This window comes from Streptococcus sp. 2579 (assembly GCF_013277195.1).
Classification (GTDB): domain Bacteria; phylum Bacillota; class Bacilli; order Lactobacillales; family Streptococcaceae; genus Streptococcus.
Window position 1 is genome coordinate 35984 of the sequence record NZ_VMMM01000017.1, and the last position, 40854, is coordinate 76837.

Below are 40854 nucleotides of genomic sequence, written 5' to 3' on the forward strand. Positions count from 1 at the left end.
GACGAAGTCAGTAACCATATCTACGGTAAGACGACGCTGACGTGGTTTGAAGAGATTTTCGAAGAGTATAAAAAAAGCAGAGTTGGAAGTCATTCCAATTCTGCTTTTAAATAGTTTAAAACCTTTTCCAGATTGTCTAAGGATACCTTGGCAAATTGATAAGGACAGGCATCCAAGTAAGCCTCTTCAAAGAAATCCAAGCCCAGTTGACTGTGTTTGAGACTGGCGATTTTAGAATACTGTCTCAAGTCTAGTAATAAACCATCGTGTAGGGGATAATGAGGAAGGGGACAAGGTGTTTTGGTTAAACTTTTCTCGAGTTGTTTTTGGTAGTCTTCTTGATTGGACAAGCGAGCTAGACGGTTTTTCTCAAACAGTTGACTGTCAATATAGAGTGACAGAGCTTTTTGCATGATGAGGTTGCTGTCGTAGTCTAGGATATTTTTGTAGGCCACAAAGGCTTCTTTAATAGTATTTGGAAGAATGAGCGCCGTAATCCGCAGGGCTGGAAAGAGGCTGGTTGAGAAGGACTTGATATAAATGACGCGCTCTTCTGTATCCAGATAGTGGAAGGTCTGGCCCTTCTTGGAGTCCAAATCACCTAGATAGTCGTCCTCTACGATATAGACACCGTACTTGGTAGCTAAGTCAAGGATAGCTCGTTTGTCCTGCTCAGAATAGGAATGCCCCAGAGGATAGTGAAAACGAGGGATGGTATAGAAAAACTTAATTTTTCCTGTTTTGAAGTGACTTTCCAGCTCCTCCAAGTCAATCCCATCAATGCCTCGTTCAATGGTTTGATAGTCCAGACCTTGAGCAATCAAGAGTCGATTCATCCGATGATAGGTCGGTTGTTCCACCAAGATTTCCTTTGCTTGGCTAGGGAAGGATATTTGAGAAAGGATAAACAGGGCTTGTTGGGTCCCAGAAGTCAATACTAGTTGGTCAGCCTTGCAGTAGAGGGCTTGATCAAAGAGGAGTTTATGAATAGACTGTCTTAGGTCTTCTAATCCTTCTTGATTGTCATAGTAGTTGAAGAGGTAGTTTTCCCGTCCAATCAAGGTTTCATTGACGCAGAGTCGGAAATCGTCATAGGCACTGGCATGTTCGTCAGTGACTTCGATTTCTAGGTCCTGGTGTTGCCCTTGCTCTAAGACATAGTAGCCACTCTGGGGCTTGGCATAGAGGTATTGTTCGTGCCGTAATTCCAGCAGGGCACGTTGAATGGTGTCCTTGCTACAGTGAAAGTCAAGGCTCAGTTGACGGATAGAAGGCAGGCGACTTCCCGTTGGAAAACGTCCAGACTCGATACCGTTTTTCAGATAGGAAACGACCTCTTGGTACTTGCTTTGTTTCTTCATTCCAGACCTCCCTTGATTTTGTTACATTGTACCTTTTTTTTTCCTTCTTGGCAATGTCTAAAGTGTTTCTCTCGTTCACATCTAGGGGCAAATGTGGTATACTTAGGAGTAAGATTTATAGAATAATAGACAAGAAAGAGAATGGATAAGAACGTGCAGGAACCAGTGAAATTATTTCAATACAATACCCTTGGAGCCTTGATGGCTGGCCTTTATGGTGGTACTATGACAGTAGGAGAATTGCTAGAGCATGGTGACCTTGGTTTGGGAACCTTGGATTCCATTGATGGGGAATTGATTGTCTTGGATGGCAAGGCTTATCAGGCCAAAGGATCAGGCGACCAGCCAGAAATTGTGGAGGTGTCACCAGATGCCCTTATTCCTTATGCAGCAGTAGTACCGCACCAGGCAGAGGTCATTTTCCGCCAGCGCTTTGAGATGACAGACAAGGAATTGGAAGAGCGAATCGAGTCTTATTATGATGGGGAAAATCTTTTCCGCTCAATTAAGATTCGTGGCGAATTTTCACATATGCATGTGCGCATGATTCCCAAGTCGACACCAGATACCAAGTTTGCTGATGTCGCGACCCATCAACCGGAATATAGTCGTGACAATGTGGCGGGGACCATTGTTGGTTTCTGGACGCCAGAGATTTTCCATGGAGTCAGTGTGGCAGGCTACCATCTGCACTTCATTTCAGATGATTTGACCTTCGGTGGTCATGTCATGGACTTTGTCATCAAGGAAGGTATTATCGAGGTGGGAGCTGTTGACCAATTGGACCAACGTTTCCCAGTCCAAGATCGTCAATACTTGTTTGCTAAGTTCAATGTTGATGAGATGAAAAAAGATATTGAAAAGGCAGAATAGGAGAAGAAAATGAACATTCATATCATTATTACCATTGTGTTTTTGCTGACTTTTCTAACAGAGAGCATTTGGTATGCCAAAAAGAAATACCAGATTAATCTAGCTGTCTTGGGCTTGGGTGCTGTTGCCTTCTTTGTTTCTTCGCAGATTTTAGAAAAACTGGTGCATATCTTAGTTTTACATCCTCAAAAAGACGGTAGTATTGCCCTCTTGCAAGACCATCCGCTTGTCTATATCATCTATGGCCTAGCCATGGCAGCATTTTTTGAGGAAACTGCTCGTCTTATTTTCTTCAAATGGTTGGAGAAAAAGAGAAGTTTGGAAAAGGCAGACGCCTTGGCCTATGGGTTAGGGCATGGTGGCTTGGAGTTGATTTTCCTAGGTCTTACTAGTTTGCTTAATCTCTACTTCGTTCTCTCAGCAGTTCAAACGCAGAATCCACAGGTCATGCAATTGCTGTCTGAAAATATGTTGAAAACTATCCAGTCGCTATCAGTCTGGCAGATTTATTTGCTTGGTTTTGAGCGAATCTTGGCCCTAGGTTTCCAATTACTCTTGACTGTTTGGGTTTACCAAGCTGTTCGCCAGAAGAAATGGATTTATCTCCTAGCAGCCTATGGCCTACATGCCTTCTTTGACCTAGCACCATCTCTAGTCCAAGTTGGCTGGTTGACAAATCCAACCTTGGTTGAAGTTGTCCTAGCACTTGAGCTCATTCTGGTTGCCTATGGAACCAAGGCTATCTTTTGCAAAAAATCATAAAAAGAGGGGAAACCTCTTTTTCTTATGCAAAAACCAAACAAGGTCTTTTTATGGTCGTCAAATGGTCTTAAAAATGGTATAATGGAATGAATTTTGTAAAAGGAAGAGTGACATGTCTGTAAGAGAAAAAATGCTTGAAATCTTAGAAGGAATTGATATCCGTTTCAAGGAACCCTTGCATAGCTATAGTTATACAAAAGTAGGTGGAGAGGCTGATTATCTGGTCTTTCCACGAAATCGTTTTGAGTTGGCGCGCCTTGTGAAATTTGCCAATCAAGAAAATATCCCTTGGATGGTCCTTGGAAATGCCAGCAACATTATCGTTCGTGATGGTGGGATTCGCGGATTTGTCATCTTGTGTGACAAGCTCAATAACGTTTCCGTTGATGGCTATACCATTGAAGCTGAAGCTGGTGCCAACTTGATTGAAACAACTCGCATTGCCCTTCGTCATAGTTTGACTGGCTTCGAGTTTGCTTGTGGCATTCCAGGAAGCGTTGGCGGTGCTGTCTTTATGAATGCGGGTGCCTATGGGGGCGAGATTGCCCATATCTTGCAGTCTTGTAAGGTCTTGACCAAGGATGGAGAAATCGAGACCCTGTCTGCCAAGGATTTGGCTTTTGGTTACCGCCATTCAGCTATTCAGGAGTCTGGTGCAGTTGTCTTGTCAGCTAAATTTGCCCTAGCCCCAGGAACCCATCAGGTTATCAAGCAGGAAATGGATCGCTTGACGCACCTACGTGAACTCAAGCAACCTTTGGAATACCCATCTTGTGGTTCGGTCTTTAAACGTCCAGTAGGGCATTTTGCAGGTCAATTAATTTCAGAAGCTGGCTTGAAAGGTTATCGTATCGGTGGCGTAGAAGTCTCAGAAAAACACGCAGGATTTATGATCAATGTTGCTGACGGAACGGCCAAAGACTACGAAGACTTGATTGAGTCTGTTATCGAAAAAGTCAAGGAACACTCTGGCGTTACTCTTGAGAGAGAAGTCCGTATTCTAGGTGAAAGCAAGTAGGAAGCTGTAGTTGAAAAGCTGCTGCTATGTCATGGAAAGGGGGTGAAAGCCTATCGTTAGTGCAGAAGAATGTAGGCAGTTCAATTTCCTACACGAGGTAGTAGCGGCCTGACAGAGCCCTGATCTGTTAATCTATGAAAAAGAAGGAATAAATGACAATTGAAAAAACCAATTATTGAATTCAAAAACGTCTCAAAAGTTTTTGAAGACAGCAACACTAAGGTTCTCAAAGACATCAACTTTGAGTTGGAAGAAGGGAAATTCTACACCCTTCTAGGCGCATCTGGTTCAGGGAAATCAACTATCCTTAACATCATTGCAGGTTTACTGGATGCGACGACAGGAGATATTTTGCTGGATGGTGTCCGTATCAATGACATTCCAACCAACAAGCGAGACGTCCATACAGTCTTCCAATCCTATGCCTTGTTTCCACATATGAATGTGTTTGAAAATGTTGCCTTTCCGCTCCGCTTGCGTAAAATTGACAAGAAAGAAATCGAGAAACGCGTAGCGGAAGTTCTCAAGATGGTTCAGTTGGAAGGTTACGAAAAACGTTCCATCCGTAAACTCTCTGGAGGACAACGTCAGCGTGTGGCTATTGCCCGTGCCATCATCAACCAACCCCGTGTGGTTTTGCTGGACGAGCCTCTGTCAGCGCTGGACTTGAAATTAAGAACAGATATGCAGTACGAACTGCGTGAACTGCAACAACGATTGGGCATTACCTTTGTCTTTGTCACTCACGATCAGGAAGAAGCCTTGGCTATGAGTGACTGGATTTTCGTTATGAATGATGGCGAGATTGTCCAGTCTGGAACACCTGTGGATATCTACGATGAGCCGATCAATCACTTTGTTGCCACCTTTATCGGTGAGTCAAATATCTTGCCAGGAATCATGATTGAGGACTACTTGGTTGAGTTCAACGGCAAACGCTTCGAAGCGGTTGATGGTGGGATGAAGCCAAATGAACCTGTTGAGGTTGTTATTCGTCCAGAGGATTTGCGGATTACCCTTCCTGAAGAAGGCAAGCTCCAAGTTAAGGTCGATACCCAGCTCTTCCGTGGGGTTCACTATGAGATTATTGCCTATGACGAACTTGGAAATGAATGGATGATCCACTCGACTCGCAAGGCCATTGTGGGTGAGGAAATCGGTCTGGACTTTGAACCAGAAGACATCCACATCATGCGTCTCAATGAAACCGAAGAAGAGTTCGATGCCCGTATCGAAGAATACGTGGAAATCGAAGAGCAAGAAGCAGGTTTGATCAATGCAATCGAGGAGGAAAGAGATGAAGAAAACAAGCTCTAAACTCTTTGTAGTGCCCTACATGCTTTGGATTGCACTCTTTGTCCTGGCACCCTTGGTATTGATTTTCGGCCAATCCTTTTTCAACATTGAAGGACAATTCAGTTTAGAAAATTATAAGTCCTATTTTGCGTCACAAAACTTGACCTACCTAAAAATGAGTTTCAACTCTGTACTCTATGCAGGAATTGTGACCTTTGTGACCTTGCTTATCAGCTATCCAACAGCCCTCTTTTTGACCCGTCTCAAGCACCGTCAACTCTGGCTTATGCTGATTATCCTGCCTACTTGGATCAATTTGCTCCTTAAAGCCTATGCTTTTATCGGGATTTTTGGTCAGAATGGCTCTATTAACCAATTCTTGGAATTTATCGGAATCGGTTCACAGCAATTGCTCTTTACCGATTTCTCCTTCATCTTTGTCGCAAGCTACATCGAGCTTCCCTTTATGATTTTGCCGATTTTCAATGTCTTGGACGATATGGATAACAATCTCATCAATGCCAGCTATGACCTCGGTGCGACCAAGTGGGAGACCTTCCGTCATGTCATCTTCCCTTTATCGATGAACGGCGTGCGAAGTGGAGTTCAGTCGGTCTTTATTCCAAGCTTGAGTCTCTTCATGCTGACCCGTTTGATTGGTGGGAACCGCGTTATCACCTTGGGGACAGCCATTGAGCAGAACTTCCTGACCAATGACAACTACGGTATGGGTTCAACCATCGGTGTGATTCTCATTCTGACCATGTTCATCACCATGTGGGTGACCAAGGAAAGGAGAGAACGATGAAAAAATTTGCCAATCTATATCTGGGACTGGTCTTTCTTGTCCTCTACCTGCCAATCTTTTACTTGATTGGCTACGCCTTTAATGCAGGCAACGACATGAACAGCTTTACAGGCTTTAGTTTGAGCCATTTTAAAACCATGTTTGGCGATGGTCGTCTCATGTTGATTGTGACTCAGACCTTTTTCTTGGCCTTTCTGTCAGCCTTGATAGCGACCATTATCGGGACTTTCGGTGCTATTTACATTTATCAGTCTCGTAAGAAATACCAAGAAGCCTTTCTTTCCCTCAATAATATCCTCATGGTTGCTCCTGATGTTATGATTGGTGCTAGCTTCTTGATTCTCTTTACCCAACTCAAGTTTTCACTTGGATTCTTGACAGTTCTTTCCAGTCACGTGGCCTTCTCCATTCCTATCGTGGTCTTGATGGTCTTGCCTCGACTCAAGGAAATGAATGGCGACATGATTCATGCGGCTTACGACTTGGGAGCCAGTCAATTTCAGATGTTCAAGGAAATCATGCTTCCTTACCTGACACCGTCTATCATTGCAGGTTATTTCATGGCCTTCACCTATTCGCTAGATGACTTTGCCGTGACCTTCTTTGTAACGGGAAATGGCTTTTCAACCCTCTCAGTCGAGATTTACTCTCGAGCTCGCAAGGGGATTTCGCTAGAAATCAATGCCCTGTCTGCCCTTGTCTTTCTCTTTAGTATTATCCTAGTTGTTGGATATTACTTTATCTCACGTGAGAAGGAGGAGCAAGCATGAAAAAACTCTATTCATTTTTAGCAGGAATTGTAGCCATTATCCTTGTCTTGTGGGGAATTGCGACTCATCTCGATAGTAAAATCAATAGCCGAGATAGTCAAAAACTGGTTATCTACAACTGGGGAGACTATATCGATCCAGAACTCTTGGAGCAATTCACAGAAGAAACAGGAATCCAAGTCCAGTATGAGACCTTTGATTCCAACGAAGCCATGTATACCAAGATTAAGCAGGGTGGAACGACTTATGATATTGCCATCCCAAGTGAGTACATGATTAACAAGATGAAGGACGAAGACCTTTTGGTGCCACTTGATTATTCAAAACTTGAAGGAATCGAAAATATCGGACCAGAGTTTCTCAACCAATCCTTTGATCCAGGTAATAAATTCTCTATTCCTTACTTCTGGGGAACACTGGGAATTGTCTACAATGAAACTATGGTCGATGAAGTGCCTGAGCATTGGGATGACCTCTGGAAGCCAGAGTATAAGAACTCTATCATGCTCTTTGATGGGGCGCGTGAGGTGCTGGGACTAGGACTCAATTCGCTAGGCTACAGCCTCAACTCCAAGGATACCCAGCAGTTGGAAGAGACAGTGGACAAGCTTTACAAGCTCACTCCAAATATCAAGGCTATTGTGGCGGACGAGATGAAGGGATACATGATTCAGAATAACGCTGCTATCGGCGTGACCTTCTCTGGTGAAGCCAGCCAAATGCTAGAAAAAAATGAAAATCTACGCTATGTGGTACCGACAGAAGCCAGCAACCTTTGGTTTGACAATATGGTCATTCCCAAAACAGTCAAAAACCAAGATGCAGCCTATGCCTTTATCAACTTTATGTTGAAACCTGAAAATGCTCTCCAAAATGCGGAGTATGTCGGCTATTCAACTCCAAACCTACCAGCCAAGGAACTGCTACCAGAGGAGAAAAAAGAAGACAAAGCCTTCTATCCAGACGCTGAAACTATGAAACACCTAGAAGTTTATGAGAAATTTGACCATAAATGGACAGGAAAATATAGCGACCTCTTCCTGCAGTTTAAAATGTATCGGAAGTAGGAGTTAGCAGTCACGAAACGAATCAGTTAGAGCTGGTTCGTTTTTTTTTTGAATCAGATGGAAGTGTCAGTATGAAATTGAAAAATTCAATTCTCAATAAACCTTTGAAAAAAATATTTAAGCCCTTGACCGTTATTAAGACCTTCTGTATAATGATATAAGAGAGATTATGCAAAATTTTCCATATAAATAAAAGAGAAATACAATATGAATGAAAAGATATATTTGAAGGATATTTTCAGATTTAATGAGTTATTGTCACAATCGGAGTATAAAGGGTATCGTATTAAGTTACGATTTAACAAGAATTGGGATGATTATAGTTTTGTTGATGATTATATCAGTGGATCTGAAGATTTTTTACCATGGATTTTAAGTAATGGTTCAGATAAAAAAAGTCGAAATCGTAGAAACGAAATTCAGTTTCAATTTATAGAAGTGGAGTATCATAAATGGCTCTTTGTTGGGGCCTATCTTATAAAAGAAACGAATAGTCAGATAAAGCAAGTGACCTATGGGAACCATCATGTTAAGTTCGCTTTAGCTGAACGATTAGAAGAGTATGATAAGTTTATAGAAAAAGTTTTGGTTAATCATACTAATACAGGTCAATCATGGTTTTATGTTAATCCTAAAATAATTGAATCAGTTGTAGTAGAATCTGTAAACAGTATTTCCTATTTTAATCAAACGTCTCATTTTCCAGGTTATGAAAATATTTCATTTTCTTATCAAGAATTAAAGAAAAATTGGGCAAACAGTTCTTGGAGACAATATCTATCAGCTGTTTATGGTGTCTATGTTATTACTGATGTTAGGACAGGAAAGCTCTATGTAGGTTCTGCTTATGGAGATAATGGAGTTTATGGAAGATGGTCTACATACTTAAGTGAAGGATATGATAAATCCGAAATGGAAGAAAATCGTTATCCGAATAAAAGATTGTGTGAGATAGTCGAAAAATATGGAATAAGTTATATTAAAAAGTATTTTCAATATAGTATATTAGAGATTTTTCCAAAGAATGAAGTTGGAAAACAAAAGGCACTTCAACGTGAACGATATTGGAAGAAAGTATTAAAATCTAAAGAACATGGTTATAATGCAAATTAGGAGAGGCTATGAATAATTTGAATGATTGGGAAAAAGCTCGTCGAGAAGAAGAATTGAATCAAGAGCTAAAAAGACAGAATAACTTGTTGGAACAGCAGAGATGGGAACAGCAGTTTTCTAACCAAAAACAACAGGCAGCACTAGATGAACAAAATCGTCTTGCTCGAGAACAACAAGAAACATTAAAAGAGAGAAATGAGTTAGAACGTCAGAGGCAATGGGATGAGGAATCTCGACATCAAAGAGAGTTAGAATTACGTATTGAGCAACAATATAAAGATAATATATTTGATTTAAAAAAACTGTGGGCCAAAGCTGAATCAGAAAATGAGAGAGGGAGAATTCAGATACTCTTAGCAGAAGCAGAAGCTGACTGGAATGAGTATATACTGGAGAAAGAGAGAGAAGCAGAAAGAAAGCGATTGGCTACAGAGCAATTTCAAATAAAACAGCAGGAAGAAAGAGAACAGAATGAATTATTAGAGCGCCGTAGACAGAAAATTAGTAGGATAAAGTGGTTTTTTGGAATAGTTATAAGCTTACTTTTATTAGTGATAATTGTAACTTTTTTCATAGGTATGAATAAGTCTAAATCATCTCATAATAGTACTAAGCAATCAACTCAATCATCTAATTCAGCAACCTCCACAAGTTCTACAAAGCAAGCTTCTCTTGGTGGAAATAAATCTAAAGATAAACAAACTTCATCAACAAGTTCTGCTTCTTCTAGACCACAGGCTACAAAAGTATATATTGGAAACCTTATTGGTTTAAGTAAATCTGATGCTATATCAGAATTGAAGAGTAGAAAAATTACTGAGAATCATATAAAAGTTGAGGAAGAAGAAAGTGATGAATATTCTCCCGGTACAATTTTACGTCAGAGTTTATCGGAGGGAACTTTATATGATTTGAATGATTCATCCGATATTATTTTGACTGTTGCAAAAGAACGAACTAGCGCTACAATGCCAAATTATGCAGGTTCAAGTTTTGAATTTACCAAAAATAATTTAATCACATTGTTGGTATTAAAGAAGCCAATATTGAAAGAGTAGAAGTTTCAACTGCTCCTGAAGGTACATCGGAGGGAACTGTAGTAGATCAAAGTCCGAAAGTAGGAGAGGAAGTTGATTTGAAACGTACACGAGTTAAAATTTCAATTTATAAGCCCAAAAATTCTCAAACATCACGAAGTAGATCTAGATAAATTAAGAGGTTAATGCAGAAAGTTAACTTATGGCTAACACATGCTATTTGGTTAGAATCATTTCCAGTTGACGCAAGTTCAAAAAAACGTTATAATAAGAAAGTTGAGAATTGATTTTCTCTTGTCTTAGTCCAGAGAAATGGCGGTGCTGCGAGCCATCTAAGCTAGAAAGTCATGCTACTCAATTTAACAATTGCATAAGAACAAGAGAATGACAAGTTCATTGAATGAAGGTGGTACCGCGGTTTTTCGCCCTTCGTGATATGAGCTTGTCTTTTGATTTTTGGAGGTGTTGATGAAAACATTTCTTGTCAAACAAAAGTTTCGTCTTGGAGGCGAACGCTTCGCTATCAAGGATGACAGGGGAGAAATCGCCTATCAGGTGGAGGGATCATTTTTTAAGATTCCCAAAACTTTTACCATCTATGATGTGGCTGGTGAACAAGTCAGTCAGATCAGTAAAGAAATCTTGACCTTGCTTCCTCGTTTTGAGATTCAGCTTAGGGATGGCTCGAGTTTTGTCATTCGTAAGAAGTTGACCTTCTGGCGAGATAAGTATGAGTTTGATAATCTAGGTCTTCGTATCGAGGGCAATATCTGGGATTTGGATTTCAAATTGCTGGATGATCGCGATCAGCTGATTGCGGAAATTAAGAAGGAACTCTTCCATCTGACCTCTACCTATACCGTAACGGTTCTTGAGGATGCTTATGCAGACCTAGTCATTTCTCTCTGTGTCGCGATTGACTATGTGGAAATGCTGGAAAGCCAATCACATTAAACAAGTAATAAGGAGACAATATGAAACAACTATCTAGTGCACAAGTCCGCCAAATGTGGCTTGATTTCTGGGCGACCAAAGGACACTCTGTAGAACCATCAGTGAGTTTGGTTCCTGTAAATGACCCAACACTTTTGTGGATCAACTCTGGGGTAGCAACCCTTAAGAAATACTTTGATGGGACTATCATCCCTGAAAATCCACGTATTACCAATGCCCAAAAAGCGATTCGTACCAACGACATCGAAAACGTAGGGAAGACAGCACGTCACCATACTATGTTTGAAATGTTGGGGAACTTCTCTATCGGGGATTACTTCCGTGACGAAGCTATCACTTGGGCTTATGAGCTTTTGACAAGCCCTGAGTGGTTTGACTTCCCAGCTGAAAAACTTTACATGACTTACTATCCAGATGATAAAGATTCTTACAACCGCTGGATTGAGGTAGGAGTGGACCCAAGTCACTTGATTCCGATTGAGGACAACTTCTGGGAAATCGGTGCAGGACCTTCTGGACCTGATACAGAGATTTTCTTTGACCGTGGAGAAGCATTTGACCCAGAAAATATCGGTCTTCGTTTGCTTGCAGAAGATATTGAAAACGACCGTTATATCGAAATCTGGAACATCGTTTTGTCACAATTTAACGCAGACCCTGCTGTTCCTCGTAGCGAATACAAGGAATTGCCACACAAGAACATTGATACGGGCGCTGGTTTGGAGCGTTTGGTGGCCGTTATCCAAGGGGCTAAGACCAACTTTGAAACAGACCTCTTCATGCCAATCATTCGTGAAGTAGAGAAATTGTCTGGTAAGGTCTATGACCAAGATGGCGACAACATGAGCTTCAAGGTCATCGCAGACCACATCCGTTCACTTTCATTTGCTATCGGTGATGGTGCCCTTCCAGGAAATGAAGGCCGTGGTTATGTCCTTCGTCGTCTCCTTCGCCGTGCTTCTATGCATGGTCAAAAATTGGGAATCAACGAGCCTTTCCTTTACAAACTCGTTCCAACTGTTGGAAAAATCATGGAAAGCTACTACCCAGAAGTGCTTGAAAAACGTGACTTTATTGAGAAAATCGTTAAGAGCGAAGAAGAATCATTTGCGCGTACTCTTCACTCAGGTCAACACTTTGCCCAAGGCATTGTAGCAGACTTGAAAGAAAAAGGTCAATCTGTTATCGCTGGTTCAGATGTATTCAAACTCTATGATACTTATGGATTCCCAGTTGAATTAACTGAAGAAATCGCTGAAGAAGCTGGCATGACTGTAGACCGTGAAGGTTTTGAAGCAGCCATGAAAGAACAGCAAGAACGTGCGCGTGCGTCAGCTGTTAAGGGTGGTTCAATGGGGATGCAAAATGAAACCCTTCAAAACATCACTGTAGAAAGTGTCTTCAACTACAATGCTAGCCAATTGCCTTCTAAGTTGGTGGCTATCGTGGCTGACAATGCAGAAGTAGAAGCTGTAGCAGAAGGAACTGCATCACTGATCTTTGCAGAAACACCATTCTATGCTGAAATGGGTGGACAAGTAGCTGACCACGGACAAATCTTGGATGAGTCAGGTAAGGTCGTAGCTACTGTGACCAATGTTCAAAAAGCTCCAAACGGACAAGCTCTTCATACAGTTGAAGTTCTTGCACCACTTGCTTTGAACCAAGAATATACCTTGGCAATTGATACAAATCGTCGTCACCGTGTTATGAAAAACCACACTGCGACTCACTTGCTTCATGCTGCCCTTCATAATATCCTTGGAAATCACGCAACACAAGCAGGATCTCTTAACGAAGTCGAATTCCTTCGCTTTGACTTTACCCACTTCCAAGCAGTGACTGCTGAAGAATTGCGTGCGATTGAACAGCAAGTCAACGAAAAAATCTGGGAAGCTCTTGAAGTCAAGACAGTTGAAACAGATATTGACACTGCCAAGGAAATGGGAGCTATGGCCCTCTTTGGTGAGAAATACGGCAAGGAAGTCCGTGTTGTTACTATCGGTGACTACTCTATCGAGCTTTGTGGTGGTACCCACGTTGGTAACACTTCTGAAATTGGTCTTTTCAAGATTGTCAAAGAAGAAGGTATCGGTTCAGGAACTCGCCGTATCTTGGCAGTGACTGGTAAGGAAGCCTTTGAAGCCTACCGTGAACAAGAGGACGCTCTTAAAGCTGTCGCAGCAACTCTTAAAGCACCACAAGTCAAGGAAGTACCTCACAAGGTAGAAGGACTTCAAGAACAACTTCGTCAATTGCAAAAAGAAAATGCTGAGTTGAAAGAAAAAGCCGCAGCCGCAGCCGCAGGAGACATCTTCAAGGATGTTAAGGAAGTCAATGGTCACCGTTACATTGCTAGCCAAGTTTCTGTATCAGATGCAGGTGCCCTTCGTACTTTTGCAGATAACTGGAAACAAAAAGACTACTCTGATCTTCTTGTCCTAGTTGCCGCTATCGGTGACAAAGTCAATGTCCTTGTAGCAAGCAAGACAAAAGACCTTCATGCAGGAAACCTTGTCAAAGAATTGGCACCAATCGTCGATGGACGTGGTGGTGGTAAACCAGACATGGCCATGGCAGGAGGAAGCAACCAAGCTAAGATCCAAGAATTGTTGGATGAAGTAGCAGGTAAATTGTAATCAAGTAATACTCTTCGAAAATCTCTTCAAACAATGTCAGCTTCACCTTGCCGTAGGTATGTAACTGACTTCGTCAGTCTTATCTACAACCTCAAAACTGTGTTTTTAGCAGCCTGCGGCTAGCTTCCTAGTTTGCTCTTTAATTTTCATTGAGTTTAAAGATCTATCCATTTGGGTAGGTCTTTTTCATACCAAAAAAGCCAAATCTGATTGGATCTGACTTTATAATCATTGACTATTAGATTGTATTAGCTGCCCAGACACTTACCGAAGCAGCTGAGACTGGGAATTGTCCATAACCTTCCTCATCGATTGTAACTTGATCTTGGTGGTTTTCAAGTAAATCTACAAAGGTTTGGTTAGCCCATTCTTGGCCGACAAACATTGACTTGCTGTTTTCTTGGTCATTTGAGATAAGGACTGCGATTGGGTATTGATTTTCAGCACCTGAACGTACCCAACCGATACAGTTAGCATCATCAAAGTAGTCTGTTTGCTCTCCATAGGCCAAATCTTTTCGGATGGTTAGGAGGCGGTCAAGGACTTCTTTGAAATCTTCTTGAGCATATTGCCCTGAAATCCCATAGTAGTCGCCGTAAAAGACACATGGAAGGCCATTTTGGCGTAACAGAATGAGGGCATAGGCTGCTGGTTTGAACCATTCTTCAACAGTAGACTCAAGAGCCTGACCTCGTTGTGTATCGTGGTTGTCGACAAAAGTCACAGCCTTGTCAGGCTTGAGTTCAACCAGGCTATCTGTGAAAATGCCACGAAGGTCATAGTTGGAACCTGCTCGGCTAGCATCAAAGAGATTCTGGTGGAGACGAACATCGACAAGGTCAAAGCGTTCTTCCGTTTTTTCGAGATAGTCCAGATTGGCTTCTTTGTCTGGGTTCCAAAATTCCCCAAAAACATAGAAATCCTCACCGTATTTTTCCTTCATATCGCGGATGAAATTGCGCATGAAGAAAGAGTCGATGTGTTTAACGGCATCCAAGCGGAAACCAGCTACACCAGTCGTTTCCATGAACCAGTCAGCCCAGTCATAGATGTTTTGGATGACTTCAGGATGTTTAAAGTCTAGGTCGGCATACATGAGGTAGTCGTAGTTTCCGTTTTCGTTATCGACCAATTCCTCGTTAGCCCAGCCTTTATTGTCCCCTTGGATGAGATAAATCCCAGACTTACGACGTTTGGCATCGTAGTCTGTACCTGTGAAGTGGTACCAATGCCAGTGGAAGTCATTGTAGGTATCTTGGCGACCATCAAAGGTAAAGCTAGTCCAGCCATTGATGGTGAAGGGTTCTCCAAGTTCGACTGTACGGTCTACAGGGTCCACTTCGATGACCTGAAAGGCTTCCATGTGATCGGCCGCAGCCTTGTGGTTGAGTACCACATCAGCCATTGGTTGGATTCCCTGTGCTTTTAGAGCTTGAATGGCTTGAAGATAGTTTTCTTTAAAACCATACTTGGTGCGGACAGTCCCTTTTTGATTAAACTCTCCTAAGTCAAATAAATCATAGACCCCATAGCCGACATCTTTTTCATTGGTAGCCTTGAAAGCTGGTGGCATCCAGACATGACTGATACCGAGATCAGCTAGGTGTGGAGCATCTTCAGCCAGACGCGTCCAGTGCTGACCGTCGTGGGGCAGATACCATTCAAAGTATTGCATGAGTGTTTGATTTTGCATGATGTTTCCTCTTACTTGTCAATCTTGTTCTTTATTCTATCATAAAGTATTGGTTAGCGCCAACGTTTGCGTAAGAATAGAAGGAAACTATTGTATCTACTTAAAATAAAGTGTTGATTTTTTTGTATCAAAGTGCTAGTATAATAGTATGTAATATAGATAAAGATAGGAGTCATCCCATGATTGAATTTCAAAATGTTAGTAAGTTGTATGGTGATAAAGAGGCTTTGAGCAATCTCAATTTGCAGATTGAAAATGGGGAGATTATGGGCTTGATTGGCCATAATGGGGCTGGAAAATCGACCACCATAAAATCCTTAGTCAGTATCATTTCGCCCAGCAGTGGTCGTATTCTGGTAGATGGTCAGGATTTATCGGAAAATCGCTTGGCGATCAAACGAAAGATTGGCTACGTAGCAGACTCGCCTGACTTATTTTTACGCTTAACGGCCAATGAATTTTGGGAATTGCTTGCCTCATCCTATGATCTGACTAGCTCTGACTTGGAGGCTAGTCTAGCTAGGCTATTGAACGTTTTTGATTTTGCTGAAAACCGCTATCAGGTTATTGAAACTCTTTCTCACGGAATGCGTCAGAAAGTCTTTGTCATTGGGGCACTCTTGTCTGATCCTGATATTTGGGTCTTGGACGAACCCTTAACTGGTTTGGATCCCCAGGCTGCCTTTGATTTGAAGCAGATGATGAAGGAACATGCACAAAAAGGTAAGATAGTTTTGTTTTCAACCCATGTCCTAGAGGTAGCTGAGCAAGTCTGTGATCGGATTGCCATTTTGAAAAAGGGACATTTGATTTATTGTGGTAGCGTAGAGGACTTGAGAAAAGACCATCCAGACCAGTCTTTAGAAAGTATCTATCTTAACCTTGCTGGTAGAAAAGAGGAGGTTTCAGATGCGTCTCAAGGTCATTAAAAAATTAGTTGATATCAATATCCTCTATTCATCTCAAGAAGCTAATCTGGCTAACCTACGAAAGAAGCAAGCCAAGAATCCTGGGAAAAAAGTAAATGTTTCCGCTAGAGTCCTAAGTTCTTACATTTTTTCTAGTCTCTTGATGCTTTTAATGTTTATAAATATAGCATTTCGTTTTCCTTTTGAGGAAATACCAAGTTTTTTTAGTAGCATGGTTGCTATTTTACTGGTGCTTGCCTTTTCAACTTCTTTCACTGCATTTTACAATGTCTTTTATGAGAGTAAGGATTTGGTATCGTATAGGCCTTATGCCTTTAAAGAATCAGAGATTATAATTGCTAAAGGACTGTCTGTCCTCTTGCCAGCTCTGCCTGGAATTGTACCAATCCTAGCTTATTTTCTAGTTCTCTACATTAGGCTAGCACCTTCTCTTTGGCTTGGCTTGCCTTTGATGCTGCTGTCCTTGGCCTTATTATTTGTCTCTGTTACTTTAGTGATGGTAGTGGCAGTACATTTCTTGGCTCAGACTAGGGTCTTCAGAAAGTATCAGTCTATTTTTGCCAATGTGATGATTGGGATAGGAGTTCTCATACCTTTAATATTTGTCCTCTTTCTACAGTCGACTTTTGGAAGTATTGTTGACAAAGTTAGAGACATTCCATTTCTCCTTTATCCTCTTCATATCTTTTACAAAATAGCAGTGGAGCCTTTTTCGACAGAAGCCATACTGGGTCTGCTCGCTTGGATAACTCTAACTGTCTTCTTACTTTACCTGACCAAAAAGAAGGTTCTTCCTCATTTTTATGACGTGATTCTGCTTAACAGTGAGGAGAAGGTCAAGAAAGAACGTCGCAATAAGGAGAGAATTTCAACTACTAATAAAAAGGGCTTTTTCCGTATGGTTTTACGCTACCACCTCACCCTCTTGGGACAGGGAACTGGCGTGGTTACAGTGCTTTTTACAAGTGCTTTCCTTCCTTATCTCATGATGATTGGTCTGATTTCCAAAATCCGAGATTCTCAGATAGTTCCATATATTCATCCTCTATACTGGTTACCCTTGTTTTTTGTAGGAGTGTTTATAGCAGTTGTCAATAACAATATCACCAGCCTGCATTCAATTGCTTTATCCTTGGAGAGGGAAAATGTTGATTTTCTGAAGAGTTTACCCTTTGATTTTGCTCGTTATGTGAAAGTGAAATTTTGGATTATATTTGCTGTCCAGTCCTTTTTACCAGTTCTGACTTTACTTGGCTTTTCTCTATATCTAGGCTTGCCCATCCTTTCGATGATTTACCTTCTTGTGGCATGGATCCTTGCCAGTGTTATCCTTTCTTGCCACCATTACCTTAAGGACGTGAAAAATCTGTCAACCAATTGGAGTAGTATTACTGACCTGGTGAACCGTTCAAATCGTATAGTAGCAATAGTTTTGATTTTTATTTATAGTGCAATCTTAATGGCCCTTGTAATAGGGAGCTTATTCTTGGTTCGGTCTCTCGCCCCTGTCCTTGCCATCAGCTTGGGAGTAGGAGTTCTTATCCTCTTGCTTGCTCTTGCTATTTTTGGATATCATTACTACCTGTCACGCATATTGACAGAAATAGAAAAAAGATGAGCTAGTTGGTCGCTTGCTTGATAAATTCAATTCTACAAACGCTTTTATAGTTTGTTATAATGTAGTTGTAAATGATTAAGATTGGTAATCAAAAAATATAGGGAGGAATGTTTTGAATAAGAAATATAACATAGTTCTATTTTTGTTGTTTATAGTTTATTTATTGGGATATTTTTCAATTTCAAAAACTTTCATTCCTATAATGTGTGTGATCCAAGTGTTTTTGATAGAACATATATTTAAAGTTCGAAATAGAATGATGCAAATAGGCGAAATTTTAATTATTGTTGCTTCTATAATATTATTTATTGATAGTATATTGAGTTTGTAACAAAAGGCTTTTCTATAAAATTAAATTTTCCAGATACCTGCTGAAGCTGATTTATCTTCTACTATCTACGTCACTAAACTTGACAGACATATATTGTAGTTACAACCTCTCTACCTATAATCTCAAAGTTAATCTGAGGCTAGTTTTTTAGTTTGCTCTTTGATTTTCATTGATAAAAAGAAATGCTCCTCCACGATGGAAGAGCATCTTTTATTGTGATTTTGATTCGGTTTCTGCCGACTCGGGATGGAGTTCTTGGTAACTTGGTGCCTTGAAAAGGTCAGCACTGGTCTTACCTTGTCGTTGGCTAAAGAGACTGGTTGATTGACTACCTTTTTCCTGCTCAATCTTTTGAAGAATTGGTAAAGAATTGAGGTAAGAAATACTTTCAGTATCAACTTTTCCAAGATGATCTGCTTGGTAGAAACGGATCAAATCGCCAGTTTGAATCTGGTCGCTGATTTTCAGCTGTTGACTGGCTGCCTGACGAACGCTTTCCAGTTCGGTCTGAGTTTGTTCATCAAAATTGCTGATTTCAAGACCGCTCTCAGTATAGTAGGTTCGTCCGTCGTAGCTGGTATATTTGGGTGTGACGAAGGAATTGGCAGTCCGAAAGGCAACGATTTCTTGATGATCTGGAGACAGAAGGTCTTGGCCGACTTGAAGGAAGGAATTGGACTCAATACCAAGGAGGTGTTCGAGAGTCGGTAAGATATCGATTTGTCCACCGTAGGTATTGATGATTTGCCCCTTTTCATAACCAGGCATGACCACCATAAAAGGCACTCGTTGCAACATGGCATTGTCGTAATTCGACCAGTTCTCAGAAGTCTTGCCAATCAAGGGTGCCAGCTCAGGATTGCGGGAGTTGGAAATCCCATAATGGTCTCCGTAAATGACGATGATGGATTTTTCATAGAGGCCACTTTCTTTGAGATAGTCAAAGAAAGCCTTGATGGCACTGTCCAGATAGTTGGCGGTTTGGAAGTAGCCGTTGATTGTTTCATCTTTGGTCTTAGCCAGTGGGAAACCAAGCTCATCGCCTGTCAGATTGCTAGCATAGGGATAGTGATTGGACACTGTGATATACTTAGCATAAAAAGGTTGCTGTAAATGCTCCAGATACTGAATAGAATCTTTCATCATGATTTTATCATTTAAACCATATTGGAAAGAATTGCTACTGTCCTGCTTGGTGAAGTAGGAAGCATCAAAGAAGTATTGGTAGCCCCATTGTTTGTAGGTCGTATTTCGGTTCCAGAAGGTCCCAATATTACCGTGAAAGACAGCACTTGATTGGTAGCCATTTTTCGATAGGATAAAAGGCGCTGCCTGCTGGGTATTGGTACCACCGTAATTGACCATAAAGGAACCTTGGTCAAGTCCAAACAAACCAGTCTCCAGCATGGTTTCTGCATCTGAGGTCTTCCCAGCCTTGACTTGGTTAAAGATATTCGAAAAGGCTAGGGTTGATTGCGAATGGTAGAGGGAGTTGAGGAAGGGAGTGACTTCATGCTCAGTTCCATCTATGTTGAGTTTATAGTCAAGCAGGAACTGTTGGAAACTCTCCAAGTGGAGATAAATCACATTTTTTCCTTTGGCAAGGCCAAAATAGTCTGGATTGGGTTTAGCAGAATGTTCTTGAATATAATCTGTAATAGGTTGCAGGTCGGTCTCAGAGGCCTTGGCACGTTCCTTGTTGGCGCTGTAGGATTGGTTGGCACTATAACCTAGAAAAGCTGGTAAACTGAGGGCGCGGACAACATAATAATTCGAAAATCCTCGCGACAGGAGATCGGGACGTTCAATTTCAGCCAAGAAAAGATTAGCAGAAAAGAGCAGGGCTGAGAGAGCAGTGATAGCAACACTGGAGCGGAATTTGAAGGGTCTCCTATCCAGTTGGATGAATTTTTTATAGAAAAGGAAAGCCAGCAATGGGAAATCCATAAAATAGATGAAATCCCAAGGACGCAGTAACTCTAGTTCTGCAGTGCCGACAGACACCTTGCTGACCACCTTCATGGTATTAGCCGTGATAAAGTCGCTAAATTCTCGATAGTAAAAGACGTTAGAATAAAGCCAAATGAATAAAAGGCTATAAATAGCTATACTCAGGCCATAAAAAATCTTGGTTGACCGAGCATAGAGGGCTAGAGCCAGCAGGAGTAGTCCCAAGGGAAGGGGATTGAAAAAGGCGATAAAGGCAAGGTAATTTCCCTGCAACTTGCCCACTTGAATATCTAAATTAAAGTCAACGGCATAGGCTAATAAGGTTTTGAGCCAATATAGGATTAAAAGGGTTAGGACAAAACCCAGTCTGGTACCGACGGCTTTTTGGATTTTGTTAAAATTGCTTTTCACACATTTACTTCCTAATTTTTTATTAGTATTAGTATACCATTTTTTAAAAGAAGAGTAAAAAAGCAAGGGTAGTTTCTTTTTTGAGAATTGTCTAAAAGTTTGATATAATGGTAGTTATGAATAGAATAAGAGTCAGCAAAAGGGGTGAAAAGAAGCTCGCTAAGGGGCTAGTTTTACTAGAAGCCAGTGATCTTGAGAATGTCAATCTTAAGAATCAGGAAGTAGAAGTGCAGAGTCAGGAAGGAACCTTTCTTGGGACTGCCTACCTTTCGCAGCAAAACAAGGGCTTGGGCTGGTTTGTTAGCACAGACAAGGTGACCTTCAATCAAGCTTTCTTTGAAACGCTGTTTAGACAAGCTAAAGAAAAGAGAAAATCCTATTATCAAGATGATTTGACAACTGCCTTTCGTCTCTTTAATCAAGAGGGAGATGGCTTTGGCGGTCTGACAGTGGACCTTTATGGCGACTATGCTGTCTTTTCTTGGTATAACTCTTATGTTTATCAGATTCGCAAGGTTATCTCAGAAGCCTTTAGCCAGGTTTTTCCTGAGGTGTTAGGGGCCTATGAGAAGATACGCTTTAAGGGTTTGGACTATGAATCAGCCCATGTTTATGGTCAAGAAGCACCTGACTTTTTCACTGTTCTGGAAAATGGTGTCTTGTATCAAGTCTTTATGAATGATGGCCTGATGACAGGGATTTTCCTTGACCAGCACGAGGTTCGCGGTAGTCTGGTTGATGGATTGGCTATGGGCAAATCTTTGCTCAACATGTTTTCTTATACAGCAGCCTTTTCAGTAGCTGCGGCCATGGGAGGAGCTAGCCAGACAACTTCTGTTGACCTAGCCAAACGTTCACGAGAATTGTCTCAAGCGCATTTTCAGGCAAATGGGCTCAGCACAGACGACCATCGTTTTGTGGTCATGGATGTCTTTGAATATTTCAAGTATGCCAAACGAAAAGACTTGACCTATGATGTGATTGTCCTAGATCCGCCTAGCTTTGCTCGGAACAAAAAACAAACGTTCTCTGTGGCCAAGGATTATCACAAGTTGATTTCCCAGAGTCTTGAGATTTTAAATCCGGGCGGTATTATTATTGCCAGCACCAATGCTGCCAATGTTTCCCGCCAGAAATTTACAGAACAAATTGATAAAGGCTTTGCAGGAAGAAATTACCAGATTTTAAATAAATACGGTCTTCCCGCAGATTTTGCCTATAATAAAAAAGATGAAAGTAGTAATTACCTCAAGGTGATTAGTATGAAGGTTAGTAAATGAAATTAATCGTTTCAGTAATGCCAAGAAGTTTAGAGGAGGCTCAGGCTCTGGATGCCACGAGGTACCTAGATGCCGACATCATTGAATGGCGCGCCGACTATCTGCCTAAGGAAGCGATTTTGCAGGTGGCTCCAGCTATTTTTGAAAAATTTGCAGGTCGTGAGTTGGTTTTCACATTGCGAACTCGCTCTGAAGGGGGAGAAATTGACCTTTCTCCAGAAGAATATATCCATCTAATCAAGGAAGTGGCACAACTCTATCAACCAGACTATATTGATTTTGAGTACTATAGCTACAAGGATGTTTTTGAAGAAATGCTGGATTTCCCAAATCTTGTTTTGAGTTACCATAATTTCCAAGAAACACCTGAAAATATGATGGAAATCTTGTCAGAGTTGACGAGCCTAAATCCAAAACTTGTTAAGGTTGCGGTGATGGCTCACACGGAGCAGGATGTCTTAGACTTGATGAACTATACACGAGGCTTTAAAACCCTCAATCCTGAACAGGAGTATGTGACCATTTCTATGGGCAAGGTGGGCAAGGTTTCTCGTATCACTGCGGGTGTGACTGGTTCGAGTTGGTCTTTTGCCAGTCTGGATGAAGCCAGTGCCCCTGGTCAGATTTCCCTAGCTAACATGAAAAAAATCAGGGAGATTTTGAATGAAGCTTGATGGCTATACACGTTTAGCTGCCGTTGTTGCCAATCCTATTAAGCATTCTATTTCTCCTTTCATCCACAATAGGGCCTTTGAGGCGACAGCTACCAATGGTGTTTATGTGGCTTGGGAGATTGAAGCGAGTGACTTGGCAGAAACAGTGGCTAATATTCGCCGCTACCAGATGTTTGGCATCAACCTGTCCATGCCCTATAAGGAGCAGGTGATTCCTTATTTGGATGGGCTGAGCGACGAAGCGCGCTTGATTGGTGCGGTCAATACGGTTGTTAATGAGAATGGCAATTTAATCGGATATAATACAGATGGCAAGGGATTTTTTAAGAGCTTGCCTTCTTTTACAATTACAGGTAAGAAGATGACCCTGCTGGGTGCAGGTGGTGCGGCCAAGTCTATCTTGGCACAAGCTATTTTGGACGGCGTCAGTCAGATTTCGATCTTTGTTCGTTCAGTTTCCATGGAAAAAACAAGACATTATCTAGACAAGTTACAGGAGCAAACAGGCTTTAAGGTGGACTTGTATGCTTTAGAAGATGTTTCTGAACTGCAAGCAAGGATTGCCGAGTCGGAGTTGCTGGTTAATGCCACCAGTGTGGGCATGGATGGTCAATCATCCCCAGTTCCTGAAAGCATCAATTTGCCAGAAACTATCTTGGTAGCAGATATTATTTACCAACCCTTTGAAACGCCATTTTTAAAATGGGCCAGAAGTCAGGGTAATTCAGCCGTCAATGGTCTGGGAATGTTGCTCTATCAAGCTGCAGAAGCTTTTCAACTGTGGACAGGCAAGGAAATGCCGACAGAAGAAATTTGGCAGTCTTTAACAGAAAAATACCAATAAAGAAAAGGAGATTCTCCTATGAAAATCAGAATCGATATTCCTCATCATCCTTATGATATTCAGATTGAAAAAGGTTGTCTAGCTCAGGCTGGTCAATGGTTGCGAGAACTCTGGCAACCACAAAAGGTAGTCATTGTAACAGATAACCATGTAGCTTCTCTTTATGCAGAGAAGGTCAAGCTCAGCCTAGAAGATGCTGGTTTTCAGGTAGCCGTTTTTGACTTTTTAGAAGGGGAAGAAAGAAAGAATTTAACTACTGTCCAGAAAGTCTATGAATTTCTAGTCAAGCAGGGGCTGACTCGTAGCGATGGAATCGTGGCTCTAGGTGGCGGTGTCGTTGGGGACCTGGCTGGTTTTGTAGCCTCTACCTATATGCGGGGCATTCACTTTGTTCAGATACCGACTAGCTTGACAGCCCAGGTGGATTCTTCTATCGGTGGAAAGACAGGCGTTAACACTCCATTTGCTAAAAATATGGTGGGTACCTTTGCCCAACCAGACGGGGTTCTGATTGACCCACTTGTTCTTGAAACCCTCGGAAAAAGAGAGTTGATTGAAGGAATGGGTGAAGTTATCAAGTATGGCTTGATTGAGGATCCAGAACTTTGGGCTCTCTTGACGGAGCTGGATGGTTCTGTTGAGAGCATTTTGGAACATGCAGAGACCTTGATTGAACATTCTTGTCAGGTCAAGCGCAAGATGGTAGTTGAGGATGAGTTGGACAATGGTGTTCGCCTTTACCTCAATTTTGGCCACACTATTGGCCATGCCATCGAAGCGACTGCCGGTTATGGCAAGGTCATGCATGGAGAGGCTGTAGCTATGGGAATGGTACAGATTTCCAAGGTTGCTGAGAAAAAAGGCCTCATGCCAGCTGGCATCACCCAGTCCATTACAGATATGTGTCAGAAATTTGGCTTGCCTGTTGACTATGAAAACTGGAATGTTGACAAGCTTTATCAAGCTCTTACTCATGATAAAAAAGCGCGTGGTAATACCTTGAAATTGGTCTTGGTGCCAGAGCTCGGTTCAGCGACTATTCACCCGGTTTCTCTGGAAGAGATGAAAGACTACTTGGTAAAATAAGGAGAGTGTATGAGATATTTAACTGCAGGAGAATCACACGGTCCCCGTCTGACAGCTATTATTGAGGGAATTCCAGCTGGACTTCCTTTGACAGCAGAGGACATCAATGAGGATTTGAAACGTCGTCAGGGTGGATACGGCCGAGGTGGTCGTATGAAGATTGAGAGCGACCAAGTTATCTTTACTTCAGGCGTTCGCCATGGGAAGACTACTGGGGCTCCCATTACCATGGATGTCGTCAATAAGGACCATCAGAAGTGGCTGGATATCATGTCTGCGGAGGACATTGAAGACCGCCTTAAAAGCAAACGAAAAATCACCCATCCTCGCCCAGGACATGCCGATTTGGTTGGGGGCATCAAGTACCGTTTTGACGATTTAAGAAATTCTTTGGAGCGTTCATCTGCTCGTGAAACCACCATGCGGGTGGCAGTTGGGGCAGTAGCCAAACGCCTCTTGGCTGAGCTGGATATGGAGATTGCCAACCATGTCGTAGTCTTTGGTGGCAAGGAAATCGATGTTCCTGAAAATCTCACAGTTTCTGAGATTAAGGAAAGAGCTGCCCAGTCTGAAGTTTCTATTGTCGACCAAGAACGGGAACAGGAAATCAAGAACTACATTGACCAAATCAAGCGTGATGGAGATACCATCGGTGGGGTTGTCGAGACAGTTGTCGGAGGTGTTCCAGTTGGTCTTGGTTCCTATGTCCAATGGGACAGAAAATTAGATGCGCGATTGGCCCAAGCCGTTGTTTCTATCAATGCTTTTAAAGGGGTGGAATTTGGTCTCGGCTTTGAAGCTGGTTACCGTAAAGGTAGCCAGGTCATGGATGAAATTCTCTGGTCTAAAGAAGATGGTTATACTCGCCGCACCAACAATCTGGGCGGCTTTGAAGGTGGTATGACTAATGGGCAACCCATTGTTGTTCGTGGAGTTATGAAGCCCATTCCTACTCTTTATAAGCCTCTTATGAGTGTGGATATCGAAACCCATGAACCTTACAAGGCAACTGTTGAAAGAAGTGATCCGACCGCCCTTCCAGCTGCAGGAGTGGTCATGGAAGCCGTTGTGGCAACGGTTCTGGCACAAGAAATCCTTGAAAAATTCTCATCAGATAATATAGAGGAATTAAAAGAAGCGGTAGCCAAACACCGAGACTATACAAAGAACTATTAAGGAGTTCCTATGGCAAAAACAGTCTATATCGCAGGTCTTGGATTGATTGGAGCCTCTATGGCCCTAGGTATCAAACGCGATCATCCAGATTATGAAATTTTAGGTTATAATCGCAGTCAAGCTTCGAGAGATATTGCCTTGAAAGAAGGCATGATTGACCGTGCAACGGATGATTTTGCCAGTTTTGCTCCTTTGGCAGATATCATTATCCTTAGCTTGCCAATCAAACAAACCATTTCCTTTATTAAGGAATTGGCCAACTTGGACTTGAAAAAAGGCGTCATTATTTCAGATGCCGGTTCGACCAAGTCAGCTATTGTAGATGCGGCGGAACAGTATTTGGCTGGCAAGCCTGTTCGCTTTGTTGGGGCTCATCCCATGGCTGGTAGCCACAAGACAGGGGCTGCCTCTGCGGATGTCAATCTTTTTGAAAATGCCTATTATATCTTTACACCTTCGAGTCTGACAGGTCAGGACACGCTTGCGGAAATGAGGGATTTACTTTCAGGTCTTCATGCTCGCTTTATCGAGATTGATGCCAAGGAGCATGATCGGGTGACTTCTCAGATTAGCCATTTTCCTCATATTCTGGCTTCTAGTCTCATGGAGCAGACTGCGGTCTATGCTCAAGAACATGAGATGGCCAGGCGCTTTGCGGCTGGTGGTTTTCGAGATATGACCCGAATTGCAGAAAGCGAGCCAGGTATGTGGACCTCCATTCTCTTGTCCAATAGCGAGACTATCCTAGAGCGGATTGAGGATTTTAAGGAACGTTTAGATGAGGTTGGACAAGCTATCAGTAAGGGAGATGAAGAGCGAATCTGGAATTTTTTCAACCAAGCGCGTGAACAACGCCAGGCCATGGAAATCCATAAGCGTGGTGGTGTGGACAGCTCTTACGACCTCTATGTCGATGTTCCCGATGAAGAAGACGTTATTTTACGAATCTTGGAATTGCTACGTGGAACTTCCTTGGTTAACATCCACATCAATGAGGAAAACCGTGAGGACATTCACGGGATTCTACAAATTTCATTTAAAAATGCTCAAGATTTAGAACGAGCCGAGCACCTCATAACAGAAAACACAGACTATACAGTCGTCATCAAATAAGGAGAAAATCATGTCAAAAATAAAACTTAAATCAATATTTGGTATTATCTTTATTTCTTTTATCCTACTTAGTGCTTGTGCTGTTAAAAAAGATGTGAAAACTAATTCAGAAGCAAGTGTCGAGACAAAAAATGAACCATCCAAGAAAGGAACAAGTTCAGAGAAAACTAATTCAAAGTATGTAGACGATAGGATTATTAATGATTTTATTAACAGCTATAATCAAAATTCTAATAGCCCATTAGAAAATATCAAAAAAGGAAATATAAAAATAAAATATTTCGCATCAAGCTACGGATATTACTTGGAGCTTTTACATGCAAATGATACTGATAAAATCAATGTAACAATAAATCAGACAAATGAAAATAGTGAATCTGGTGTTGCAGGAATGAAAGAAGTATTTCATGATATTGTTAAATCGATTGAATCATCATTATCTGATGATGAGATAAATAACTATTTTGATAATCTTATGTCAAATGAAATAAAAACAGGTTCTAATTTAGGAACTTTGAAGATAGAGTATATACCAGATAAGGAATTAAGCAATGGACATTCAAGAGGTCATATAAAAGTGATTGCACAATAATAAAGACCACAGAGTGATTAGTAATTTTAAAAGAAATAAATAAGGAGAAAATCATGTCAAATATTTACGATAGTGCAAACGAACTCAGTCGCGGTCTACGCGAATTGCCAGAATACAAGGCTGTCAAAGCAGCTAAAGATGCGATTTCAGTAGATGCTGAGGCAAGTAAAATCTTTACAGAGTACGTTGCCTTCCAAGAGGAAATTCAAAGACTAGCGCAGACAGGTCAAATGCCAGACGCTTCCTTTCAAGCGAAAATGGAAGGCTTTGGTAAACAGATTCAGGGGAATAGCCTCTTGTCAGAATTCTTTACCAAGCAACAACAATTGGCAATTTATCTTTCTGACATTGAAAAAATTGTTTTCGAACCAGTTTCAGAATTACTAAAATAAGAAAATAACTATCCTAAAGTCAGGAATTTTTAAGGAATTTCTGGCTTTTTATGATAAAATAGGTAAAAGTATTGCAAGTATGAGGTCCCGTATGAAACTAAAAACAAACATTCACCATTTACATGGTAGTATCCGCGTCCCAGGTGACAAGTCTATCAGCCACCGTTCCATTATCTTTGGAAGTTTGGCTGAGGGTGAGACCAAGGTTTATGATATTCTGCGAGGTGAAGACGTTCTTTCGACCATGCAGGTTTTTCGTGACCTTGGTGTTGAAATTGAGGATAAAGATGGGGTTATTACCATTCAAGGTGTAGGCATGGATGGCTTAAAAGCGCCACAAAATGCCCTTGATATGGGAAATTCTGGAACCTCGATTCGCCTGATTTCAGGTGTTCTTGCTGGTGCAGACTTTGAAGTAGAGATGTTCGGAGACGACAGTCTTTCCAAACGTCCTATGGACCGTGTGACGATTCCACTGAAAAAAATGGGCGTTAGTATTTCAGGGCAAACCGAGCGAGACCTGCCTCCCCTTCACTTAAAAGGGACGAAAACCCTAAGACCTATTCAATATGAGTTGCCGATTGCCTCTGCCCAAGTTAAGTCAGCTTTGATGTTTGCGGCCTTGCAGGCTCAGGGGGAGTCTGTTATTATCGAAAAAGAGTGCACCCGTAATCATACTGAAGATATGTTGCAACAATTTGGTGGTCATTTAAGTGTGGATGGCAAGAAAATCACAGTCCAAGGACCGCAAAAATTGACAGGACAAAAGGTGGTTGTTCCAGGAGATATTTCCAGTGCAGCCTTTTGGTTGGTCGCAGGTTTGATTGTTCCAAACTCTCGTGTGGTGCTTAAGAATGTGGGTATCAACGAAACGCGCACCGGTATTATCGATGTCATTCGTGCCATGGGTGGAAAATTGGAAATGACTGAAATTGACCCAGTCGCTAAATCTGCTACCTTGATTGTTGAATCTTCTGACTTGAAAGGAATAGAAATTGGTGGCGCTTTGATTCCACGCTTGATTGATGAATTGCCCATTATTGCTCTTCTGGCTACCCAAGCACATGGTGTAACAGTTATCAAAGATGCTGAGGAGCTCAAGGTTAAGGAAACAGACCGTATTCAGGTTGTGGCAGACGCCTTAAATAGCATGGGAGCAGATATTACTCCTACGGCAGATGGGATGATTATCAAAGGAAAATCAACTCTTCACGGTGCTAGAGTCAATACTTTTGGAGACCATCGTATCGGAATGATGACAGCCATTGCAGCCCTCTTGGTTGCAGATGGAGAAGTGGCGCTTGACCGTGCTGAGGCTATCAATACCAGCTATCCTAGCTTCTTTGATGATTTGGAGAACTTGATTCATGGCTAAGGTATTACTAGGATTTATGGGGGCTGGCAAATCGACTATTGCAAGAGGCTTGGACCCAGATTATCTCGATATGGATGCTCTGATAGAGAAGCGCTTAGGTATGTCTATTGCGGAATTTTTCGCTGAAAAGGGCGAAGAGGTCTTTCGACAGGTAGAGTCAGAAGTATTAGCTGAGTTACTACAAAGAGACCAAGTTGTGTCAACTGGTGGAGGAGTGGTCATTTCTCAGCGAAATCGTGATTTACTCAAAACCAATTCTGATAATATCTATCTGAAAGCTGATTTTGAAACCCTCTACCAACGTATCGCAGCTGTTAAGGACAATCAGCGTCCGCTTTTTCTAAATAATAGCAAGGAAGAACTTGCAGCTGTTTTTCAAGAAAGACAGGCTTGGTATGAGGAAGTAGCTAGTCGGGTTTTGGATGTGACCGAGTTAAGCCCAGAGGAAATTATAGAGGAACTGAGATGAAAATTGCTTATCTAGGTCCCAAGGGATCATTTTCACACCATGTTGTGCAGACAGCTTTTCCTCAGGAGGAATTGCAGGCCTTTGCCAACATTACAGATGTCATCAAGGCCTATGAGCAAGGCTTGGTGGACTATTCTGTGGTGCCAGTTGAAAATTCTATCGAGGGTAGTGTTCATGAAACCTTGGACTACCTTTTTCATCAGGCTCGCATCCAAGCAGTGGCAGAAATCGTTCATCCCATTCATCAGCAGTTGATGGTGGTTCCAGGCCATACTAAGATTGAAAAGATTTTTTCTCATCCACAGGCCTTGGCTCAAGGAAAGAAATTCATTGATGAACAGTATCCAGATGCTCAAATTGAGGTGACAGCTAGTACAGCTTATGCGGCCCGTTTTATTTCCGAACATCCAGACCAGCCTTATGCAGCCATTGCACCTAGAAGTTCTGCAGAAGAATATGGCTTGGAACTGATTGCTGAAGATATTCAAGAAATGGAAGCCAATTTCACACGTTTCTGGGTTTTGGGAGCTGAAGGTACAGCCATTCCCTTGCAAGCACAAACTGAGAAAATGACTTTGGCCTTGACCTTACCTGACAACCTTCCAGGTGCACTTTATAAGGCACTGTCGACCTTTGCTTGGCGAGGAATTGACTTAACAAAAATTGAAAGTCGTCCACTCAAGACAGCACTGGGAGAATACTTTTTCATTATCGATGTGGACTATGCTGATAAGGGCCTGGTCCACTTTGCCCAAAAAGAATTAGAAGCCATCGGAATCCAGTATAAGGTTCTGGGTGCCTATCCTATTTATCCAATATCAGACCATGGAAAGGAGAGAAGATGAGTAAAGAAAATCCTCTCAGTCATCATGAAAAATTACGTTATGATTATTTGCTAAAAAATATTCACTATCTCAATGAGAGAGAAAAAAATGAGTTTGCCTATTTGCAAGAAAAGCTAACTCTTGCTAGGGTAAATAGTAGTTCCAGCTTGGAACAAGAAAGAGAAGAGCAGGTTGACTTACCAAGCTATGCGAACCGGAGTCGCTCACAATCCAAATCACAAGCACACTCTGCTCCTCCCAAAAAGAAAAGACGGAAGCTCCGTCTTAAACGCATTTTTATGGTGATTTTCTCTCTTCTAGTCTGTGTGGCTTTGACCATGGTATTCATGTTTTTGCGTGGTTACCAAGATGCTAGCGCAAAGAAAACTGCTGATGCTAAGGCAGCACAGGTTCAAGTTTTTAATGGTCAAGATACTAGAGATGGAGTTAATATTTTGATCATGGGGACGGACGGTCGAATCGGTCAAAATAGTGCTGAGACGCGGACGGACTCTATTATGGTCTTAAATGTCGGAGGTTCGGACAAGAAAATCAAGCTAGTCAGTTTCATGCGTGATAATTTGGTCTATATAGATGGTTATAGTCAAGTGATTAACGGTAGAAAACAGACGGATAACAAGTTAAACGTAGCCTATGAGTTAGGAGAACAAGAGGGGCAAAAAGGGGCAGAAATGGTTCGCCAAGTCTTGAAAGATAATTTTGACTTGGACATTAAGTACTATGCCTTGGTTGATTTTCAGGCCTTTGCAACAGCGATTGACACGCTTTTCCCTGATGGGGTGACGATTGATGCCCAATTTTCAACATTGAATGGGCGTCCACTAACAGAAGCTACAGTCGGAGATGATTTACACGCTACTGAGACTGAGTCCCCAACCCAAACCATCAAAGTCGGAAAACAGCAGATGAATGGCTCGACCCTGCTCAATTATGCTCGTTTCCGTGATGACGATGAGGCGGATTACGGCCGTACAAAAAGACAGCAACAAGTTTTAACAGCAATTTTAGAGCAAATTAAAGATCCTACTAAACTTTTCACTGGTTCTGAAGCTCTTGGAAAGGTTTTTGATATGACCTCAACCAATGCACCCTATACTTTCCTCCTAACAAACGGTTTATCTGTTTTGGATGGAGCAAAAAATGGTATTGAAAAGCTGACGATTCCAGAACTTGGTGACTGGGTAGATGCCTATGATGTTTATGGAGGCTTGGGTTTGCTGGTCGATCAAAACAAATATCAAACCAAGCTCGCTCAAATGGGCTTGAGATAAGATAATACTCAATGAAAATCAAAGTGCAAACTAGGAAGCTAGCCGCAGTCTGCTAAAAACACAGTTTTGAGATTGTAGATAAGACTGATGAAGTCAGTTACCTATACCTACGGCAAGGTGAAGCTGACGTGGTTTGAAGAGATTTTCGAAGAGTATAAGACAGAAGAATCAAAGTTTGAAGGCTATTTATCTAGCAGTCAGGCTTTGATTTTTTACAGTCTGCAATAGATTTTCACCCCCTATTTGTGGTATAATGAAACGATACGATAGAAAGAATAATGAACAATATGACTGATTTAAAAGCAATTCAGGCTCGTAGTCTGGAGATGGCTGAATATTTTGTGGCCTTTTGTAAAGAACATGATTTGCTTTGTTACCTCTGTGGAGGGGGTGCTATTGGTGCCCTTCGAAACAAGGGCTTTATTCCTTGGGACGACGACCTAGACTTTTTTATGCCCCGTAAAGATTATGAGAAATTAGCAGAATTATGGCCTCGTTATGCAGATGAACGTTATTTCTTGTCAAAGAGTCACAAGGATTTTGTCGATCGTAATCTTTTTATTACCATTCGTGACAAGGAAACTACCTGCATTAAACCTTACCAGCAAGATTTGGATTTGCCACATGGTTTGGCTTTGGATGTTTTGCCTTTAGATTATTATCCTAAAAATCCAGCTGAGCGGAAAAAACAGGTTCGTTGGGCACTGATTTATTCTCTTTTTTGTGCTCAAACTATTCCAGAAAAGCATGGCGCACTTATGAAATGGGGAAGCCGTATTTTACTGGGTGTGACTCCAAAATCTCTCCGTTATCGCATTTGGAAAAAAGCTGAGAAAGAAATGACCAAGTATGATTTGGCTGAGAGCGATGGAATTACGGAACTATGCTCAGGTCCTGGTTACATGAGAAACAAGTACCCAATCGCATCCTTTGAAGACAATCTTTTCCTACCATTTGAGGGGACAGAGATGCCTATTCCAGTTGGTTATGATGCCTATCTCAGTACTGCTTTTGGGGATTATATGACGCCACCACCAGCAGACAAGCAGCTACCGCATCATGATGCTGTCATCGCTGATATGGATAAGTCTTATACAGAATACAAGGGAGAATATGGTGGCTAAGAAAAAAATCTTATTTTTTATGTGGTCTTTTTCTCTCGGAGGTGGAGCAGAGAAGATTTTATCTACCATTGTTTCAAATCTGGATCCAGAAAAGTATGATATTGATATTCTTGAAATGGAGCATTTTGACAAGGGATACGAATCAGTTCCTAAACATGTAGGCATTTTAAAATCCTTTCAGGATTATCGCCAAGCCAGATGGTTACGAGCTCTTTTGTGGAGAATGAGAATTTATTTTCCAAGACTGACTCGGCGCTTGCTTGTGAAAGATGACTATGATGTTGAAGTTTCCTTTACCATTATGAATCCACCACTGTTGTTCTCTAAAAGAAAAGAAGTCAAGAAAATCTCTTGGATTCATGGAAGTATCGAAGAATTTCTTAAGGATAGCTCCAAAAGAGAATCACATAGACGCCAGTTGGATGCTGCGGATACCATTGTAGGAATTTCGAATAAAACCAGCAATTCTATCAAGGAAGTCTATCCAGATTATGCTTCGAAATTACAGACAGTCTACAATGGATATGATTTTAAGACTATTTTAGAAAAATCTCAAGAGAAGATCGATATCGAGATTGCTCCTCAAAGTATCTGTACCATCGGACGGATTGAGGAAAATAAGGGTTCTGACCGTGTGGTGGAAGTGATACGGTTATTGCACCAAGAGGGGAAAAACTATCATCTCTATTTTATCGGGGCTGGTGATATGGAAGAGGAACTGAAAAAACGAGTCAAAGAGTATAAGCTTGAGGACTATGTACATTTCCTTGGTTATCAAAAAAATCCTTATCAATATTTGTCTCAGATGAAGGTCCTCTTGTCTATGTCTAAACAAGAAGGTTTTCCTGGTGTTTATGTGGAATCCTTGAGCCTTGGAATCCCTTTTGTCTCTACGGATGTTGGAGGGGCTGAGGAACTATCACAAGAAGGAAGATTTGGACAAATCATTGAGAGCAATCAAGAGGCAGCTCAGGCAATTACGAACTACATGACCTCTGCCTCAAACTTTGATGTCGATGAGGCTAGCCAATTCATTCAACAATTTACAATTGCCAAACAAATCGAACAAGTAGAAAAACTATTAGAGGAGTAGCATGGAAACTGCATTAATTAGTGTCATTGTGCCAGTCTATAATGTGGCGCAGTACCTAGAAAAATCGATAGCTTCCATTCAGAAGCAGACCTATCAAAATCTGGAAATTATTCTTGTTGATGATGGTGCAACAGATGAGAGTGGTCGCTTGTGTGATTCAATCGCTGAACAAGATGACAGGGTGTCAGTGCTTCATAAAAAGAACGAAGGATTGTCGCAAGCACGAAATGATGGAATGAAGCAGGCTCACGGGGATTATCTGATTTTTATTGACTCAGATGATTATATCCATCCAGAAATGATTCAGAACTTATATGAGCAATTAGTTCAAGAAGATGCGGATGTTTCGAGCTGTGGTGTCATGAATGTCTATGCTAATGATGAAAGTCCACAGTCAGCTAATCAGGATGACTATTTTGTCTGTGATTCCCAAAAATTTCTGAGGGAATACCTCATAGGTGAAAAAATACCTGGAACGATTTGCAATAAGCTAATCAAGAGAGAGATTGCAACTGCCCTATCCTTTCCAAAGGGATTGATTTACGAAGATGCCTATTATCATTTTGATTTAATCAAGTTGGCTAAGAGGTACGTTGTTAATACCAAACCCTATTATTACTATTTCCATAGAGGGGATAGTATTACGACTAAACCCTATGCAGAGAAGGATTTAGCCTATATTGATATCTACCAAAAGTTTTACAATGAAGTTGTGAAAAACTATCCAGATTTGAAAGAGGTTGCTTTTTTCAGATTGGCCTATGCCTACTTCTTTATTCTGGATAAGATGTTGCTAGATGATCAGTATAAACAGTTTGAAGCCTATTCCAAGATTCATCGTTTTTTAAAAGGCCATGCCCTTGCTATTTCTAGGAATCCAATTTTCCGTAAGGGGAGAAGAATTAGTGCTTTGGCCCTATTCATAAATATTTCCTTATACCGATTCTTATTACTAAAAAATATTGAAAAATCTAAAAAATTACATTAGAACGGGGGTGAGCAAGTGATTGATGGAAAACGATTATTATTTAGTTTGACCATAGTCAGTTATGCCTTGACGCTAGTAAGTGGAATTGTGTATCTGTTTAATAATAACAATGTTAGCTTGCTTTCTACTTTATTGTTCTTACTGGTTAGTAGCTTAATTGCTTGTTGGAATGATATCAAGTATTACTTAATCCATTTTATTTTCTATTTAACCATTTTTGTTTTTCTGGTATCAAGGCCAACCATTGATTACTTTAGGGATGGAGCTTTGGATACCTATCATCCCATAGCCTATCGTTTTGCCTTTATAGTCGTCATGGTTTCGATTCTGGGCTTGACCACAGGAGGCGTACTGGCTCGTTACTTCATAGCTAGGAAGAAAATAAAAGTAGCAAATATAGGAAGTTCTCTAAAAGAGGTTTATATCAAGCGGTTACGCTTTGTTTCGCTAGGAGTTTTTCTTCTCACCTATCCTTTCTATTTCATTCGGTTATTTGAACGGCTCCTGTATCGCTTGCAGACGTCCTACTATGCCTACTATGCAAATTTTGAAAGTAAACTGCCTTATTTTACCTACATTTTATCTACCTTTACGGTCTACGCAATGTGTATGTATCTGGCAACCAAGCCAAAGAAATTGCAGGCAACAGCAGTGCTTGTCTCCTTTATTGCAGCTAATACTATTCATTTGGCAATCGGGACACGAAATCCCTTTATTTTAAGTATTTTATTTGCTTTTGTTTATTACTTTATGAGAGAGCAAACTGAAAAGGGAAAATGGATTGGGTTTAAAGAAAAGTTAGCGATTTTTGTGGGTTCTCCTATTCTCATGTTAGCGATGGGAGTGCTCAATTATGTACGGGATAATGTCCAAGTTTCCCATACAGGTTTCTGGGATATCCTGCTTGACTTTATCTATAAACAAGGAACCAGTTTTGGCGTTCTGGCTCGAGGTTTTCTATTTAACAGTAGCCTCCCTTACCGAGATTTCCGTAATTTTACTTTTGGTCCTGTCCTTGATTATTTTGCAAGGGGAAGCTTGGGGGCTATTTTCGGAGGAAAAGCCTTTGAACATACAACCAATAGTGTGGAGCTAGCTATTGATAGTAATAGTTATGCCCACAATTTGTCCTATCTTGTTTTGAACAAGGAATATTTGAAAGGACATGGTATCGGAAGTAGTTATATCATGGAGTTGTATACAGATTATGGTATGATAGGAGTCTTTCTACTTAGTCTCTTACTCGGTATGCTATTTATAGCCATGTTGCAAGTAGCCTATCGCTCTAGAACAATCTTATTTGCCTTGTCCTTACTCATCTTGAATAATCTATTCTTTATGCCAAGAAGTAGCTTTTCAGAAAGTTTCTTCAATCTATTTACAATGCAATTCTGGGGAATTGTTCTTGTGATTATATTTGTAGCAAAAATGCTTACAAAAGAGAACCAGTATCTACTAAACAAAGGAGAAAAAAATCATGTTTGAACATTATTCAGTAGCTGATTTGTTTGCAAATCTTTATAAAAAACGAAAAGTAAATATTTTAGCTCTTATCGCTTTATTTGCTCTCATTGCTGTACCATTTACAATTAAAGCAGTTAGGAATAAAAACACTGTCAAAGATACAACAAGTTATTCAACTTATCTTAGTTATAAAATCACTCCTCCAGAAGATTCAGCTAAAACGATTTTGAATCATCAAATTGGTGGTTATAGTGATTTTTATGGGAAATTGATTGATGGTAATTTGAATGGAGCTTATCTTTTCAATGATGTAGAACCCAGTGAGTTGAAAAAAATTGCCAGTGAATTAGACACGACAGAAACAACCTTGAAAAATTCAACGAATGACTATTGGTGGAAAAAATTGACCGTCTACTATATGATTGACGATGCAGGGGTTGGTGTGAAAATTTTGACACCAAGTAAAGATGTCAATGACTTGTTAGAGCGAAAAATTGATGGATTGATTGAGAAATTTAAACATGTCTATGCAAATGTAAAAATTGAAAAATTGGAAACCATCAACTCTAAAGAATTGAATGCAAATGGTGAAACAGCGCTTGGCTTAAATGTGAAAAATCTGATTCTTCGTTTAGCTGTTATTGGAGTGGTTTGTGTGATTTTGGTTGTGATGGGAAATGTATTGGTTTATCTCTTTAACCCAACAATCAATAGAGCAGGTGATTTTTCTCAGTATCAAATTGATTTTGTAACAGAGATTACAACAATTGCTAACCTAGCAGATGTTTTGTCATACAAAAACGCTGGACAGGAATTGACCATCGTTAGCTCAAATAAAGCTATCCTAGATAAATTGAAACAGAGTCAAGAAGCTTTAAAAGGAATGCATTTTGTCGATTTACAAGATGTGCCATCGCTTTTGGAAAGAGATACAGTCCTTCTTGTTGAAGAGTACGGAGTGACTCGTTATAAGAAATTTGAGCAAAGTCTTCAAATTCTCAGAAACTTAAATCGTTCTATCCTCGGTGTAGCAACCTTTAAATTATAAGGATTCTGATGCATCAGGTCTTCAAAGTTGGCTAAGAGCCGATTTTGAAGGCTTTTTCTATTTGTTAGCAGAAATTTTCTTTTATACTCAATGAAAATCAAAAATCAAACTAGGAAGCTAGCCGCNNGATTTTCGAAGAGTATTATAGTCTTCTACAGAAGTTACCCTATGGAAAATCTATCCCGACAGAGGAGCCTTCTTTTGATAAAATCGTAAAAATCTAGTATAATAGATAGAACTGAAAGTATGAGGTTACTAGCAATGAAAATGAAACAAATTAGTGATACAACTTTGAAAATCACGATGTCTTTAGAGGATTTGATGGATCGAGGCATGGAGATTGCTGACTTTCTTGTTCCTCAAGAAAAAACAGAAGAGTTCTTTTATGCTATCTTGGATGAGTTAGAGATGCCTGATAGCTTTCTAGATACAGGTATGTTGAGCTTCCGTGTGACTCCAAAACCTGATAAGGTAGATGTCTTTGTAACCAAATCAAAGATTGACCAAAATCTAGATTTTGAAGACTTATCGGATTTACCAGATATGGAAGAATTGGCTCAAATGTCGCCAGATGAATTTATCAAAACCTTGGAAAAGAGCATTGCAGAAAAGACTAAAGATGATATTGAAGCGATTCAATCTTTAGAGCAAGTCGAAGCCAAGGAAGAAGAGCAGGAGCAAGCTGAACAAGAAGTTGAGAACAAGAAAGAGCCCTACATCTATTACATCCTTTCTTTTTCTAAGTTAGCTGATTTGGTGGCTTTTTCAAAGACAGTGACTTTTGAGATGGAAACTTCTGAACTCTACAAAATGAACGAGCGCTATTATTTGACCATTCTAGTGGATATTGAAAATCATCCAAGTCCATATCCAGCTTGGCTTTTGGCTCGTATGCGCGAGTTTGCGGACGATAGTGACATCAGTCGCTCGGTCTTGCAAGAGTATGGTCAAGTCTTGATGAATCACGATGCAGTACTTAATCTGCAAAAGATTGGATAATCCTTTCTGGAAAATTATTTCTAGATTTTAGGAAGAGCGAATCATCTGATTCGTTTTTTCTTTTTATACTGAAATAGTGATTTACTATAATAGGAATTTTCACAAAATTCTGTTATAATGGCTATATTAGAAAATTTCGAGGAGACAAACATGACAGTTAAAATTGCTTTACTAGGATTTGGTACCGTTGCAAGTGGCGTGCCTTTCCTCCTAAAGGAAAATGGAGAAAAAATCAATCAATCAGCACATTCAGATATCGAAGTTGCCAAGGTATTGGTCAAGGATGAAGATGAAAAGAATCGCTTGCTTGCAGCAGGGAATGACTTTAACTTTGTAACCAATGTAGATGATATTTTATCAGATCAAGACATTACGATCGTAGTGGAATTGATGGGACGTATCGAACCTGCTAAAACCTTTATCACTCGTGCCTTGGAGGCTGGCAAACACGTTGTTACTGCTAACAAGGACCTTTTGGCTGTCCATGGCGCAGAATTGTTAGAAATCGCTCAAGCTAACAAGGTAGCACTTTACTACGAAGCAGCGGTAGCTGGTGGTATTCCAATTCTTCGTACCTTGGCAAATTCCTTGGCTTCAGATAAAATCACGCGAGTGCTTGGAGTAGTCAACGGAACTTCTAACTTCATGATGACCAAAATGGTGGAAGAAGGCTGGTCATACGATGATGCTCTTGCGGAAGCGCAAAGACTTGGATTTGCAGAAAGTGACCCGACAAATGACGTAGATGGAATTGATGCAGCCTACAAGATGGTGATTTTGAGCCAATTTTCCTTTGGCATGAAGGTTGCATTTGACGATGTAGCCCACAAGGGAATTCGTAACATCACACCAGAAGATGTAGCTGTAGCCCAAGAACTTGGCTATGTAGTGAAATTGGTTGGTTCTATCGAGGAAACTCCTTCAGGAATTGCTGCAGAAGTGACTCCAACCTTCCTACCTAAAGCACACCCGCTTGCCAGTGTGAATGGGGTAATGAACGCTGTTTTTGTAGAATCTATCGGTATTGGTGAGTCTATGTACTACGGACCAGGTGCAGGCCAAAAACCAACTGCAACAAGTGTTGTGGCGGACATTGTCCGTATCGTTCGTCGCTTGAATGATGGTACCATTGGCAAAGACTTCAACGAATATAGCCGTGACTTGGTCTTGGCAAATCCAGAGGATGTCAAAGCAAATTACTACTTCTCAATCTTGGCACCAGACTCAAAAGGTCAGGTCTTGAAGTTGGCTGAAATCTTTAATGCCCAAGAAATTTCCTTTAAGCAAATTCTCCAAGATGGAAAAGATGGTGACAAGGCGCGTGTTGTGATCATCACACACAAGATTAATAAAGCCCAGCTTGAAAATGTCTCAGCTGAATTGAAGAAGGTTTCAGAATTCGACCTCTTGAATACCTTCAAGGTGCTAGGAGAATAAGATGAAGATTATTGTACCTGCAACCAGTGCCAATATCGGGCCAGGTTTTGACTCGGTCGGTGTAGCTGTAACCAAGTATCTTCAAATCGAGGTTTGCGAAGAACGAGAAGAGTGGCTGATTGAACACCAGATTGGCAAATGGATTCCTCATGACGAGCGTAATCTCTTGCTCAAAATTGCTTTGCAAATTGTACCAGATTTACAATCAAGACGTTTGAAAATGACTAGTGATGTTCCCTTGGCGCGTGGTTTGGGTTCTTCCAGCTCGGTTATTGTAGCTGGGATTGAACTAGCCAACCAATTGGGGCAACTCAACTTGTCAGACCATGAAAAATTGCAGTTGGCGACCAAGATTGAAGGACACCCTGATAATGTAGCTCCAGCCATTTATGGTAATCTCGTTATTGCAAGCTCAGTTGATGGACAAGTTTCTGCTATCGTAGCAGACTTCCCAGAGTGTGATTTCCTAGCCTACATTCCAAACTATGAATTGCGTACTCGAGACAGCCGTGGCGTCTTACCTAAGAAATTGTCTTACAAGGAAGCTGTTGCAGCTAGTTCTATCGCCAATGTGGCGGTTGCGGCCTTGTTGGCAGGAGACATGGTGACAGCTGGGCAAGCAATCGAGGGAGACCTCTTCCATGAACGCTATCGTCAGGACTTGGTGAGAGAATTTGCGACGATTAAGCAAGTAGCCAAAGAAAATGGTGCCTATGCAACCTATCTCTCTGGTGCCGGGCCGACAGTTATGATCTTGGCTTCTCATGGCAAGATGCCAACGATTAAGGCAGAATTGGAAAAGCAACCTTTCAAAGGCAAACTGCATGACTTGAAGGTTGATACCCAAGGTGTCCGTGTAGAAGCAAAATAAAGAATAGAAGATAGGATGGGGAAAGTCTCGACTAGGGGCCTTCCTATCCTTTTTTTGAAAAGAAGTTTATACTCAATGAAAAT

At 41.0% G+C, this 40854-nt stretch carries 36 protein-coding genes and 1 pseudogene; 34 read left to right on the forward strand and 3 right to left on the reverse strand.

The genetic code is table 11. The annotated features are described in order from the left end of the window. Nucleotides 1-89 precede the first annotated feature (89 nt). Nucleotides 90-1361 (reverse strand): PLP-dependent aminotransferase family protein, encoded by a 1272-nt coding sequence (locus HT725_RS07795; protein WP_173219171.1) that lies wholly within the window; start codon nucleotides 1359-1361, stop codon nucleotides 90-92. Nucleotides 1362-1502: 141 nt separating this feature from the next. On the opposite strand from HT725_RS07795, the gene budA reads away from it, so the two are divergent. The 11 genes and pseudogenes from budA to alaS all read left to right on the forward strand — a co-directional run bounded on the left by budA (nucleotide 1503) and on the right by alaS (nucleotide 13698). Next, nucleotides 1503-2234 (forward strand): acetolactate decarboxylase, encoded by a 732-nt coding sequence (gene budA, locus HT725_RS07800; RefSeq protein WP_000360295.1) that lies wholly within the window; start codon nucleotides 1503-1505, stop codon nucleotides 2232-2234. A gap of 9 nt (nucleotides 2235-2243) precedes the next feature. Continuing rightward, complete coding sequence (locus HT725_RS07805) at nucleotides 2244-2996, forward strand: YhfC family glutamic-type intramembrane protease (protein ID WP_173219168.1); 753 nt, start codon at nucleotides 2244-2246, stop codon at nucleotides 2994-2996. 112 nt (nucleotides 2997-3108) lie between these two features. Next, nucleotides 3109-4014 (forward strand): UDP-N-acetylmuramate dehydrogenase, encoded by a 906-nt coding sequence (gene murB, locus HT725_RS07810; protein ID WP_055356681.1) that lies wholly within the window; start codon nucleotides 3109-3111, stop codon nucleotides 4012-4014. Between the two features lie 159 nt (nucleotides 4015-4173). After that, nucleotides 4174-5331, forward strand: coding sequence for an ABC transporter ATP-binding protein (locus HT725_RS07815; RefSeq protein ID WP_042750955.1), 1158 nt, complete (start codon nucleotides 4174-4176; stop codon nucleotides 5329-5331). Next, nucleotides 5312-6118 (forward strand): ABC transporter permease, encoded by an 807-nt coding sequence (locus HT725_RS07820; protein ID WP_000753801.1) that lies wholly within the window; start codon nucleotides 5312-5314, stop codon nucleotides 6116-6118. Before HT725_RS07815 ends, HT725_RS07820 begins: the two co-directional genes overlap by 20 nt. Further along, nucleotides 6115-6888 carry an ABC transporter permease subunit gene (locus tag HT725_RS07825; RefSeq protein WP_000712740.1) on the forward strand — a complete coding sequence of 258 codons (774 nt, stop codon included), beginning with the start codon at nucleotides 6115-6117 and terminating at the stop codon, nucleotides 6886-6888. Before HT725_RS07820 ends, HT725_RS07825 begins: the two co-directional genes overlap by 4 nt. Then, nucleotides 6885-7955: an ABC transporter substrate-binding protein gene (locus tag HT725_RS07830; RefSeq protein ID WP_023939757.1), complete on the forward strand. Its 1071-nt coding sequence runs from the start codon at nucleotides 6885-6887 to the stop codon at nucleotides 7953-7955. The genes HT725_RS07825 and HT725_RS07830 overlap by 4 nt, the downstream gene beginning before the upstream one ends. Before the next feature lie 207 nt (nucleotides 7956-8162). Then, nucleotides 8163-9068 carry a GIY-YIG nuclease family protein gene (locus HT725_RS07835; RefSeq protein ID WP_173219165.1) on the forward strand — a complete coding sequence of 302 codons (906 nt, stop codon included), beginning with the start codon at nucleotides 8163-8165 and terminating at the stop codon, nucleotides 9066-9068. A gap of 779 nt (nucleotides 9069-9847) precedes the next feature. Continuing rightward, nucleotides 9848-10245, forward strand: a pseudogene (locus tag HT725_RS10270) (PASTA domain-containing protein); the annotation flags it as partial. Between the two features lie 328 nt (nucleotides 10246-10573). Continuing rightward, nucleotides 10574-11059 (forward strand): LURP-one-related/scramblase family protein, encoded by a 486-nt coding sequence (locus HT725_RS07845; protein WP_173228992.1) that lies wholly within the window; start codon nucleotides 10574-10576, stop codon nucleotides 11057-11059. A gap of 20 nt (nucleotides 11060-11079) precedes the next feature. After that, nucleotides 11080-13698: an alanine--tRNA ligase gene (alaS, locus tag HT725_RS07850; RefSeq protein WP_173253363.1), complete on the forward strand. Its 2619-nt coding sequence runs from the start codon at nucleotides 11080-11082 to the stop codon at nucleotides 13696-13698. A 238-nt stretch (nucleotides 13699-13936) separates the two neighbouring features. On the opposite strand, the gene HT725_RS07855 is transcribed toward alaS, so the two are convergent. Beyond that, the gene (locus tag HT725_RS07855; protein WP_173253364.1) at nucleotides 13937-15391 is read right to left on the reverse strand and encodes an alpha-amylase; all 1455 of its coding nucleotides are present in this window, start codon (nucleotides 15389-15391) and stop codon (nucleotides 13937-13939) included. A 179-nt stretch (nucleotides 15392-15570) separates the two neighbouring features. Between HT725_RS07855 and HT725_RS07860 the strand changes: the two genes are divergently transcribed. Then, complete coding sequence (locus tag HT725_RS07860) at nucleotides 15571-16320, forward strand: ABC transporter ATP-binding protein (RefSeq protein WP_173253365.1); 750 nt, start codon at nucleotides 15571-15573, stop codon at nucleotides 16318-16320. Then, nucleotides 16301-17938, forward strand: coding sequence for a hypothetical protein (locus tag HT725_RS07865; RefSeq protein WP_173253366.1), 1638 nt, complete (start codon nucleotides 16301-16303; stop codon nucleotides 17936-17938). Before HT725_RS07860 ends, HT725_RS07865 begins: the two co-directional genes overlap by 20 nt. Before the next feature lie 541 nt (nucleotides 17939-18479). Here the strand turns inward: HT725_RS07865 and HT725_RS07870 are convergent. Continuing rightward, nucleotides 18480-20630 (reverse strand): LTA synthase family protein, encoded by a 2151-nt coding sequence (locus HT725_RS07870; protein ID WP_173253367.1) that lies wholly within the window; start codon nucleotides 20628-20630, stop codon nucleotides 18480-18482. A 116-nt stretch (nucleotides 20631-20746) separates the two neighbouring features. Between HT725_RS07870 and HT725_RS07875 the strand changes: the two genes are divergently transcribed. The 21 genes from HT725_RS07875 (at nucleotide 20747) to thrB (ending at nucleotide 40771) form a co-directional block, all read left to right on the forward strand. Further along, nucleotides 20747-21910, forward strand: a complete 1164-nt coding sequence (locus HT725_RS07875; RefSeq protein ID WP_173253368.1) for a class I SAM-dependent rRNA methyltransferase — start codon at nucleotides 20747-20749, stop codon at nucleotides 21908-21910. Then, nucleotides 21907-22584, forward strand: coding sequence for a type I 3-dehydroquinate dehydratase (gene aroD, locus HT725_RS07880; protein WP_173219151.1), 678 nt, complete (start codon nucleotides 21907-21909; stop codon nucleotides 22582-22584). The genes HT725_RS07875 and aroD overlap by 4 nt, the downstream gene beginning before the upstream one ends. After that, a complete protein-coding gene (locus HT725_RS07885; RefSeq protein ID WP_173219147.1) occupies nucleotides 22574-23428 on the forward strand; it encodes a shikimate dehydrogenase in 855 nt (284 codons plus the stop codon). Before aroD ends, HT725_RS07885 begins: the two co-directional genes overlap by 11 nt. 18 nt (nucleotides 23429-23446) lie before the next feature. Beyond that, nucleotides 23447-24514 (forward strand): 3-dehydroquinate synthase, encoded by a 1068-nt coding sequence (gene aroB / locus HT725_RS07890; protein ID WP_173219144.1) that lies wholly within the window; start codon nucleotides 23447-23449, stop codon nucleotides 24512-24514. Between the two features lie 9 nt (nucleotides 24515-24523). Next, nucleotides 24524-25690: a chorismate synthase gene (gene aroC, locus HT725_RS07895; protein WP_173219141.1), complete on the forward strand. Its 1167-nt coding sequence runs from the start codon at nucleotides 24524-24526 to the stop codon at nucleotides 25688-25690. Nucleotides 25691-25699: 9 nt separating this feature from the next. Then, the gene (locus HT725_RS07900; RefSeq protein ID WP_173219138.1) at nucleotides 25700-26803 is read left to right on the forward strand and encodes a prephenate dehydrogenase; all 1104 of its coding nucleotides are present in this window, start codon (nucleotides 25700-25702) and stop codon (nucleotides 26801-26803) included. A 10-nt stretch (nucleotides 26804-26813) separates the two neighbouring features. Next, on the forward strand, nucleotides 26814-27395 hold the full coding sequence (locus HT725_RS07905) for a hypothetical protein (RefSeq protein ID WP_173219135.1): 582 nt from the start codon (nucleotides 26814-26816) through the stop codon (nucleotides 27393-27395). Nucleotides 27396-27448: 53 nt separating this feature from the next. Further along, nucleotides 27449-27787 (forward strand): YlbF/YmcA family competence regulator, encoded by a 339-nt coding sequence (locus tag HT725_RS07910; RefSeq protein ID WP_077805308.1) that lies wholly within the window; start codon nucleotides 27449-27451, stop codon nucleotides 27785-27787. A 91-nt stretch (nucleotides 27788-27878) separates the two neighbouring features. Next, nucleotides 27879-29162 (forward strand): 3-phosphoshikimate 1-carboxyvinyltransferase, encoded by a 1284-nt coding sequence (gene aroA / locus HT725_RS07915; RefSeq protein WP_173219132.1) that lies wholly within the window; start codon nucleotides 27879-27881, stop codon nucleotides 29160-29162. Beyond that, nucleotides 29155-29631, forward strand: a complete 477-nt coding sequence (locus HT725_RS07920) for a shikimate kinase (RefSeq protein WP_173219129.1) — start codon at nucleotides 29155-29157, stop codon at nucleotides 29629-29631. The genes aroA and HT725_RS07920 overlap by 8 nt, the downstream gene beginning before the upstream one ends. Next, a complete protein-coding gene (gene pheA, locus HT725_RS07925) occupies nucleotides 29628-30476 on the forward strand; it encodes a prephenate dehydratase (protein ID WP_173219126.1) in 849 nt (282 codons plus the stop codon). The genes HT725_RS07920 and pheA overlap by 4 nt, the downstream gene beginning before the upstream one ends. Then, on the forward strand, nucleotides 30473-31747 hold the full coding sequence (psr, locus tag HT725_RS07930) for a polyisoprenyl-teichoic acid--peptidoglycan teichoic acid transferase Psr (RefSeq protein ID WP_173253369.1): 1275 nt from the start codon (nucleotides 30473-30475) through the stop codon (nucleotides 31745-31747). Before pheA ends, psr begins: the two co-directional genes overlap by 4 nt. An 87-nt stretch (nucleotides 31748-31834) precedes the next feature. Further along, entirely contained in the window at nucleotides 31835-31975 is a 141-nt protein-coding gene (locus HT725_RS07935) for a hypothetical protein (protein ID WP_173219174.1), read from the forward strand. Between the two features lie 50 nt (nucleotides 31976-32025). Next, nucleotides 32026-32871 (forward strand): phosphorylcholine transferase LicD, encoded by an 846-nt coding sequence (locus tag HT725_RS07940; protein ID WP_173219120.1) that lies wholly within the window; start codon nucleotides 32026-32028, stop codon nucleotides 32869-32871. Beyond that, on the forward strand, nucleotides 32861-33964 hold the full coding sequence (locus HT725_RS07945; RefSeq protein ID WP_173219117.1) for a glycosyltransferase: 1104 nt from the start codon (nucleotides 32861-32863) through the stop codon (nucleotides 33962-33964). Before HT725_RS07940 ends, HT725_RS07945 begins: the two co-directional genes overlap by 11 nt. Before the next feature lies 1 nt (nucleotide 33965). After that, a complete protein-coding gene (locus HT725_RS07950; RefSeq protein WP_173219114.1) occupies nucleotides 33966-34952 on the forward strand; it encodes a glycosyltransferase family 2 protein in 987 nt (328 codons plus the stop codon). Between the two features lie 15 nt (nucleotides 34953-34967). After that, on the forward strand, nucleotides 34968-36437 hold the full coding sequence (locus HT725_RS07955) for an O-antigen polysaccharide polymerase Wzy family protein (protein WP_173219111.1): 1470 nt from the start codon (nucleotides 34968-34970) through the stop codon (nucleotides 36435-36437). Then, entirely contained in the window at nucleotides 36430-37464 is a 1035-nt protein-coding gene (locus HT725_RS07960) for a prephenate dehydratase (protein WP_173219108.1), read from the forward strand. The genes HT725_RS07955 and HT725_RS07960 overlap by 8 nt, the downstream gene beginning before the upstream one ends. Before the next feature lie 261 nt (nucleotides 37465-37725). Then, on the forward strand, nucleotides 37726-38463 hold the full coding sequence (mecA, locus tag HT725_RS07965) for an adaptor protein MecA (RefSeq protein WP_000782687.1): 738 nt from the start codon (nucleotides 37726-37728) through the stop codon (nucleotides 38461-38463). A gap of 150 nt (nucleotides 38464-38613) precedes the next feature. Beyond that, nucleotides 38614-39900: a homoserine dehydrogenase gene (locus tag HT725_RS07970; protein ID WP_173219105.1), complete on the forward strand. Its 1287-nt coding sequence runs from the start codon at nucleotides 38614-38616 to the stop codon at nucleotides 39898-39900. A 1-nt stretch (nucleotide 39901) separates the two neighbouring features. Beyond that, nucleotides 39902-40771 carry a homoserine kinase gene (gene thrB / locus HT725_RS07975; RefSeq protein WP_173219102.1) on the forward strand — a complete coding sequence of 290 codons (870 nt, stop codon included), beginning with the start codon at nucleotides 39902-39904 and terminating at the stop codon, nucleotides 40769-40771. Nucleotides 40772-40854 lie beyond the last annotated feature (83 nt).

What these genes read in the sequence shown, in the direction of transcription:
- HT725_RS07795 (WP_173219171.1), bottom strand. Translation starts at nt 1,361, where the DNA reads ATGAAGAAACAAAGCAAGTACCAAGAGGTCGTTTCCTATCTGAAAAAC.
- budA (WP_000360295.1), top strand. Translation starts at nt 1,503, where the DNA reads ATGGATAAGAACGTGCAGGAACCAGTGAAATTATTTCAATACAATACC.
- HT725_RS07805 (WP_173219168.1), top strand. Translation starts at nt 2,244, where the DNA reads ATGAACATTCATATCATTATTACCATTGTGTTTTTGCTGACTTTTCTA.
- murB (WP_055356681.1), top strand. Translation starts at nt 3,109, where the DNA reads ATGTCTGTAAGAGAAAAAATGCTTGAAATCTTAGAAGGAATTGATATC.
- HT725_RS07820 (WP_000753801.1), top strand. Translation starts at nt 5,312, where the DNA reads ATGAAGAAAACAAGCTCTAAACTCTTTGTAGTGCCCTACATGCTTTGG.
- HT725_RS07825 (WP_000712740.1), top strand. Translation starts at nt 6,115, where the DNA reads ATGAAAAAATTTGCCAATCTATATCTGGGACTGGTCTTTCTTGTCCTC.
- HT725_RS07830 (WP_023939757.1), top strand. Translation starts at nt 6,885, where the DNA reads ATGAAAAAACTCTATTCATTTTTAGCAGGAATTGTAGCCATTATCCTT.
- HT725_RS07835 (WP_173219165.1), top strand. Translation starts at nt 8,163, where the DNA reads ATGAATGAAAAGATATATTTGAAGGATATTTTCAGATTTAATGAGTTA.
- HT725_RS07845 (WP_173228992.1), top strand. Translation starts at nt 10,574, where the DNA reads ATGAAAACATTTCTTGTCAAACAAAAGTTTCGTCTTGGAGGCGAACGC.
- alaS (WP_173253363.1), top strand. Translation starts at nt 11,080, where the DNA reads ATGAAACAACTATCTAGTGCACAAGTCCGCCAAATGTGGCTTGATTTC.
- HT725_RS07855 (WP_173253364.1), bottom strand. Translation starts at nt 15,391, where the DNA reads ATGCAAAATCAAACACTCATGCAATACTTTGAATGGTATCTGCCCCAC.
- HT725_RS07860 (WP_173253365.1), top strand. Translation starts at nt 15,571, where the DNA reads ATGATTGAATTTCAAAATGTTAGTAAGTTGTATGGTGATAAAGAGGCT.
- HT725_RS07865 (WP_173253366.1), top strand. Translation starts at nt 16,301, where the DNA reads ATGCGTCTCAAGGTCATTAAAAAATTAGTTGATATCAATATCCTCTAT.
- HT725_RS07875 (WP_173253368.1), top strand. Translation starts at nt 20,747, where the DNA reads ATGAATAGAATAAGAGTCAGCAAAAGGGGTGAAAAGAAGCTCGCTAAG.
- aroD (WP_173219151.1), top strand. Translation starts at nt 21,907, where the DNA reads ATGAAATTAATCGTTTCAGTAATGCCAAGAAGTTTAGAGGAGGCTCAG.
- HT725_RS07885 (WP_173219147.1), top strand. Translation starts at nt 22,574, where the DNA reads ATGAAGCTTGATGGCTATACACGTTTAGCTGCCGTTGTTGCCAATCCT.
- aroB (WP_173219144.1), top strand. Translation starts at nt 23,447, where the DNA reads ATGAAAATCAGAATCGATATTCCTCATCATCCTTATGATATTCAGATT.
- aroC (WP_173219141.1), top strand. Translation starts at nt 24,524, where the DNA reads ATGAGATATTTAACTGCAGGAGAATCACACGGTCCCCGTCTGACAGCT.
- HT725_RS07900 (WP_173219138.1), top strand. Translation starts at nt 25,700, where the DNA reads ATGGCAAAAACAGTCTATATCGCAGGTCTTGGATTGATTGGAGCCTCT.
- HT725_RS07905 (WP_173219135.1), top strand. Translation starts at nt 26,814, where the DNA reads ATGTCAAAAATAAAACTTAAATCAATATTTGGTATTATCTTTATTTCT.
- HT725_RS07910 (WP_077805308.1), top strand. Translation starts at nt 27,449, where the DNA reads ATGTCAAATATTTACGATAGTGCAAACGAACTCAGTCGCGGTCTACGC.
- aroA (WP_173219132.1), top strand. Translation starts at nt 27,879, where the DNA reads ATGAAACTAAAAACAAACATTCACCATTTACATGGTAGTATCCGCGTC.
- HT725_RS07920 (WP_173219129.1), top strand. Translation starts at nt 29,155, where the DNA reads ATGGCTAAGGTATTACTAGGATTTATGGGGGCTGGCAAATCGACTATT.
- pheA (WP_173219126.1), top strand. Translation starts at nt 29,628, where the DNA reads ATGAAAATTGCTTATCTAGGTCCCAAGGGATCATTTTCACACCATGTT.
- psr (WP_173253369.1), top strand. Translation starts at nt 30,473, where the DNA reads ATGAGTAAAGAAAATCCTCTCAGTCATCATGAAAAATTACGTTATGAT.
- HT725_RS07935 (WP_173219174.1), top strand. Translation starts at nt 31,835, where the DNA reads ATGAAGTCAGTTACCTATACCTACGGCAAGGTGAAGCTGACGTGGTTT.
- HT725_RS07940 (WP_173219120.1), top strand. Translation starts at nt 32,026, where the DNA reads ATGAACAATATGACTGATTTAAAAGCAATTCAGGCTCGTAGTCTGGAG.
- HT725_RS07945 (WP_173219117.1), top strand. Translation starts at nt 32,861, where the DNA reads ATGGTGGCTAAGAAAAAAATCTTATTTTTTATGTGGTCTTTTTCTCTC.
- HT725_RS07950 (WP_173219114.1), top strand. Translation starts at nt 33,966, where the DNA reads ATGGAAACTGCATTAATTAGTGTCATTGTGCCAGTCTATAATGTGGCG.
- HT725_RS07960 (WP_173219108.1), top strand. Translation starts at nt 36,430, where the DNA reads ATGTTTGAACATTATTCAGTAGCTGATTTGTTTGCAAATCTTTATAAA.
- mecA (WP_000782687.1), top strand. Translation starts at nt 37,726, where the DNA reads ATGAAAATGAAACAAATTAGTGATACAACTTTGAAAATCACGATGTCT.
- HT725_RS07970 (WP_173219105.1), top strand. Translation starts at nt 38,614, where the DNA reads ATGACAGTTAAAATTGCTTTACTAGGATTTGGTACCGTTGCAAGTGGC.
- thrB (WP_173219102.1), top strand. Translation starts at nt 39,902, where the DNA reads ATGAAGATTATTGTACCTGCAACCAGTGCCAATATCGGGCCAGGTTTT.